The 57441-nt window shown below is 33.4% G+C and carries 66 protein-coding genes (1 of these 66 only partly in view); 27 read left to right on the top strand and 39 right to left on the bottom strand.

What is annotated here, in order from left to right; genetic code table 11:
* The 3 genes from QMD61_06860 to QMD61_06850 form a co-directional block, all read right to left on the bottom strand.
* Window positions 1–66: the beginning of a DUF131 domain-containing protein gene (locus QMD61_06860; GenBank protein MDI6724352.1), read on the bottom strand. It extends 183 nt beyond the left edge of the window; only the first 66 of its 249 coding nucleotides appear in the window; it begins with the start codon at window positions 64–66; the stop codon falls past the left edge of the window.
* Window positions 67–141: 75 nt separating this feature from the next.
* Complete coding sequence (locus QMD61_06855) at window positions 142–633, bottom strand: methyl-coenzyme M reductase family protein (GenBank protein MDI6724351.1); 492 nt, start codon at window positions 631–633, stop codon at window positions 142–144.
* A 5-nt stretch (window positions 634–638) separates the two neighbouring features.
* Window positions 639–1046 carry a THUMP domain-containing protein gene (locus QMD61_06850; GenBank protein MDI6724350.1) on the bottom strand — a complete coding sequence of 136 codons (408 nt, stop codon included), beginning with the start codon at window positions 1044–1046 and terminating at the stop codon, window positions 639–641.
* A 206-nt stretch (window positions 1047–1252) separates the two neighbouring features.
* Here QMD61_06850 and QMD61_06845 point away from each other — a divergent pair, with 206 nt between their 5' ends.
* A complete protein-coding gene (locus QMD61_06845) occupies window positions 1253–1675 on the top strand; it encodes a hypothetical protein (protein MDI6724349.1) in 423 nt (140 codons plus the stop codon).
* 106 nt (window positions 1676–1781) lie between these two features.
* Window positions 1782–2225 carry a hypothetical protein gene (locus QMD61_06840; GenBank protein MDI6724348.1) on the top strand — a complete coding sequence of 148 codons (444 nt, stop codon included), beginning with the start codon at window positions 1782–1784 and terminating at the stop codon, window positions 2223–2225.
* A 28-nt stretch (window positions 2226–2253) separates the two neighbouring features.
* Here QMD61_06840 and QMD61_06835 read toward each other — a convergent pair whose 3' ends face one another.
* The 4 genes from QMD61_06835 to metG all read right to left on the bottom strand — a co-directional run bounded on the left by QMD61_06835 (window position 2254) and on the right by metG (window position 7419).
* Window positions 2254–3228, bottom strand: a complete 975-nt coding sequence (locus QMD61_06835) for a multidrug transporter (GenBank protein MDI6724347.1) — start codon at window positions 3226–3228, stop codon at window positions 2254–2256.
* Between the two features lie 62 nt (window positions 3229–3290).
* The gene (locus QMD61_06830; protein MDI6724346.1) at window positions 3291–3749 is read right to left on the bottom strand and encodes a helix-turn-helix domain-containing protein; all 459 of its coding nucleotides are present in this window, start codon (window positions 3747–3749) and stop codon (window positions 3291–3293) included.
* Window positions 3750–3833: 84 nt separating this feature from the next.
* The gene (locus QMD61_06825) at window positions 3834–5405 is read right to left on the bottom strand and encodes a DUF530 domain-containing protein (GenBank protein ID MDI6724345.1); all 1572 of its coding nucleotides are present in this window, start codon (window positions 5403–5405) and stop codon (window positions 3834–3836) included.
* A 28-nt stretch (window positions 5406–5433) separates the two neighbouring features.
* Complete coding sequence (gene metG, locus QMD61_06820; protein MDI6724344.1) at window positions 5434–7419, bottom strand: methionine--tRNA ligase; 1986 nt, start codon at window positions 7417–7419, stop codon at window positions 5434–5436.
* A 355-nt stretch (window positions 7420–7774) separates the two neighbouring features.
* Here metG and QMD61_06815 point away from each other — a divergent pair, with 355 nt between their 5' ends.
* Complete coding sequence (locus QMD61_06815) at window positions 7775–9082, top strand: DNA primase (GenBank protein ID MDI6724343.1); 1308 nt, start codon at window positions 7775–7777, stop codon at window positions 9080–9082.
* Between the two features lie 19 nt (window positions 9083–9101).
* The gene (priS, locus tag QMD61_06810; protein MDI6724342.1) at window positions 9102–10064 is read left to right on the top strand and encodes a DNA primase catalytic subunit PriS; all 963 of its coding nucleotides are present in this window, start codon (window positions 9102–9104) and stop codon (window positions 10062–10064) included.
* A 17-nt stretch (window positions 10065–10081) separates the two neighbouring features.
* Here the strand turns inward: priS and cca are convergent, their stop codons facing one another.
* The 6 genes from cca to QMD61_06780 are packed head-to-tail and all read right to left on the bottom strand — an operon-like array spanning window position 10082 to window position 15545.
* Entirely contained in the window at window positions 10082–11467 is a 1386-nt protein-coding gene (gene cca, locus QMD61_06805; GenBank protein ID MDI6724341.1) for a CCA tRNA nucleotidyltransferase, read from the bottom strand.
* Between the two features lie 39 nt (window positions 11468–11506).
* Window positions 11507–12058: an RNA 2',3'-cyclic phosphodiesterase gene (thpR, locus tag QMD61_06800; protein MDI6724340.1), complete on the bottom strand. Its 552-nt coding sequence runs from the start codon at window positions 12056–12058 to the stop codon at window positions 11507–11509.
* Between the two features lie 2 nt (window positions 12059–12060).
* On the bottom strand, window positions 12061–13002 hold the full coding sequence (locus tag QMD61_06795; GenBank protein ID MDI6724339.1) for a hypothetical protein: 942 nt from the start codon (window positions 13000–13002) through the stop codon (window positions 12061–12063).
* 45 nt (window positions 13003–13047) lie between these two features.
* Window positions 13048–14172 (bottom strand): 3-dehydroquinate synthase II, encoded by a 1125-nt coding sequence (locus tag QMD61_06790; GenBank protein MDI6724338.1) that lies wholly within the window; start codon window positions 14170–14172, stop codon window positions 13048–13050.
* A gap of 30 nt (window positions 14173–14202) precedes the next feature.
* On the bottom strand, window positions 14203–15003 hold the full coding sequence (locus tag QMD61_06785; protein ID MDI6724337.1) for a 2-amino-3,7-dideoxy-D-threo-hept-6-ulosonate synthase: 801 nt from the start codon (window positions 15001–15003) through the stop codon (window positions 14203–14205).
* Between the two features lie 11 nt (window positions 15004–15014).
* A complete protein-coding gene (locus tag QMD61_06780) occupies window positions 15015–15545 on the bottom strand; it encodes a class I SAM-dependent methyltransferase (GenBank protein ID MDI6724336.1) in 531 nt (176 codons plus the stop codon).
* A 283-nt stretch (window positions 15546–15828) separates the two neighbouring features.
* Here QMD61_06780 and QMD61_06775 point away from each other — a divergent pair, with 283 nt between their 5' ends.
* Window positions 15829–16047, top strand: a complete 219-nt coding sequence (locus QMD61_06775) for a PRC-barrel domain-containing protein (GenBank protein ID MDI6724335.1) — start codon at window positions 15829–15831, stop codon at window positions 16045–16047.
* 14 nt (window positions 16048–16061) lie between these two features.
* On the opposite strand, the gene QMD61_06770 is transcribed toward QMD61_06775, so the two are convergent.
* The 4 genes from QMD61_06770 to hisD all read right to left on the bottom strand — a co-directional run bounded on the left by QMD61_06770 (window position 16062) and on the right by hisD (window position 21083).
* Window positions 16062–17309: an NAD(P)/FAD-dependent oxidoreductase gene (locus QMD61_06770; protein MDI6724334.1), complete on the bottom strand. Its 1248-nt coding sequence runs from the start codon at window positions 17307–17309 to the stop codon at window positions 16062–16064.
* A gap of 295 nt (window positions 17310–17604) precedes the next feature.
* Window positions 17605–17733 (bottom strand): hypothetical protein, encoded by a 129-nt coding sequence (locus tag QMD61_06765; protein MDI6724333.1) that lies wholly within the window; start codon window positions 17731–17733, stop codon window positions 17605–17607.
* A gap of 713 nt (window positions 17734–18446) precedes the next feature.
* The gene (gene aspS / locus QMD61_06760) at window positions 18447–19766 is read right to left on the bottom strand and encodes an aspartate--tRNA(Asn) ligase (protein MDI6724332.1); all 1320 of its coding nucleotides are present in this window, start codon (window positions 19764–19766) and stop codon (window positions 18447–18449) included.
* Between the two features lie 39 nt (window positions 19767–19805).
* The gene (gene hisD, locus QMD61_06755; protein ID MDI6724331.1) at window positions 19806–21083 is read right to left on the bottom strand and encodes a histidinol dehydrogenase; all 1278 of its coding nucleotides are present in this window, start codon (window positions 21081–21083) and stop codon (window positions 19806–19808) included.
* Between the two features lie 281 nt (window positions 21084–21364).
* Here hisD and QMD61_06750 point away from each other — a divergent pair, with 281 nt between their 5' ends.
* Both QMD61_06750 and QMD61_06745 read left to right on the top strand, forming a co-directional pair.
* On the top strand, window positions 21365–21703 hold the full coding sequence (locus QMD61_06750; protein ID MDI6724330.1) for a UPF0058 family protein: 339 nt from the start codon (window positions 21365–21367) through the stop codon (window positions 21701–21703).
* A gap of 68 nt (window positions 21704–21771) precedes the next feature.
* Complete coding sequence (locus QMD61_06745) at window positions 21772–23163, top strand: 2,3-diphosphoglycerate synthetase (protein MDI6724329.1); 1392 nt, start codon at window positions 21772–21774, stop codon at window positions 23161–23163.
* Window positions 23164–23180: 17 nt separating this feature from the next.
* On the opposite strand, the gene rpiA is transcribed toward QMD61_06745, so the two are convergent.
* From rpiA to QMD61_06730, 3 genes are all read right to left on the bottom strand, one after another.
* Entirely contained in the window at window positions 23181–23852 is a 672-nt protein-coding gene (gene rpiA / locus QMD61_06740) for a ribose-5-phosphate isomerase RpiA (GenBank protein MDI6724328.1), read from the bottom strand.
* A 36-nt stretch (window positions 23853–23888) separates the two neighbouring features.
* Window positions 23889–24317: a UPF0179 family protein gene (locus QMD61_06735; protein ID MDI6724327.1), complete on the bottom strand. Its 429-nt coding sequence runs from the start codon at window positions 24315–24317 to the stop codon at window positions 23889–23891.
* Window positions 24318–24511: 194 nt separating this feature from the next.
* Window positions 24512–25555 carry an NAD(P)-dependent glycerol-1-phosphate dehydrogenase gene (locus tag QMD61_06730; protein ID MDI6724326.1) on the bottom strand — a complete coding sequence of 348 codons (1044 nt, stop codon included), beginning with the start codon at window positions 25553–25555 and terminating at the stop codon, window positions 24512–24514.
* Window positions 25556–26297: 742 nt separating this feature from the next.
* Here QMD61_06730 and proS point away from each other — a divergent pair.
* From proS to QMD61_06705, 5 genes are read left to right on the top strand one after another with little or no spacing between them, the layout of a single operon-like run.
* Window positions 26298–27707, top strand: a complete 1410-nt coding sequence (proS, locus tag QMD61_06725) for a proline--tRNA ligase (GenBank protein MDI6724325.1) — start codon at window positions 26298–26300, stop codon at window positions 27705–27707.
* Window positions 27708–27729: 22 nt separating this feature from the next.
* A complete protein-coding gene (locus QMD61_06720; GenBank protein ID MDI6724324.1) occupies window positions 27730–28404 on the top strand; it encodes a hypothetical protein in 675 nt (224 codons plus the stop codon).
* Window positions 28405–28461: 57 nt separating this feature from the next.
* Window positions 28462–29142, top strand: coding sequence for a 2-phospho-L-lactate guanylyltransferase (gene cofC / locus QMD61_06715; GenBank protein MDI6724323.1), 681 nt, complete (start codon window positions 28462–28464; stop codon window positions 29140–29142).
* A complete protein-coding gene (thiD, locus tag QMD61_06710) occupies window positions 29139–29885 on the top strand; it encodes a bifunctional hydroxymethylpyrimidine kinase/phosphomethylpyrimidine kinase (GenBank protein MDI6724322.1) in 747 nt (248 codons plus the stop codon). Before cofC ends, thiD begins: the two co-directional genes overlap by 4 nt.
* Before the next feature lie 26 nt (window positions 29886–29911).
* Entirely contained in the window at window positions 29912–30466 is a 555-nt protein-coding gene (locus QMD61_06705; protein MDI6724321.1) for a manganese efflux pump MntP family protein, read from the top strand.
* Between the two features lie 22 nt (window positions 30467–30488).
* Here the strand turns inward: QMD61_06705 and QMD61_06700 are convergent, their stop codons facing one another.
* The 15 genes from QMD61_06700 to QMD61_06630 form a co-directional block, all read right to left on the bottom strand.
* Window positions 30489–30920, bottom strand: coding sequence for an ACT domain-containing protein (locus tag QMD61_06700; protein MDI6724320.1), 432 nt, complete (start codon window positions 30918–30920; stop codon window positions 30489–30491).
* A 17-nt stretch (window positions 30921–30937) separates the two neighbouring features.
* A complete protein-coding gene (locus QMD61_06695) occupies window positions 30938–32236 on the bottom strand; it encodes a phenylacetate--CoA ligase (protein MDI6724319.1) in 1299 nt (432 codons plus the stop codon).
* A 181-nt stretch (window positions 32237–32417) separates the two neighbouring features.
* A complete protein-coding gene (locus tag QMD61_06690; protein ID MDI6724318.1) occupies window positions 32418–32954 on the bottom strand; it encodes a class I SAM-dependent methyltransferase in 537 nt (178 codons plus the stop codon).
* Between the two features lie 56 nt (window positions 32955–33010).
* A complete protein-coding gene (locus QMD61_06685) occupies window positions 33011–33625 on the bottom strand; it encodes a superoxide dismutase (protein ID MDI6724317.1) in 615 nt (204 codons plus the stop codon).
* 43 nt (window positions 33626–33668) lie between these two features.
* Entirely contained in the window at window positions 33669–34409 is a 741-nt protein-coding gene (locus tag QMD61_06680; protein ID MDI6724316.1) for a peroxiredoxin, read from the bottom strand.
* Between the two features lie 248 nt (window positions 34410–34657).
* Window positions 34658–35170: a ferritin gene (locus QMD61_06675; protein MDI6724315.1), complete on the bottom strand. Its 513-nt coding sequence runs from the start codon at window positions 35168–35170 to the stop codon at window positions 34658–34660.
* 18 nt (window positions 35171–35188) lie between these two features.
* The gene (locus QMD61_06670; GenBank protein ID MDI6724314.1) at window positions 35189–36373 is read right to left on the bottom strand and encodes an FprA family A-type flavoprotein; all 1185 of its coding nucleotides are present in this window, start codon (window positions 36371–36373) and stop codon (window positions 35189–35191) included.
* 2 nt (window positions 36374–36375) lie between these two features.
* The gene (locus tag QMD61_06665) at window positions 36376–36537 is read right to left on the bottom strand and encodes a rubredoxin (protein MDI6724313.1); all 162 of its coding nucleotides are present in this window, start codon (window positions 36535–36537) and stop codon (window positions 36376–36378) included.
* A 136-nt stretch (window positions 36538–36673) separates the two neighbouring features.
* Entirely contained in the window at window positions 36674–36835 is a 162-nt protein-coding gene (locus QMD61_06660; protein ID MDI6724312.1) for a rubredoxin, read from the bottom strand.
* 334 nt (window positions 36836–37169) lie between these two features.
* The gene (locus QMD61_06655) at window positions 37170–37337 is read right to left on the bottom strand and encodes a rubredoxin (GenBank protein ID MDI6724311.1); all 168 of its coding nucleotides are present in this window, start codon (window positions 37335–37337) and stop codon (window positions 37170–37172) included.
* A gap of 187 nt (window positions 37338–37524) precedes the next feature.
* Complete coding sequence (locus QMD61_06650; protein MDI6724310.1) at window positions 37525–37956, bottom strand: pyrimidine dimer DNA glycosylase/endonuclease V; 432 nt, start codon at window positions 37954–37956, stop codon at window positions 37525–37527.
* A 90-nt stretch (window positions 37957–38046) separates the two neighbouring features.
* Window positions 38047–38241 (bottom strand): hypothetical protein, encoded by a 195-nt coding sequence (locus QMD61_06645; protein MDI6724309.1) that lies wholly within the window; start codon window positions 38239–38241, stop codon window positions 38047–38049.
* A 90-nt stretch (window positions 38242–38331) separates the two neighbouring features.
* The gene (locus QMD61_06640; GenBank protein ID MDI6724308.1) at window positions 38332–38730 is read right to left on the bottom strand and encodes a universal stress protein; all 399 of its coding nucleotides are present in this window, start codon (window positions 38728–38730) and stop codon (window positions 38332–38334) included.
* The gene (locus QMD61_06635) at window positions 38731–39285 is read right to left on the bottom strand and encodes a flavin reductase family protein (GenBank protein ID MDI6724307.1); all 555 of its coding nucleotides are present in this window, start codon (window positions 39283–39285) and stop codon (window positions 38731–38733) included. It lies immediately after the preceding gene.
* 129 nt (window positions 39286–39414) lie between these two features.
* Window positions 39415–41118, bottom strand: a complete 1704-nt coding sequence (locus QMD61_06630) for an ABC transporter ATP-binding protein (GenBank protein MDI6724306.1) — start codon at window positions 41116–41118, stop codon at window positions 39415–39417.
* 492 nt (window positions 41119–41610) lie between these two features.
* On the opposite strand from QMD61_06630, the gene QMD61_06625 reads away from it, so the two are divergent.
* The 8 genes from QMD61_06625 to QMD61_06590 all read left to right on the top strand — a co-directional run bounded on the left by QMD61_06625 (window position 41611) and on the right by QMD61_06590 (window position 46501).
* The gene (locus QMD61_06625) at window positions 41611–41805 is read left to right on the top strand and encodes a DUF2795 domain-containing protein (protein MDI6724305.1); all 195 of its coding nucleotides are present in this window, start codon (window positions 41611–41613) and stop codon (window positions 41803–41805) included.
* A 202-nt stretch (window positions 41806–42007) separates the two neighbouring features.
* Window positions 42008–42571 carry a nicotinamide-nucleotide adenylyltransferase gene (locus QMD61_06620; GenBank protein MDI6724304.1) on the top strand — a complete coding sequence of 188 codons (564 nt, stop codon included), beginning with the start codon at window positions 42008–42010 and terminating at the stop codon, window positions 42569–42571.
* A gap of 5 nt (window positions 42572–42576) precedes the next feature.
* On the top strand, window positions 42577–43014 hold the full coding sequence (locus tag QMD61_06615; protein ID MDI6724303.1) for a molybdenum cofactor biosynthesis protein MoaE: 438 nt from the start codon (window positions 42577–42579) through the stop codon (window positions 43012–43014).
* Window positions 43015–43045: 31 nt separating this feature from the next.
* Window positions 43046–44230 carry an HD domain-containing protein gene (locus tag QMD61_06610; protein MDI6724302.1) on the top strand — a complete coding sequence of 395 codons (1185 nt, stop codon included), beginning with the start codon at window positions 43046–43048 and terminating at the stop codon, window positions 44228–44230.
* Window positions 44231–44263: 33 nt separating this feature from the next.
* Window positions 44264–44824: a UbiX family flavin prenyltransferase gene (locus QMD61_06605; protein ID MDI6724301.1), complete on the top strand. Its 561-nt coding sequence runs from the start codon at window positions 44264–44266 to the stop codon at window positions 44822–44824.
* A gap of 33 nt (window positions 44825–44857) precedes the next feature.
* Window positions 44858–45418 (top strand): precorrin-6Y C5,15-methyltransferase (decarboxylating) subunit CbiT, encoded by a 561-nt coding sequence (cbiT, locus tag QMD61_06600; GenBank protein ID MDI6724300.1) that lies wholly within the window; start codon window positions 44858–44860, stop codon window positions 45416–45418.
* Window positions 45419–45448: 30 nt separating this feature from the next.
* Window positions 45449–46210 (top strand): hypothetical protein, encoded by a 762-nt coding sequence (locus QMD61_06595; protein MDI6724299.1) that lies wholly within the window; start codon window positions 45449–45451, stop codon window positions 46208–46210.
* 66 nt (window positions 46211–46276) lie between these two features.
* Window positions 46277–46501, top strand: a complete 225-nt coding sequence (locus tag QMD61_06590; GenBank protein ID MDI6724298.1) for a pseudomurein-binding protein — start codon at window positions 46277–46279, stop codon at window positions 46499–46501.
* A 126-nt stretch (window positions 46502–46627) separates the two neighbouring features.
* Here the strand turns inward: QMD61_06590 and serB are convergent, their stop codons facing one another.
* Complete coding sequence (serB, locus tag QMD61_06585; GenBank protein MDI6724297.1) at window positions 46628–48112, bottom strand: phosphoserine phosphatase SerB; 1485 nt, start codon at window positions 48110–48112, stop codon at window positions 46628–46630.
* A 33-nt stretch (window positions 48113–48145) separates the two neighbouring features.
* A complete protein-coding gene (locus QMD61_06580; GenBank protein ID MDI6724296.1) occupies window positions 48146–48691 on the bottom strand; it encodes a TATA-box-binding protein in 546 nt (181 codons plus the stop codon).
* Between the two features lie 316 nt (window positions 48692–49007).
* Between QMD61_06580 and QMD61_06575 the strand changes: the two genes are divergently transcribed.
* The 7 genes from QMD61_06575 to QMD61_06545 all read left to right on the top strand — a co-directional run bounded on the left by QMD61_06575 (window position 49008) and on the right by QMD61_06545 (window position 55010).
* Window positions 49008–49406 carry a hypothetical protein gene (locus QMD61_06575; GenBank protein ID MDI6724295.1) on the top strand — a complete coding sequence of 133 codons (399 nt, stop codon included), beginning with the start codon at window positions 49008–49010 and terminating at the stop codon, window positions 49404–49406.
* Window positions 49407–49458: 52 nt separating this feature from the next.
* Window positions 49459–50013 (top strand): class IV adenylate cyclase, encoded by a 555-nt coding sequence (gene cyaB, locus QMD61_06570; GenBank protein ID MDI6724294.1) that lies wholly within the window; start codon window positions 49459–49461, stop codon window positions 50011–50013.
* 295 nt (window positions 50014–50308) lie between these two features.
* Window positions 50309–51490: a homocitrate synthase family protein gene (locus tag QMD61_06565; protein MDI6724293.1), complete on the top strand. Its 1182-nt coding sequence runs from the start codon at window positions 50309–50311 to the stop codon at window positions 51488–51490.
* A 38-nt stretch (window positions 51491–51528) separates the two neighbouring features.
* Entirely contained in the window at window positions 51529–52776 is a 1248-nt protein-coding gene (gene hacA, locus QMD61_06560; GenBank protein ID MDI6724292.1) for a homoaconitase large subunit, read from the top strand.
* A 166-nt stretch (window positions 52777–52942) separates the two neighbouring features.
* Window positions 52943–53491, top strand: coding sequence for a chorismate lyase (locus tag QMD61_06555; protein ID MDI6724291.1), 549 nt, complete (start codon window positions 52943–52945; stop codon window positions 53489–53491).
* A 32-nt stretch (window positions 53492–53523) separates the two neighbouring features.
* Entirely contained in the window at window positions 53524–54513 is a 990-nt protein-coding gene (gene fen, locus QMD61_06550) for a flap endonuclease-1 (protein ID MDI6724290.1), read from the top strand.
* 44 nt (window positions 54514–54557) lie between these two features.
* The gene (locus QMD61_06545; protein ID MDI6724289.1) at window positions 54558–55010 is read left to right on the top strand and encodes a hypothetical protein; all 453 of its coding nucleotides are present in this window, start codon (window positions 54558–54560) and stop codon (window positions 55008–55010) included.
* A 388-nt stretch (window positions 55011–55398) separates the two neighbouring features.
* On the opposite strand, the gene QMD61_06540 is transcribed toward QMD61_06545, so the two are convergent.
* Together QMD61_06540 and QMD61_06535 are read right to left on the bottom strand one after the other, a co-directional pair.
* Window positions 55399–55911: a hypothetical protein gene (locus QMD61_06540; GenBank protein MDI6724288.1), complete on the bottom strand. Its 513-nt coding sequence runs from the start codon at window positions 55909–55911 to the stop codon at window positions 55399–55401.
* Window positions 55912–56141: 230 nt separating this feature from the next.
* Entirely contained in the window at window positions 56142–57116 is a 975-nt protein-coding gene (locus tag QMD61_06535) for a tetratricopeptide repeat protein (GenBank protein MDI6724287.1), read from the bottom strand.
* Window positions 57117–57441 lie beyond the last annotated feature (325 nt).

Genomic DNA, 57441 nt, shown 5'->3' with positions numbered 1-57441 from the left:
CAGTAGAAGAACTCCGACAAAAACAAAGATTATTCCTGAAATCAAAATCGTACTGGCTTTAATCATTTCCATCATCATTTTTATTGATGTTTATTAATTATCTGAATTTATATTTAAATCTTCAAAATTAACTAAGGGTGATCACTCCTTTTTAAGACGGAATTGTGTGGTTCCATGGGATTCTCTGTGTTCTATTATACCAATTAAACATAATTCAGCGAGTATTTCTTTCAGTATTTCATCTAACTGGCATTTTTCTTCTTGAAGATGGATACAAAGCTCTGAATAACATGGACAGCGTATTGCATCCTTCAAAACATCCCTATCAGTCCATTCTCCAATTCGGTTTAAAGCATCATATATTGAAAGATATGACAAAAATAAATTATACTGGTCATCTGTAGTATCAATGTCATCAACCATGCCTTTAATATCACTAATCAACGATTTAGTGCTGTCCAGTTCATCATCAGGCACTACCAGCAATACATGAACTTCCTTAGAGAGATAAGAATCGCCACGGATTATCTCAAAACAGTCCTTTTTTAGTACCATTCCACCTGTATCCTCTACAAACTCAACAAGTTCGTCAAATTTATATATCCCACCTCTAAAATGTATTATTTCATACATAAAAATCAGGAGATCTTTTTTATAATTTTATATGGCTCTAAAACACTGATTCCAGTATCTTCACCAACTATTTCAACCTGAACAACCCATTTTGGATTTTTACTATCGGGATAAGCATTTAATTTTTGAATGAGTTCATCAGAGATTGCTTTTATCAGGTCTTCTTTTGATTCTATATATTTACGACCTCTTAAGTCGCATCTTACCACAAACGAATCTCCAGGTTCCATCTTTTCCATTGCAATCTTTAATATTTTTTCTAAAATCACGTCTTTACGTGTTCTAACCACCATGTCTATTGGAACAACCTTCGAAACTACTGTTGTAGGTGCCTCCTTTAAAATCACCACTGCTTCTTCTGGATCCATGCTTAATTCCACCAGAACAACATTAGGATATTCTGATTCTTTTATATATAAAAATGGTTCATAACTTGAAAGTGCTAACTCGATTTCTTCAATTCCTACAACTTCTTCACCAGCAGAATCGCCTTTATGGCCTTGAAGAGTTATTAAAAGATTAAAACCATCTTTTGGCTCTATAAGTTCACCCCCCTAAAAAGAAACTTGTAATATATATGTAATTAAAATATAATAACATTATGGATGAGCGAGGAATATTGAGCGCAGAATTGATTTTTGTAACACTTTTGGTCATTATTGTAATAAGTAGTTTAATTCCCCTTGTAAATGATAGAATAAACACCGCATCCCAAACCAATGAACTGGGAAATGCAAGAATACTTGCAGAAAATGTAGCAGAAACTGTAAACAAAGTATATGCCGGCGGAAACGGTCATTCGATTACTGTTAGCATGCCCGAAAATATTGAAGGCAAAAGTTTCGTTGTTGTTGTTAATTCAACAGGAGCCTATGTTAAAATAGATGGAATGATAGGTAAATCATTTACGGCCCCTCATAAAATTTCAGGCTCAATGGCACTGAAAAATGAAGAAGTAACTCTCTTAAAAAACCATAATTATACAATCAGGAATGTAGAAGATTCAAAAAGTTATAGCTGGATAGTTATAACCAGTGAATAAGTTAATACTTTACTACTAGAAAAGTATAAATTTATTATACCTCAAATTAATTTTTATGGATATAAAAGGCCAGCTGTCATTAGAATTTGTTATTATAGCAGGTTTAATGTTAATAATCACTTTATGTCTTGTTCCCATACTGGGAAATGATATTGAGCTAACCCAGGCCATGGCCGCTGCCAGAAATGGCGCAATAAGAGGTGCAAACATTGATGGTTTTGCTATTTATCCTGAGGATGTGTTTGAAAATTACACAAATGAAAATCTTCGTCTGATAAATCCTGTAAGCGTCAAAATTGTGGAAATAAATTATAAAAACTATGGATTTAATGCCACATATAATAAAACACGTATTCAGCTTAGAATCACTGCTTCTGCACCTTCAATTAAAAATTCAAAAGATAAAAATTCTCTGGGAGATCGAATAAATTTTTATGCAAGAAAAAGTATCTGTGAATCATTTGGCACTTCAAACCTAACAAATAAGTTATACAATCCTGTTTTTTCCAGTAGATATGTATTTACAACTGCAGATGTAAGATGGACTTAGAATATGCATTGTAAATTAATTTTATAAATTATACAATCCTTGTGTTGAGTGTATAAGCTAAAACAACTCCAATAGTTCCAAATAAAATTCCAAAGAGCCATACAATTAATACAACATTTTTTTCAGACATAGGTCTTCTCAAAACAAATCTTATAAGAGAATTAAATCCTCCTTCAGGCGCGATCAGTTTCCCATCATCCCCTATTTCAGTAGGGGCATGATTCTGCCTTTCTACAACCCCTGCACTGTAAAACTTCAAAATACTGTCAATAATATTGGGAATAAGCACAATGAAGGCGATTATTTTCACACGACCTATAAATGCAACAAGCACAATACACGCTCCAATTATTAAAGTTCCAACATCACCAGGGAATACGCGTGATGGATGTCTGTTATAAATTAGAAAAGCTAGAAGAGCGCCTAACATTGCCATTGTTATAATGGCAACATTATATTTACCCATTATAATACAGGAAGCAGTTAAAGAGATCATGGCTATTGCTCCAAGACCTGATTCAATTCCATTAAGCCCTGCAAGCATATTTGTTAAATTAGATGCTATTGATACAGCTACAGGCATTGAAAGCATATAAATAATGCCCACATTTGGAGGGGCTATCCATATCACCGGCAGACCTGCAAGCCATAGTAAAATCAATTTTTCCTTAGAAGAAAGCATTACCAGGTCATCAACCATTCCTACAATGCCCACTAAGAGAATTACAATAAGTGTCACTAATAACTGGAACTGTAACTGTGGATAAATGATTATTCCAATAAAAATTCCAATTATAAAACCAAATAAAATACCGATACCGCCCATCTCAGCAACTATCGGCTTCTTTTCCTTATGAATATCCTTACCAACAATATCTGCTTCATGCAATTTGTTTATGAGTTTGGGCATGGTTAGGTAAGTAGTTAAAAACGCAATTAAACCGCAAATACCTGAAATCAGTAATAGTGCCTGATATTCTCCTAGATACATATTTAGATCCATTGAATCACCGTTGATATTTCTTTGAAATATTCTTTCTGCATTAAATAGATATAATAATTATTTTACCGTTTTAGAAGACAATAAACAGTTCTAAGAGGAATTTTAAGCTTCTCAGATATATCTTTTACTGAAAGTCCATTTTTATGTAATTTTTTTACTTCATCTTCTGTTTCTTTAGAATATTTGGGCTTTCTTCCCCTTTTCAATTTAGTATCTTTAAGATAATAAACTGTCTTTAAAGGTATCTCCAGTTTTTCTGCAATTTCTTTGGGGCTTTTACCTTCATTTAACATTTTCTGTATAATTTTTCCTTCTGTTTCGCCGTATTTTTTGGGCCTGCCCCTTTTAATAACTGGTTCAACCTCAATTCCAAGCTCTGAAAGGGCATCCAGATATTTCTTTGAAGTCCTGAGATACAGGCTACTTGGACATTTTATTTTTCTAAGTTGAGGATACTTATCTAAAAGTTCCATAATTACCTGTGAGGACAGTGGTTTATTTACATAGATTTCATCATCCAAAATACCACCATATTTTTATTTCCCATCATACAAGTTAAAACTATCTAATTATTTATTTTAAAAACAGAAATTTAATGGGCTAAACTACTTTTTTATCATTTCTAAAAACTTTTTGGCTTTTACAGATGATGGCTTACCAAAGGTTTCTATTTTTTCTTTTTCCTTTTCTACCAGAGAGGGATTAACAGAGAAAGTATCTGCTGCAGTATTGATAGATAATTTCCCAGCAGTATTTAAGATAACCGCTCCAAGAGCAGGCGGATTTAGTTTAACGTGAAGACCTTTTATCTTATTTTCAATTTCAAACTTCTTAGCAATAACTTCCTTAATATTTTCGATATATTCTATTTTTTCATCTGTGTATTCCTTTAAAATCAAAGTAGTTTGCATATCAAAATCCTTAAAAGCCTTTAATTGGTTCGAGTCGAGGTTAGGTCGTAGATTTGGAAAAGGTCCTGAATATTTATTTCTCCGATCATAGGATGTGGTTAAATAATATTTTGCAATGTCCCATAAGATCATTATCCTGGGCATTTCAATGAAAAGCTTTTTCTGCATATCCTTTCTTAGCTGGATATCTTCTTCAAGTTCTTTATCTATATTACCATCTGTTCCCATGAGATTATTCTCTTTTAATAATTCATTCAGTTTTTCTTCCTTTATTTCATCCTTATCTTCCATAACATCTGTTATTGAATCAGCAGCTTCATTTGCTGTTTTTAAAGCTTCATCATATATTTTGAGTTTATCCTTATTTTTTAAGACGCTTTCCAGAACTTCGTCAATGATTCTATCTGCAATTTCCCCTGCAGATTTAACATAAGCAATTGAAAGGGCTGTTTGCACATGTCTATCATTAATTATGGCTGGTTTTTTACGATGGAACTGCAAAAATTCGATACGTGCATTTGAACCATATTCTTTCCTTATTTCTCTCTCATAATTCAAATCCTCCTCTGCATCCATCGTTACTCTCTTTCTAATCCATCTACCGTCTTCAAAAACTTTCACAACAAGAGATAGTGTTTTTACAATTCCTCTTTTTTCATGTTTTAGAATTCTAACAATATTTCGGAAGGCATCTCTTCCTAGAGGAGATAAATCTGACATTCTAAGCATATATTCACCAGATAATGGCAAATATCTTATTATGTCTAATCTATATACACTCTGATCATTTTTCTGTAATATTAAGTCCCTGGCTCCACAACCGCACTCTTTACTTTCAACAAATTCGATTTCATGTCTCTTATAAAGTTTTTTACAAACATTACATTTAATTGTTGCAAATTCTTCAAGATGTCCAATTGCAATTTTATGGGATGCTATAGACGATTTTACTCTATCCAATATATTTTTTTTGGCTGCAGCCTTCATTCTGAAAAACTGGGTCTGTCTGGAAACATCATGAATTTCATCAGCCTTTAATTCTCCACCAACAGAACGAGAAGTTCTGATAAGGGAACTGTAGGGAGCTTTATAGCCTTTTATTTCCATTGTGTCCCTTAAATCATATAATTCATTTAAATTATCTTTTAGATAATGATAAACTACAATAAAGCTTTCAAAGTCTTTAATTTTATTTACTTCAACTCTCTGACGCTTTATTGTTTCAAGAAATCTTTCAGCCCGTGCAATTAAAACTGATTCATTCATTTTACTTCCCAAACAATTTTTAAACAGTTTATTTAATTTTTTCGCCAATTTCAGCATTTTCAGCAGATAAGACACTTAAATTGTCAGATGTTGCAAGAATCATGCCCTCAGATTTTATTCCAAAGAGTTTAGCTGGCTTTAAATTAACCAGAACAACAACTTTTTGCCCTTTTATTTCTTCTGGAGAATATTTTTTAGCAAGACCAGCAACAATCTGTAATTTCTTCTCTTTAACATCAACTCTTAATTTTAATAAGTTATCTGAACCTTCAACACGTTCTGCATCTATTACTTCGCCAATTCTCAGATCAATTTTTACAAAATCTTCTATGCTTATAATGTTCTTCATTTCATCATCATCCTTTAAATTTTTATAAAGTGCTTCTTTTTCTTTCTTTATTACTGAATCATCTATTTTTGAAAATAATGGTTTAGCTTTATTAATTTTATGGCCTGCAGGGATGAATTCAGCTGCTTTATCCCAATTAGAAGTATCAATGTTCTGTAAATTCAAAGTTTCCATTATTTGAGGTGCTTTAACTGGAATATATGGACTTAAAATAATTGATAGAGTCTTTGCAAGCTGATTACATAGATATAGGCAGTTTGCAGCTTCATCAGGCTTTTCTTTAACTGCTTTCCATGGCTTTTTATCGTTGAAATATTTATTTGCAAATTTTGCAAGTCTTATTATTTCAATAAGGCCTTCTCTGAACTTAAAATTTTCAATAAGGCCAGAAACTTTTGCTGGAATCTCAATAATTCTATCTCTAAACTCTTCATCGTATTCATCAAATGCAGCAGGTTCTGGGATTTCGCTATTAAAGAATCTGCCGGTGAATGAAAATGTCCGGTGCAAGAAGTTCCCAAGTACATCAGCAAGCTCATCATTTACTCTGCGCTGGAAATCATCCCATGAAAAATCAGTATCACGGGTAAGCGGTGCATTTACTACAAGATAATATCTTAAAATATCTGAATCAAACTTCTCAAGGAATTCAGATGCCCATATAACCCAATTTTTACTTGTCGACATCTTTTTACCTTCCAGAGATAAATATTCTCCAGCTACAATATTTGTCGGAAGTTTGCAGCCGTATCCCATAAGCAGGGCTGGCCAGAATATTGCATGATGATAGATAATGTCTTTACCTATAAAATGGATGGCTTTATCATTCCAGTAGTCTTCCCATGGTTTATTGTGTTTTGCACTCCACTGTGCGGCTGCCGAAATGTATCCGAGAAATGCTTCTCCCCATACATAAATTATTTTGCCTTCAGCATTTTCTAATGGCACAGGAATTCCCCATTCCATGTCCCTTGTAAGTATCCAATCTTTTAGACCTTCTTTAATCCATTGAAGTGCGTAGTTTTTAACGTTAGGGGGTAGTTCTTCATTATTTTCTATCCAATCCTTTAATCCATTTTCAAAATGACTTAATTTAAAGAAATATTGTTTAGATTCTTTGATTTCAGGAGTGGAACTGCATATAAGACATTTTGGCTCTTCAAGCTGTATGGGGTCTAAGTGCCGCCCGCAGCTTTCACAATGGTCTCCTCTTGCTCCTTGTCCTTTGCAGTGAGGGCAAATCCCTTCAACATATCTGTCCGGAAGAAATCTTTTACATTCATTACAGTAGGGCTGTTGAATGACTTTTTCGTAGATATAGCCTTTTTCATAGAGCTTAAGGAAAAAGTTCTGTGAAATTTCGTAGTGTATTGGGTCAGTTGTCCTTGAAAAGTAATTAAAAGATATGTCACAGGAGTCAAGATCATTTTTAATCATTTTATGGAATTTATCGGCAATTTCTTTAGGAGATTTCCTGATTTCTTCTGCCCTAACTGCTATTGGTGTTCCATGCTCGTCTGTCGCACAAACAAAAAGCACATCCCTCATTTTCATCCGGTTATAACGTGCATAAATGTCTGCTGGTATATATGTTGATCTTAAGTGCCCTAGGTGACATGGGCCATTTGCATAGGGTAGTGCACATGTAATAAATACTTTATTCAAATTAGATTCCTCCTTACTAAAAGATAAATACAAAGGTTTTAAACCCTTAGATTTATTGATTTAATTGATAATAAGATTGAAAAACCCTTTAAAGGTTAAATAGATATTAAATTATCTAATAAAAATTTTAAACAATATTATGTTATATTTTATTATTTATATATAGTTTAAAACAGTTTTTTCTACTATTATATTTAATTATTTAACTATTTTAAATATTTATTTACATGGAGTATCATTTTCACATGTCTTGAAATGTAGATATTACTGTTTTGAAATTTATATTCACCTGAAGCCATTATACTTTAAGTATTTATAATAAGGACAATCATAAAGCATTAACCGTATGATATCAATGTCCTTTATAAATCCTTTATCTGATGAAGGAAAACGAATTGTAATGGAAGATGGAGGAAATTTAGACAGGATATATGATGAAAATAGTCAACTAATAGACATAGTTTATTCAATTAGCGCTCAAGAAACATCTGATGATGCTTTTATACCTAAAAATTATTCTGATCTTGTTATTAAAAGAGTAGAATGGTTTATTGAGAAAAAAAGCGATCCAGATTATAAACATAAAAAATATGCATATCTATTTCATCGGGAAATCACCAAGATGGACACAATTGCATTTTATATCCTATGTCAGGCAATTGGAGTTAAATTTGGTCCTAATTCAAGGGAAAGCAGAGCTGTAGTGGAATTACAGGGGCAAATAATTGAAAATAGGCTTGAAGAGCTGTTGATCAGTGAAAGAACAGAAATCACCCAAAAGATATTGAACAATCTCATTGTTCAGGATAAAATTAAATGGACGCAGCTTGCAGATCTTGTAAGTTCAAAGAAAATAAGCCTGCAAGAATTAGTTTTAAAGGATGGAAATGTAATATTAGACCGTGAAGAATTTATGGAACACTTTGGAGAAATAATTAAGAAAACAAATAGGCCTCCTGAAAAAATGTATGATGTGTTTATTGGAAACAGGATCAAAGAGCTTATCATAATCAAAATGATTATGCAGAACACTGAAAACTACATAAAAAGCGTTCATGAAAGGGTAAAAATAATAGAACCTAACCCTATATTATTAAAAATTGCAGATAAGGTTTCTGAAGTTTTATCCAAAGAAATGCGATATTATGGTGGTGTTTCAGGAGGTGGAACTGTTAAAGCTTCACCATTAAATGTTGATTTATTCCCTCCGTGCATTAAATCAGCTTTAGAAGGTATTAAATCCGGAGGAAGAAACGAAGTAATTGTTCTGTTTTTAACTCCCTTTTTATCTTATGCGAGATTAAATCCATCGGTTTTCAGAAGCAATGCTACTTTAAAAGTGTCAGATGTTGACCCTGATTTAAAAATTACTAAAAATGAGATTTTACCCATGATTTACGATGCTGCAGATAGATGCAGCCCTCCACTTTTTGATGATCAGCCCCAGGAAAAGATAAATATCAATGCAAAGCTTGGATTTGGGATGCATGATGACTTAAACCCTCAACACGAAGGAGAAACAACTTGGTATACCCCAATGAGCTGTGAAAAGGTAAAATTACAGATGCCTGCTTTATGCAGGCCAGATGAAACATGTAAATCAATAGGAAATCCTCTATCTTATTATACAAGGAAAATATGGCAAAATAAGTCTAATAAATGATCAGGTCAAAACCATGGAAATGTTCAATCCGGCAACTCTCGAGGAGCGTAGAATCTATTACAGAGAAGAATGGGACATTAAACAGGTCCCTGATTTCATAGTGAATTCTGTAGAAAATCGAGAATTTGGATTTGATCACTTTGGCAGAGGTCCCAATGATAGATATAAGGTATTTAACACTCCTGAATATTTAAAACGTTTTATGAAATCCAAAACCCCTTTTGCAGCCTATTGTTCAGTTGCTTTTTACGAAAAACCTCGTAAAAGAGACGGTTGGATAAAATCAGAATTGGTTTTTGATGTTGATGCAAAAGACATTCCCATAAGAACCTGCAACTGCGAAAATGTATGTGAAATATGCCTGAGAGAAGCTAAAGAAATTATAAGCAGCATTATTGATACATTGAAAGGAGATTTAGGCTTAAATAATATTCATCTGGTCTATTCTGGCAGAGGATATCATATAAGAGTCCTTGATGAAGACGTGATGGAAATGGATAGTGATGTGCGTTCCCATATCTTAAAATATGTTGTAGGTGCAGATTTACCTAAAGATAAATACGATGATAGTGATGGTATTTATAATCTGGAGCATTTTTCTATTCCATTCGGCTATCCAAAAGTATTTACTGAGAGGGTAAAATATGCAATTAATCATTTAACTCAGGATTCAAAACTTGATGATGTTAATGCAAAACTCTTAAAAGATGTTTTAACAAACAGAAATCTTTTAGATAGAGATGAATGGGGTTTATTTAAAACTAAAATCGGCCCCCTACGATACAAGAAAGTAGTTAAAGCCATTACATCTTTAAATATGGGTCTTGTTGATGCCAAAGTTTCAATTGACCTTAAAAGGATTCTAAGACTTCCATCATCACTGCACTCTAAGGTAAGCATGAGGTGTATGGAAGTTAAAAACATTGATGCATTTGATCCGTTTAAGGAAGCTGTGCCTAAATTTGTCTGGGAAAGGAAATGATAAGCAATAGATTAAAATTAACGGCTTAAATATACATTTTTATTCAAATATTCATAGAAAAATAGCAGCATCTCTTCATTGCATTCCTTTGAATCCAAAAACTCTAAAATATCTATTATTTGATGCTCTTTTAGGATTTCATTTTTAATATGTTTCCCAAATCTAAGTAACCCTATTTTATTTTCCACCAAAATATCTTCAATGAATGATTCAGCATCCTTATATTCTCTTTCAATTTCTGCCACCCATCTATCCCCTTCTATATAAGCTTTGTTTCCATATTTATCTAAAAACCTTTTTTGATGGATTTCTGACCATATAAAAGGGCCAAGATTCTTCTTTATATTTGGAAGCTGCCATGTTTCAATTTCAAGCAATATTATTACATTTTCCTCTTCATCTGTCCATGAATCAGTATTAAAAACTTTGAAATCTTCTCTTTCCAAAACTCCACCCATAGAATTTTCAGTTTTTTTAATTTGAGGATATAAAGCATCGGCTGGAATTTCTGGGGGTTTAAAAATGATTAAAAGTGTTTTTGTTTCTCTTTGCCTAAATTCATATTTAATAGTGTTTGAATCAGTATATAATTCCTTATCAAAGAAATAATCTTCTTTTGGATTTTCTAAGAAATTTCTTGATGCTACTATAAATTCAGATATCTTTTGAAGGGTTAATGCTGCTGCAACATTCCTATTTTTGTCTGTTGGATCGATGACAACCATTGGCTCGGTAAAAATATCTCCTGTACCATAATCCTGGAGATCTATCAATTGATTGGGTCGCCATTCCTCTGCAGCGGCTTTTAATACTCCTAAAAAAGAACCATAATATATAATTAAAAGTTCACACAGATATCCTGAAAATCCACCCACTTTGAACTCTGCACCGTAGGTATGGATTGATTCCATGAATTTTTTGAGTAAAAGCACTTCATTCTTCTGTTCTTCTTTTAAATTCTTTTTGATATATTCTGTGTGCAAAATTGTACGATCTACTGCAGATTTAAGTTTATCGGCACTTTTAATTGTGTAACAAGGCACGAAATCAATATCAAATCCTTCTATAAAACCAGTGACATAGGGGTGTGATGCATATCTCAATTCATATTTACCCTGCATACTTTTTGCGCATTCAAATCCTAAAAAAAGCCCATATTCTTTAAGACTGGCCTCATCAATATCTAATGGGAATTTCATGAATACATCAATGTCTGCTTTTCCATGAAGCCACGTACCTTTAGCAACTGAACCTACAAGGACTGCTTCGGCATTAATATCATTATCCTCTGCAATCTCATTTATGATATCTATTAATTTATTTGATAATAACCTTACTTTTTCTTCTTCCTCTTCTGTAGGCTTTATAACCTCCAGGACTTTTGTAAAATCTATATTTTCCAAAATAATTCACCTGAAACTTTATTCAAAAAGTAATAGTATTTATTTTAAATCAAACTCTTTTATTGTGGTATAAATGGGTCCTTTAGGCGTGAGTTCACTCTTTTTTAAAACAATTTTATTTATATCCATCTCTCCAATTTCCACGTCACCTAAATCTTTAAGTGTTGCTAAAAGCTCTGCTTTATTTTTTGCTCCTTTAACCCGTCCAATTGTAAGGTGTGGAACATAACTTCTCTCCTTCTTAAATCCCATTTTCACAAAGTCTTCATCCAAGTCTTTTTGAAGGTCTGAAAATGGTTCTATTCCTTCCATTCCAAGCCAGAGTACTCGTATATACCTTTCATTTGGAAATACTCCAGTTTTTTTGATATTAACTTTGAAGGGTTCATGGGCTTTTATTTTAGTTTCAATGGCTTTAATAATGTCATTAAGTTTATTATCATCGATTTCACCGAAAAATTTGAGAGTACAATGTAAGTTTTCAGTTTCAACATATTTTACGGGTGCTTCACACTCCATAAACTTTTTTTGAACATCTGATATCTTATCAAGAAGTTTTTCATCTATTTCTATAGCTAAAAATACCCTCATAATTACACCATTGCAAGGTTTTTTATCCTATCAAGACTCTCCTGTGGAGTTTCAATAGTATTCAACATATATATGTCGAGTTTTGAAAATAATTCTGCAAAAAAATTCTTTCTGATCTTTAATTTGCGTTCATCTCGTATTAATTGATGCGGATTGCAGAAATCAGTTTTTAACATGTAATCCAATGCTTCCTCATGATTTAATTTTCTAAATGGTGGATTTTCTTTGTTACGCTCTAAAAGTACCACGTTTTTTATGGTTGAACTTTCTCTGATACGTCCACCAAATAAAGAATTCACATCGGCAATTCCCCTTCCTTTCTTATCAAGTTTAACCTTTCCCAGTTCATCTGCAAATACTTTCCAGACATCGGCTATATCATCTCTAATATATGAATTCTTTTCTGAGGAATAAAGCACAACTGCATTACTGAAAAGTCTTACAAAGAACCAGTCATCTGATATATAATTAAAATCTTCATTTTGAAGCAGTCCATAGGTTAAAGTAGTTTTTCCAGTTCCTGGTGGGCCAATTATAGCAATTGCATGCCCCATGTAGTCCACTGCAGATCCATGAACCGAATATCGTCTGTGGTTTGAATGATAGTCCTCAAAAAAATCAGAAATCGTAGCCAGGGCTATACTTTTAACCCAGCCGTAGTAATCAAGATTTTTCAGGATAGATGTCTTTCCAATGGGGTCATACATAACCTGTAGTTTTCCCCCATCATCTATTGCAAATATCTTGGCATGTGGCCTTATATCTTCATTCATAAACTTGAAATTATCTTCCCATTCATCTTTAAAGTTTTTATTATCTGTTAGAAGTTTTACGCATGCTCCATGGATGTTTGCCTTTAGTTCATATCTTATTTTGTCTGCTAATTGGTCTGATAATATTTGTCTTTGTTCTGGATCTATTATCATGACTTCATAATCAGACATTTTACCTCCCCATTATCATTTAATAAATAAAAAGAAAATAAATAGTTATTTTTCAATGATACTTTCTTCAATGGACATTCCAAAGTGTCTTGCACCTTTATCCAGATAAATCATGACTTTATCACCGGTTTTAATGTCTGCAACTGAAATAGGGATGCCATCCTCCTTAACAAGTCTTATTGTTTCGGCATTTTGAAGTAAAGTTTTGATTTTTACACCTTCATATTCTGCTTCAATAAGCATTAAAGGCCTTTTTTCAATCTTTACCCTCCCTACGACTGCGATTTTTGTGTTTCCTTCCTTGTCTACAGTTAAAACTTCATCTCCAGTTTCAATTTCAGAAAGGTATTTGGTTTTATTATTTGGGGTCATTACATATGCATGGACCGGTCCAGCATTCACTCTGAAAGGTCTTGAGGCAACATATTCACTTTCAAGGGATTCGCTGTGTACAAGAAAGAGACCTTTGGAGTAGGATCCTATGAGCATTCCTTCACCTACATGCATCATTGAAGCTGTGTCTATACAGACCCGATCACCTGATCCAACTGGCTTGATTTCGGTCACGGTTGCAGGTACAAGATCATAACTTTCGGACTCTATTTTTTCAATTAATGCAGCAACTTTTTTAATTTGATTAATATCAGAAGTATAAAGAAGTATACCATCAGTGCCGTGTTCCAGTGTTTCAAGGGCAAGTTTTGATTCCTCATAATCCGGAACAGCAGCCACAAGTTTAACATCTTCCTTCTGCAGGTCTGCTATGATATTTTCCAGTGGAATTATCTTCCAGTCACTTCCTACAAGGATCACATAGTCAGCAACTCTTCCAATTTCTCTTGCCAGTTCTTCATGTTTTTTGCTTGTAATTTCAATATAGTAAGCTACTATTTTTCCTTTTCTTTTAAATCCATTTACAGCAGCTAAATCTTTTGATTCGGATAGGTCAAAGGGGATCTTCAGTGTTCCGTCCCCTTCACCATTTCTACCCACAAGTATCATATCTGATTCATCAGAGTCAGAGACTATTTTAATATTGCCCAGTTTCATTATTTCATGAACATTTTCAAAATCCACAACTGTGTCTATTCCTGATTCCAGTGCTGTAGTGATTATTCCCTTTTTTGCATCCCAATTAGTGCCTTCTGCCATGATCCATGCAAATTTCATAGTTATGACCTTCTATTAAAAAATTTATCATTATTTCTTATCTTCAATTATTTTTAACGCTTCTTTAACTTCCATATTGTTATGAACGATTTCTGCAATTGCCCTGGTGGTTTTTCTTGGTGATTCAGCCTGGAAGACATTTCTTCCAATTGCTACACCTGCTCCGCCAACATTTACGGCATTTTTAACCATGGTTAGCAGTTCTTCATTTGTTTCAACTTTAGGCCCACCGGCAATAACAACAGGAACTGGACATCCATTTACAACTTCGCTGAATGTATCAGGGTCTCCAGTATAATTTGTTTTTATTATATCTGCTCCCAATTCAGCTCCAGCCCTTGCTGCGAGTTTCACGACATCTACATCATGTTCATCGCCGATTTTTTCGCCTCTTGGGTACATCATCGCAATCAGGGGCATTCCCCATTCATCGCAGATTTCTGATGTCAGTCCAAGTGTTTCAAGCATCTCGGGTTCCATTTCTGATCCAACGTTCACATGAACTGATACAGCGTCTGCACCAATTTTTATAGCTTTATCTACTGTTGTAACCAGTACTTTATGATCTGGGTCCGGACCTAATGACGTACTGGCTGATAAATGAATAATAAGACCTATATCTCTTCCATATCCTCTATGTCCGGTTCCAACCATTCCTTTATGCATTATAACTGCATTTGCTCCCCCACTTGCCACTTCATCAATTGTTTCGGACATATTTTCTATACCTGCTACCGGCCCTACAGATACACCATGATCCATAGGCACTATAACGGTTCTACCTGTCTTTCTATTTATTATTCTTTCAATTCTAATCTTTTTACCAATCATTAGATACCCTCCTACTTAATCTTAGATGACCAGAGCGTGAATTCTTTCAATCTAGGTGGAACACCAGCTCCACCTGATGATTCTAACCATCCTCCTTCAGATTTTATTGTTTCTACTGTTGAAGTAGAATGTATAAAGTCAAGAATACCTCTATTTCTTATTATGGTTTGGCGAGGTTTTAAAGTTGATGACCATATGAAAAATACCTTAAAAGTTGTATCTGGATGATAGCCACCACCAAGATCAACAGATAAAACATCACAGGTTTTTATCTTTTTTATGACACATTCCAAGGTTTCATGAAGCCTTGCGTCAGCTTTTATGAATTCGATATTCTTATATTTATCCATCAATTTTTGCATATGTTCTGTAGATTCAGGGCTGTTATCTATAGATATTATCTTACCATCTGGTGCTAATTCAGAGATTATTTTTGTGGAATTACCAATATGGCATCCAAGTTCAACTACAGTATCCTCTGGTTTAATCATATTTTTCAATGATTCCCTGTAAATCTTAATATCGTAAACTACTTTTATCATATTAAATTCCTTTGTTAAAATTACTTTTATTTCATAAATGCTTAAAATTTTGTATATGAATATTTTAAAGTTTTATATATTTAAATTAGACTAAAATAGTTAGAATCAATGTATATTATTTTTAGATAAACATTACAAAGAATTATGTATAAAATCAGCCTTTTTAAAATATTTATTATAGAATAAGTTCATTAATTAAATTTAAATATCATTAAAGACCTATATAGAACAGTAGATTATTTATTGATATGATTAACTGTTATTAATAAAAAGAGGAGTTTAAATGAAAACATCAGAATTAATGGGAAAGAAAGTAATTGATAAAAACGCTTTTGAAATAGGAAAAGTGAATGATATTGAATTAGATACAGAAGAATGGCAGGTTACAGGCATATTTATATCATCAGGAATATTAGGATCTGATACAAGAGTGCCAGTTGAAGACGTTGCTAAAGTAGGAGATTTTGTAATTTTAAAAGTAGAAATGAAGACTGTAAAATAAGATATTTTCCTGAATCACTTTAAACTTTTTGCAGCAGATTCTCCTGCAAGATAACCTGTTGAAAACGCTTCCTGTAGATTATATCCACCACTTGGAGCGCAAAAATCAATTATTTCGCCAGCAAAATACAACCCATTTACTATTTTTGATTCCATAGTTTGAGGATCTATTTCATTCTTTGAAACCCCTCCACATGTAACCATTGCTTTTTCAATAGATAAATAACCATTTACAGTTAAAGGAAACGCTTTCAATAAATCTATAATTAAATTTCGCTCTTTTCTATTAACCTGATTAACCTTTTTCTTTGAATTAATTCCTAATAATTCTATAAATATTGGAATCATTCGATTAGGAATAAAGAGTTTCATAAAATTCTTAAATTCAGTTTTACTCCTGTTTTCAATTTCATTTATCAGTTTTTCCTCAAGTTCATTATTTTTCATCTGAGGATACAGATCGATGAAAAGGTCAATATTTTTGTTATTTTCAAGAACAGTAACAATCTGATTACTCAAATCAAGAACTAAAGGCCCTGAAATACCAAAATGTGTAAAAATCAGATTCCCAATGTCTGAAACTATTTTCTTCTTTCCATATCTGAAAGTAAGGCGTACATCTTCAAGGGTAATTCCCTGTAAATCTTTAACCCATTCTTCACTGGTTTTTAATGGAACTAAACCTGGTTTTAAAGGTGTGATCTTATGGCCCAGTTTTTCAGCAATGTTAAACCCATCGCCTGTAGAACCCGTTGCTGTATAAGAAATGCCTCCAGTAGCCAGAATGACTTTTTTAGTGGCCATATAATTATCATTCCCTAAATTAAGACTGAAATAATCCTTTTTCTTTCTAATACCAGTTAATCGAGTGTTATAGTTTCTCTCGACTTTATTTTCAGATAAATATTCTTTTAATACTTTTATAACCGATCTTGACTTATCAGAAATTGGAAAAACTCTCCCATGGTTCTCTTTCTTGAATTTCAAACCTTTAGACTCAAAGAATGACATAAGTCTTCTATTGGAAAATGCAGCGAATGCTGATCTAAAAAAAGCTCCTTTTTTCCCAAATTTATCTATAAAAGTGTTTAATGATGCAATATTTGTGATATTACACCGGCTGCTTCCTGTAATTTTAAGTTTCTTACCCAGTGTATCATTTTTTTCTATTAACATCACTTCTTTACCAATCTGTCCTGCTCGAATTGCTGCCATCATTCCTGCCGGGCCTGTACCGACTACTACTATGTCATAAAGTTTCATAAAATCTTTCCAATTAGTTAAAATTAGTTAAAAAAGTTTATTATTGACTATTTAAATAAATAGAACTTAACATAATTTTAATTAGTTTAGACTTTATTGATAATCCTTAATAAATTTACCTTGACTAATTGATTCCTCTTCTATTATATCTTGATCTTCTTCTGGCATGTAAAATAGCCCAACAGATAGCTAAAATCATATGATGTTAAAATCAAGTGAAAGAACACTGAAACTATAGTATCTACAAAATTAAGATTAACAAAGCTGGAAATATAAGTTAAAATATTTCCTGTAATTATATTAAAACAGCAACTATGAGTGCTAAATACAGTTTTATTAGATTAAACCATTCTATAAGTGAGATTTCTTCAATTATTTCATGGATTTTAAATGCTGATATAAATTTCCCTTCATAATATGCCATATTTGCTATAGCCACTAAAAATATTGTAACTAATTACAATCACATAAACAATAAATGGAATAATAAAAGCGAAAGACTAAAGACATTAAATAAAAGCATAATAAGATTCAAAATAATTGAAGATCACTGATATGAAAGGGTTAATAAGTAACAAATGGGTTAAATACGTCGTTTTCAAAGGAATTGTCATATATACTGATATTAAAATAAGTATAACCGGTAACGAATAAACTATAAATGCTATGAATACTTTAATGCCCTCAACACCCATATTTAACCAATCGTTAAAGTCTGGAAGTTCAACTTTACCATTCAATGATGATTTTACTATTCTAAACATATATATCCATTTACTAAAAAACCAATTATGAATCCGATACTTGCTAAAATCCATATTATAATTGTTTATTACACCCATGGATCCTAAAAAAACAGGTCAAACCCATTAATAACAATAATAATTCCTAAAATCTAAAATTTTATTCCAATCAGAAAGCGGATATCTTATAGCGTCTTTAATTATTTCCATTGTGTTCATAATATGCACCTTTTTCTTTAATTTGGACGCCTATCATGAATATAGTATTACTTCTATATAAATCAGAGTATCTAAACAAAAAGAAATGTTTAAGTTAATATTAATAATAGAAAATTAAAAAAAAACAATTTTAATGGGTTTAAAAATAAAAAAAGATTTTAGAAGTATTTTTTAGTTAAGGTGTAAGCCTTCTTCTATCCCTTGGGAATAAAACAGTTTCCCTTACGTTGTTTACACCCGCCATACACATAGTAAATCTTTCAGCACCTAATCCCCAACCTGCATGCGGCGGCATTCCGTATTCAAACGCTGCAAGGTACCTTTCAAACGATGCAGGATTTAAGCCCTGTTTTTTAATCCTTTCTACCAGAAGATCGTGTTTGTGCACCCTTTGAGCTCCAGAGGATATTTCAAGGTCTTTGTACATCAGGTCAAATGCACAGCTTTTTTCTGGTGTTTTAGGGTCCGGCATTACATAGAATGGTTTAATATCTGTTGGCCAGCCTGTTATAAAGTAATATCCATCCATGGTTTCTCCCATTGCCTTTTCAGCTGCTCTTGAGAGATCTTCACCATGTTTCATGTTTACTCCTTTAGAATTTACAATATCTACAACATCATCATAATCTATTCTCTCAAATGGAATTTTTGGAATATCTAAATCTACACCTAATATTTCTAATTCATCGAAACAGTGTTCAACTACATCTCCAATGGCAGTATGTACAACTGCCTCCAGTATATGCATTACATCCTCCTGATCACAGAATGATGCTTCTAAATCAATAGATATTGCTTCATTTAAGTGTCTGAGTGTATCGTGCTCTTCTGCTCTAAAAATTGGTGCAATTTCAAATACTTTATCAAAACCTGTGGCCATCATCATCTGTTTGTAGAGTTGAGGGCTTTGACCAAGGAAAGCTTCCCTTTCAAAGTAAGTGATTGGGAAAAGTTCAGTTCCACCCTCGGTTGCTGATGCAACCAGTTTGGGAGTGTTTATTTCTATGAATTCTCCCTTTTCCAGGAAATTTCTTACAGAGTGAAGCATTCGGCTTTTTATCTTGAATATTGCACTTGAAGTTGGTCTTCTAAGGTCTATGTATCTTGAATCCAATCTTGTGTCAATTTCTGCCCTTACTTTATCTGTTGTATCCAGCGGGAGCGGTAATTTAGATTCATTGAGTAATCTTATTTCATTTGGAATGATTTCATAGCCGCCCGGCGCTTTTGCAGATTCCTGTATAATTCCTTTAACTGCTATAACTGATTCTTTTCTTAATTTTCTAATTTCTTCAAGTAATTCCTTTGAAATCTTTTTACTTGGGGCTGTTATCTGGATAGTTCCATCCCTATCCCTTAAAAGGACAAATATGATTCCTCCAAGGTCCCTTATTTCATGGATCCAGCCCATAACTGTAATTTCTTCACCACTCATTTCAGGGTCTATTCTCTTTGAGTAATGAGTTCTTCTCCAATTTCCTAATGAATCTGTCAATTTATTCACCTCTAAGACAATAAATTTTATTTATAAAACTCAATCCTTTGATATTCTCTTTTTAAATGATTCTGCATGGGCATAAAGCCCTTCATATTCAGCAAGAGTCACAACAATATCTTTTAAATTCTCAATTCCATCTTCAGAAAGCCTTTGTACTGTTGGCTTCTTAATAAATGATTCTGTTGATAATCCAGAATACATTCTGGCATTTTTTGAAGTTGGTAGAACGTGATTTGTTCCTGAACCGTAATCTCCTGCTGCAACAGGCGTTAATTCACCTAAAAATATTGAACCTGCGTTTTTAATGTCTTTTAAAACTTCTTCAGGGTCTTCTGTCATGATGATTAAGTGCTCTGGAGCATATTCATTTGAAAATTCCACAGCATCATCGAGAGAATCAGCAATTATTATTTTACCGTATTTTTCAAGGGATTCTTCTATTATTTTACTCCTTTGCATATATTTAATTTTTCCTAATATTTCATCATTTACTTTTTGAGCAAGGTCACTTGATGTTGTGACAAGCACTGAAGCCGCATCTGGATCGTGTTCTGCCTGCGCCATCATATCATAAGCAATGAATTCTACATTAGCTGATTCATCTGCAATTATAAGAACTTCTGAAGGTCCTGCAGGAAAATCTATATCCACATCACCGTAAACAAGCTTTTTTGCTGCAGTAACAAATATATTTCCAGGACCAACAATTTTATCAACTTTGGGGATGCTTTCAGTTCCGTAGGCCATAGCAGCAATTGCCTGGGCGCCTCCAACCTTGTAAATCTCATTTGCACCTGCAATATCTGCTGCAGCAAGTACAACATCATTAACGCTACCGTCGGGCATGGGGGGCGTACAGCAGATTATTTTACTAACTCCTGCAATTTTAGCAGGTAAAATGGTCATTAGTACTGATGATGGATAGACTGCTCTACCTCCTGGGATATAGCATCCCACCTTTTCAATGGGTCTGATTATCTGTCCTGCTGTAATTCCTTTATCAACTTCATCAAACCATTCTTCTGGGATTTGCGCCTGGTGAAACTTTTTAATATTCTCTGAAGCCTTCTTCAATGATTCTAAAACATTGTTTTCAACATTTTCATGGCTTTTAGCTATTTCATCTCTGCTTACTTTCAGTTCATGGAGTTTAACATTATCAAATTTTTCGGTGTATGATTTTAGTGAGTTATCTCCATTTTTTTTAACATTGTGCACTATGTCACTTACCAAGTTCATTATATTTTCAGCATCAATTATTGAACGTTCTAAAAGTCTTTTTTTATCCGTTTCTCCAAGCATTACTATCTCCATCTTATCACAAACTTACTTGTTGAACTAAATTTAAATATTTACTGTAAAATTAAGATTTTAGTTAATAATATTAAACAATTATTAAAAATATATCTTGTATTGTTCATTTAAGTCATCAAAAAGTATATCCCTAACCAATATTAAATATATTAGTTGGCAAAGGAGTCATTTAAATATAAATGCTCATCAATTTTATTGATTTTTGATGTTGCGTTAAGGACACAAGATATAAATAATATGTCAATAAACTTCAAATTGACAAATGGAGGGGCTAGGTAAATATGTATAAAGATGAGCTTATACAACTACATCAGTTTTTAGTGTATGTTTTAAAATATTTAGAAGATGGATACGAAGTTAAAGACGAATGTGAGGAATATTTCCGCCTTAATATTAGCCCGCATCATATCCACCGGACAAAGGCCGAACACAAATATGCTATTTTTGTTTTATCAAGTTCCATATCGGAAGTACTTGCAAGGAAAAATAATGGAGCTCCACCAACAAACGTGGTCAACGGCTTATCAGAACTTGCTAAGCGTTCTAAAAAGGAATTAATCCGGCTACATGAGGACAATACTTTAAAATACCAAAAGAATTCGAACATAGAAATTATATAAACTTTCAATATTATATCGAACTTCCCAAATTGGATATAAAATGATTTTAAGCTTAAGTAGGTGTCTTTATGGCTAATTTACGTAAAATGATATGTTTGGTTGATGGTGAACATTATTTACCAGTTACAAAGTCGGCTCTGGACATGCTTGACAGTTTAGAGCATAATGATATCGTTGCAGTTGTTTTTATTGGTGGAACAGAAAAATTAAGAGATTCCTCTGAGGAGGGTATTTCTGAAAAATTAGAAAGACCTGTTCATTTTGGTGAAGATCATCACAAAATACCCTATAAACTCATTGATGAAATGATTGAAAAATATGATGCTGACGTTATGATGGATTTAAGTGATGAACCAATTGTTGATTATTCAAAACGTTTTAAAATTGCAACCATTGCCCTTGAAAATGGGATTCCATATGAAGGGCCTGATTTTAGATTTGAACCTCTTTCAGAACATGATATACTAAAAAAACCATCGCTTAAAATACTTGGTACTGGTAAAAGAATAGGTAAAACAGCCGTTTCTGCATTTGCTGCAAGATTAATCCATAACAGAGAATACAACCCCTGTATTGTGGCCATGGGGAGAGGTGGTCCTGAAAAACCCGAAATAGTCCGTGGAGACCAGATAGAGATTACCCCTCAGTATTTAATGGAGCAGTCCGATAAAGGAGTTCATGCAGCATCTGACCACTGGGAAGATGCCTTGATGAGCCGTATTCTAACAATAGGATGTCGTAGATGCGGAGGAGGACTTGCAGGTGATGTATTTATAACCAATATGAAAAGAGGAGCGCAGTTAGCAAACGATGTTGACGCTGATTTTATAATTATGGAAGGTAGCGGTGCAGCTATTCCTCCCATTAAAACAGATAAACATATCGTACTTGTAGGGGCCAATCAGCCCACCATCAATATACAGAATTTCTTCGGTCCTTACAGAGTTAAATTAGCTGATCTTGTAATATTAACCATGTGTGAAGAGCCAATGGCAAGTAAAGAAAAAGTAAAAGAGCTATTAAAGTTTATTAAGGAAATTAATCCCCAAGCTGAAGTTATACCCACCGTTTTCAGGCCGAAACCATTAGATAGTGTTGAAAATAAAAATATTCTCTTTGCTACAACTGCACCAGATTCTATAAAAGAAGTTCTTGTAAATCATCTTGAAGAAAATTACGGTTGTAAAGTGATTGGTACAACTCCACACCTTTCAAATAGACCATTACTTCAAAAAGATATTGAAAAATATATAGACAATGTAGATATTATGCTTACAGAGCTTAAAGCCGCTGCAGTTGACGTTGCTACTAAAGATGCCCTTGAAGCAGGTCTGGAAGTTGTATACTGCGATAACATACCAACGGTTTGCAGTGAAATTAAAGGTGGAGATCAGGTTTTAAAGGACGCCATAATAAAAGTTGTTGACGATGCAATAGAGAGTTTTAACTTTTCTAAATAATGAAAATTATAAAAAAATTATTTTTTTAATGTTTTTAAACCTTCAGAAGTTCCTACAAGAACTTCATCAACAATTCCTGCAAATATTCCATTTTCAACAACTCCAGGAATTGCATTAAGCTCTTTTTCTAAATAAGCAGGTTTTTCGATGGTGTCAAATTTAACATCGATAACGAAATTTCCATTATCAGTTATAACCGGGCCATCTTTTTTTTCAGCCATTCGCAGGGTGGGTATCCCTCCAATCTCGTTAACATGGTTGCTTACAGTTCTGCGAGCCTCTGGAATTACTTCAAGTGGAACTGGAAATTTTCCAAGTTTTTCAACAATTTTTGAGCCATCCACAATTACAATAAATCTATCTGCAGCTGAATCTACAATCTTCTCTATTGTATGGGCAGCTCCACCACCTTTAATCAAATTAAGATTATTATCAACTTCATCAGCCCCATCAACTGCAATATCTATATCATTTTCTTCAAGGGTTGTGATTGAAATTCCAGAATCCTTGGCTAACAGGAAGGATTGATAGGAAGTGGGAATCCCTAATATTTTTATATTTTCTTCCCTAACCCGTTGACCAAGTTTTTCTATAAAAAAATGAGTTGTAGATCCAGTTCCAAGCCCAACTACATCTCCATCTTTAACTAATTCTGCAGCAGCATATCCTACACTCTTTTTAAATTCCATAAATAGACCTCATTACTTAACCTAAATACATAAAAATTATTTTAAGAGCACTAATTTAAGATTTAACCCATTAATACATTTGTTAGGTGATTTTCCTAAAGTTTTAACTATTTTACATTTATCTCCTTCAAATAAACCTTCAGGAAAACAAAGATCTCTCATTGTGCATTCTTTATTACAATCAGGAGGTTCAAACAATATCATAGATCCTTCAAATGCTTTTTTTGAGTTAACAAGCGCTTCTATTTCTGCTCTTTCAACTTCAACAACTTTAACTTTCCCACCTTCATGAATGGGACATGGATGTTCTGTATCTTTTACATCCTGTATGATATACACTCTACCTTTTTCAAGGGGATCAATACAGGTATTTTTAAATCTACACTCTTTACAGTCTGCAGCTGGCCCATAATGGACGAATTTAAGCCCTTTTTCTGCAAGATTCTTTCCAATAAGAGTTATCATTTTTAATCCCCTTTAAATTGTGTTTTTTCAAATACATTAAGTCAATTCTAAATATTATCCTTATTCTTCAATTTTATTTATCTAACTATAAATCATTTTTTATTTTAAATAGTTTTATGAAGTTTTAAGATTTCAGATATATTATTTTTTAAATTCAATTGTTTAAAAAAATTAAAATATATTTTATGAATTAATTAAATAACCCCAGTTACAGATGCAAGTTGTTCAGCGGCCTCTCTTGTAAGGCCCCTGTCCCCTAAGATTGTATATCTCTCTTTTCTAATAGTATGGGCCATTGTTAAAGCTTCAATAATATATTCTGGTTTCATATTTAACTGGGATGCTGTGGTGGGTGCCTTTAATGTTTTTAGTGCATTCCTGATAAATTTCCAATCTCCGCCATGTAGGTACATCATCATTATAGTACCAACACCACATTGTTCGCCATGTAAGGCAGGTTTAGGCGCGATAATGTCTAAAGCATGGCTGAATTTGTGTTCAGAACCACTTGCAGGCCTGCTTGTCCCAGCAATACTTATAGCCATTCCACTGCTTATGAGTCCTTTAACGATTGCTGCTGAACTCTCAACAAGACCCTCCTTAATAGCGTCAACAGATTCTAATGTCATTTTAGCTGTCATAAGAGAAAGTGCGGCTGCTGAATCACTATAATATTCATTTAAAAGTCTATAGGCTAATTTCCAATCTAATATTGCTGTATAATTAGATATTATATCTCCAAACCCCGCAGCAAGAAGTTTGAAGGGTGCTTTACTTATAATTTCTGTATCTGCAATTACCCCAATAGGTGCCTGAGCCTCAAGAGAAACTGAACCTTTTTCATTTCTGATGGATGCTCTTGGCGAGGCAATTCCATCGTGGGATGCGGCGGTGGGAACGCTTATAAACTGAAGGCCTTTTCTGGTGGATGCAAGTTTTGCAGAGTCAATTACCTTTCCTCCGCCAACCCCTAAAATTACTGATACATCATCTGCGATGCTCTGGATTTCCTGAACAGCTTCTTCAGAAGCCCTATCAATAACCAGAGTTTCAACTGAAAAGTCTTCATTTTGAAGACTTTCTATAGCTTTCTCTCCCCCGATTTTAAGAGTGTTGGGTCCACTTACAACTAAAACTTTGCCTTTAAACATGAGATCCCTGCAGATGGAACCTGTATTTTCAATTATTCCCGCTCCAGTATGGATTTCACGAGGTAATTGAATTTTTCTAAAATCCATTCTATCGTCCTTTTTATACTGATAAATTATAATTTTATTGCATTTTATACTAAAAGTCATTGACTGTCTTTGAATCCAATACTCATTATGTTGTTAGAGCATTTAACAGTACATATCCTACATTAATATTGTTTATTTACAATCTTATTGTCCTAACCCATCAGATATCTTTTTCTATTAATGAATGAAAAATATTAAAAAACTATATAAGGTAATATTGAAAAATATTCAAAGAACAGATATTGATTATCTTTTTTATAAATGAATATTATTTATAATTGCTACCTCATGGTAGCGCTAATCAGGTTAATGGATGTTCTTAAGAATATCCCTACTTGTTACAATAAATTGATAGGAGTGAATAAAATGGCAAAAGTTAAAGGAACTAACGTTAGAACAAGACCAAAAAGACATTACAAAAAGGCTGGAAGTAAAAGAGGAAGAGGAGTTAAACACAACTAATTTAACTCATTAATAATGCCTTTTTTCATTAAAATTTTATTCATTTTTATAAATGAATTTGGAAATAAATCATATTTTTTTCCCTGTCCTTTAAAGCCAGGTGAAATATGGACAATTCTATTTTACTTTTTATTTTAGTCTTGTTTTAGAACCTATAAACCATTTTTAATATGTATACTTAATCTTAAATAATTAAACCAACAACTATCTACATATATTAGTTATAGAACAAATTTAATTTCACAATATACTTTTTATTATTGATTAACCAGGTGAATAAATGACAGATTTCAGCGAATGGTTCCATAATATCTTAGAAGAAGCCGAAATAATAGATATCAGATATCCTGTTAAGGGAATGCATGTCTGGCAGCCCCAGGGATTTAAAATACGAAAACATGCCTTGGACATTTTAAGAAAACTACTGGACAAAACTCATGAAGAAGTTCTCTTCCCTTTATTAATCCCGGAAGATGAACTTGCAAAGGAAGCAATTCATGTTAAAGGTTTTGAAGAAGAAGTTTACTGGGTAACGCACGGAGGGTTAACAGAATTAAATAAAAAACTGGCTCTCAGACCTACAAGTGAAACTGCAATGTATCCCATGTTTGCACTTTGGGTAAGAAACCACAGCGATCTTCCATTCAGATTTTATCAAATAGTAAACACATTCAGATACGAAACAAAACATACAAGGCCGCTGATCAGGGTTAGAGAAATTACCACATTTAAAGAAGCTCACACTGTCCATGCTACCTGCGAGGAATGCGAAGAACAGGTCGAAAAAGCAGTGCAAATATACAGCGAGTTCTTTGACACCCTTGGAATTCCTTATACCATTACCAAAAGGCCACAATGGGACAAGTTTCCTGGTGCAGAATACACCATGGCTTTTGATACAATACTCCCTGATGGTAAAACTCTTCAGATTGGAACTGTACATAATTTGGGGCAGACATTTGCAAAGACATTTGATATAACCTATGAAACTGCCGAAGGAGAGCATGAATATGTTTATCAGACATGTTACGGAGTTTCAGACAGAGTTATAGCTTCAATAATCGGAATTCATGGAGATGAAAAGGGTTTATGTTTACCTCCAGCGGTTGCACCCTATCAAATTGTCATTGTACCTATAATCTTTAAAAAAGGTGCAGAAAAAGTTTTAGAATTCTGTAGAAACATGGCAGATAGCCTTAAAAGTGCTGGTTTAAGAGTTCATTTAGATGATAGGGATTTGAGGGCTGGTAAAAAATTCTATGAATATGAAATGAGAGGAGTACCTTTAAGAATGGAAATCGGCCCTCGAGACATTGAAAATAAAAATGCAGTGATTTTTAGAAGGGATAAACTTGAAAAAGAAGTTATTTCCATTGAATCTGAAACATTCATTGAAGAAGTAAATTCAATCTTAAATGATATTGGTAAAAACATGAAAGATAAAGCATGGGAATCATTCAATGCACATATAAGATCTGCTGAAACAGTAGAAGAAGCTAAAAAAGAAATAAAAGAAAATAAAGGTATTGTATCCTTTAACTGGTGCGGCGATGAAGCATGCGGTAAACAAATAGAAGAAAAAGTCCATGTAGACATCCTCGGAATTCAGGAAGAAAATTTAATTGGCTGTAAGTGCATCAACTGTGGAAAACCAGCTGAATGCAAAACATTAATTGCAAAAACATATTAATTTGCAATGCGTGGGGAAATAAATGAATATCAGAGTCGTAGGTATTGTTTCCATAGTAATTCTATTTGCATTAACCTCTGGATACATGAGTTATTCCATATCCAATGGAGAAGACTTAAAAGAAGTATACAACAGAGAAAATATCCAAGTAATACAGAAAACAACCGCAGGAACCGTTCCACACGAAGTTACTGTAAAAAATAATGGAAATAATACCATTACAGTTAAAAAGGGAGAGATACTCGCAAGTAGCATATCACAGAATATGGTAATTGCAGAAAACAAAAATATAGAACCAAAAGCAGATGAAACTGTAAAAGCATACTGTCTAGAACCTTCAAGGAGAGCAAAAGCAGGAACTAAATTATTACCAGTAAATACCACCTATGATACTGTAACTCAAGTAATCAGTGCATCTGATCCAGATAGTGCCATGAATACTCAGCTCCAGATATGGATAATAATGTCAGGAGGTAATTTAAACCCTTATACCGGCGAACCAGTTGCAATTGTAGAAAAACAGAATCTTAAATGGAGCCAGTTCCGTCAAAACATATCAGATGCTAAGAGTGAAGTTATGAGCACATTCAATGTGAATGAAAGTGAAATAGGCACTTTAAAAGAAAAAGACATATATGCTGGGCAGACATGGATTGATAATATCTATGATTATATAAAAAGTTCTCTGGGAATATAAAGACATAGTATGTCTAAAACAACTTAAAACAATTAAAAATTACACAGGAACATCATTATGAAAAAAACATGCGCAATTATTCCGGTTTCAAGGTTTTGTAATGCAAAAACAAGATTATCTCCTAAATTAACAGTGATTGAACGAGAAAATCTATTGAAGGCGATGCTGAACGATGTGATTAACGTGCTGGATGGACTGGTAGAACAAATAGTGATTATAAGTTCAGATGAAGACGTTCTAAACTACGTATCTAATATGAAAGTGAAAACTCTTAGAGAAAAGGGTGAAACTGATTTAAATGGAGCTTTACACCAGGCCATAGATTACAGTTCAAAATCATGTGATAATATATTTATAGTCCCATCTGACGTGCCTTTAATCCAAAAAAATCATGTAAAGGATATTTTAGAGCTTGGAAAAAAATATGATGTCGTTATCGCCCCTGCAAAAGGGGGAGGTACAAATGGACTTCTTTTCCCTGCTTCATCATTTAAAATGAAATTTGGAGATTACAGCTTTTTTGAACATATAAATGAAGCTAAAGCAAATAATTTCTCTTATAAAGTCTATGATTCATTTTATTTATCTTTGGATGTTAATACAGCTGAAGATCTTGGTGAAATAATGTTACACGGTCTGGAAACCGAAGCAAGGAATTATTTAAAGAAGATTCATCTTAAAGTTAAATCAAACCATGGATCTGAAAGATTAAATGTTAATAGAGAGGTTTCTGCATGATTGCAATGACCATCGCCGGCTTTGATCCTTCAGGCGGTGCTGGGATTCTCAATGATATTAAAACATTCGCAGCCTTTGGAATTTATGGCACAGCAGTCATTACTGCTCTAACTGCTCAAAACATAAGTAAAGTTACAGGGATTGAACCTGTTAATCCTGATTTTATTGAAAAACAAATTGAAGCGGTTTTGGAGCAGGAAAAAATTGAATACGTAAAAACGGGGATGCTCTATTCCAGAGAAATTATAAAAACTGTTTCCAGAAAGATTTCAGAATATGATTTAAAAGCAGTGGTTGATCCAGTGATGGTTGCAGGATCTGGAAGTTTTTTATCTAAAAAAGATGTTTCTGAATCTTTAAAAAAATATCTTCTACCACTTGCAACACTTACAACCCCCAATATATATGAAGCTCAGGAAATTTCGGGAATTAAAATAGAGACTTTAGAAGATGCAATAAAAGCTGCACAAAAAATCGGTAAAATATGTAACGTTGTGGTAACTGGGGGACATCTTGAAGGAAAAGATGTACTTTATGATAGTTCAATCAAAATAATTGAGGGCGAACTCATAGAAAGCAGGAATACCCATGGGAGTGGTTGTAGTTATTCAGCTGCTATTGTATCCTCTCTTGTAAAGGGAGAGAATATTGAAACTGCTGTTAAAAATGCAGGAGAATTCGTAAATCAAAGCATTAAATATGGGGACAGAGGAACTCTAAATCAATTCTGGAAATTTTCCTGAATTCTTTTTAAGGTTAATGTGATATTATGGATTTTATTTCTATATCTCTTTTAGCAGTAGGACTTGCTATGGATGCCTTCAGCGTCTCAATAACAAGAGGATTAACTCTAAAATGTAACATTAAACATGCACTCCTGATTGCAGTCTTTTTCGGCGGATTCCAGGCATTAATGCCCGTTGCAGGATGGATTTCTGGTTTACAGCTTCAAAGTATTATTTCTACACTGGCTCCATGGGTTGCCTTTATTCTGCTTCTGGCAATAGGTATTAAAATGATATATGAAAGTATGGATGCTGAAGAAGACGATGTATGCTCTATTTTCTCACTTAGAGAATTACTTATACTTTCGATTGCAACAAGCATTGATGCTTTTGCAGTTGGTGTAACATTCGCCTTCCTTAATACTTCAATACTTCAACCAATATTAATAATTGGAATTGTGACCTTTATACTTTCATTTATAGGCGTTTACATAGGAAAAAATATAGGTCACTTCTTTGAAAATAAAATAGAGATATTTGGCGGTTTAATATTAATTCTGATTGGTTTTAAGATATTACTGGAGAATTTACTCTTTTAAATAAATTTAAAATAAATGTAAATTAAAGTTTATAAACTTCTTCAGATGATAGAATAGTTACTCCGCCATCCTCCAAAGCTTTAATTCCGGCATCGATATCCTCTGTACGCAGAACAACTATTGCCTGTTCACCGCGTTTTGCAACAAAGGCATATAAATATTCTACGTTAATATCTGCTTTATTTAGAACTTCAAGAATCCCCTCAAGACCACCTGGCTTATCAGGCACTCCAATAGCAATCACCTCATTGATTTTAACCACGAAGTTACCCTCCTCCAGAACCTTTTTCGCATTCTCAGGTTCTGGAACAATAAGTCTTAAAATACCAAATTCTGATGTATCTGCAATTGAAAGAGCACGTATATTAATCCCTGCATCTTTCATAATGCTTAAAGCTTTCCAGAGTCTTCCCTTTTTATTTTCTAAAAAAATAGATATTTGTTTTAGTTTCATTTAGTCGCCTCTTTTTTTTATAATTCCCTTTTATCTATAACTCTTACAGCCTTTCCTTCACTTCTTGGAAGAGATTTAGGCTCTACTAATGATACATTAACCCTTAATCCAATCTCACTGTGAATATGATCCTCAATCATCTTTTTAGCTTCTTCAACATGCTTTACCTCATCTGAGAAGAGCTTTTCAGAAGTTTCAACCTGAACTTCGAGTTCGTCCATGTGATGAGGTCTTGTAACTATGATCTGGTACTGGGGCTCTAATCCTTCAATTCGTAAAAGTGCCTTCTCAATCTGGGATGGGAAAACAATAACTCCTCTGATCTTAAGCATGTCATCAGTACGTCCAGTAATTCTGTCCATTCTAATTGAAGTCCTTCCACATGAACATTCACCGCTTCTAAGAGCCGTTAGATCCTTTGTCCTGAAACGGATTATGGGCATACCCTCCCGGGTTAATGTTGTTAATACCAATTCCCCTTTCTCTCCTTCAGGGAGTGTTTCCAGAGTTTTAGGGTCGATTATTTCTGGATAGAAATGATCGTCAGAAATATGTAATCCTCCTTTGTCTTCACATTCCATGGCCACTCCTGGGCCTATTATCTCAGTAAGACCATATATGTTTAATGCACTGATATTAAGCCTTTTTTCTATTTCATTACGCATTTCCTCAGTCCACATTTCTGCGCCGAATACCCCTACTTTTAATTTAAGGTCTTTTGGAGTAATTCCTTCATTTTCAGCAACTTCTGCCAAGTAAAGAGCATATGATGGAGTACATGTAATTATTGTTGTACCAAAATCCTTCATAATTTCCAGCTGTCTCATAGTATTTCCAGCTGAAATTGGAACAACTGTAGCTCCAATCTTCTGTGTACCGTAATGAACTCCTAATCCTCCTGTAAAAAGACCGTAACCATAAGCATTTTGAATAAAATCTTTTTTACTAGCTCCAGCCATGGCAAGAGCACGGGCCATTACTTCTCCCCATATCTCCAGATCCTTCTGTGTGTATCCTGAAACAGTTGGTTTTCCTGTTGTTCCCGATGAAGTGTGCACCTCTATTATATCATCTTCAGGCACCGCAAACATTCCAAAGGGATAGGCTTCCCTTAAATCAGTTTTCGTGGTGAAGGGGAGTTTTTTAATATCATTTAAAGTCTTGATATCTTCTGGCTTTATGTTCAATTCCTTGAAACGCTTCCTGTAATAAGGAACATTTTCATAGGCTTTCTTAACGACATTCTGTAATCTTTCAAGTTGTAATTGCTTTTTTTCATCCTCTGACATACATTCTGATTTTTCATTCCAGATCATTGTAATCCCCTGCCTTTAGCTTGATTGGATTTTATAAAATTAACACTATGGTTAAGATTTTATAAAAATTAGATTTATAGATTACGATCAACCTTTTTTGACAAAAAGGTTGATCAAAAAATTAAAATAAGAATTCTTTATTTATTATAATTTCTTAGATTAATCCATTCAATTTAATACCTTATTTATCACTTTCACCAATTATATACAGATAAATATGTTCATAATTATCTGATTTAGATGGTTCCCATCCTTCAAATGTCCAGATATAAGAAACGACACGCGTGCCGGGCTTTAATTCATCTAATAATTTGGGTTTAAGTTTCTGATTGATATTTTTCCATAAAAACAATGTAACCACCGTTGCATCATCTATATTTTGATTGAAAATATTTCCCCACTTTATTTTAACGTTATTCTGGAGGCGGGAGATTCTTACCATTATGCGTGACCATAAAACGCGGATAGGATCTGCTTCTATTCCTACAGCCATGGAATCATACCTTTTAGCGGCTTCAATAACAATTCTTCCATCTCCTGAACCTAAATCATAAACAATATCGTCTGAACTTGCTTCAGCCATCTCCAGCATCTTTTTAACCACTCTTTTAGATGTTGGCTCCCATCCGGCACCTAAAGTAAATGACCAGAAAATCCAGATCAAAACAATTGTAAGAGTTGAAATAGCAACAAGAAATATAAATAATGCAGTACTCAAAATTGATTCTCCTAAAAATAAGTAAAAATTTAAAAATTAAATTATGAATGGTTAATTTATCGCTTTAACCATGCTTCTACTCTCTTATTTACCTCATCCCAGTTCACTATATTCCAGAATGCTTCAACAAAGTCTGGTCTAACGTTTTTGTAGTCAAGGTAGTATGCATGTTCCCATACATCCAGCACCATAAGAGGAGTCCATTTTGGGGCGACATTAACATTATGTTTTTCGTACTGCAAAATAAATATTCTGTCAGTGTTCTTGCACAGTGTGAGTACTGCCCAGCCAGAACCCTCTGTACTTATAGCTGCCTGTGAAAATTCTTTTTTAAATCGTTCGAAACTTCCAAAATCTTTTTTTATGTATTCTGCAATTTTTCCTGTGGGTTCTCCGCCATTTTTGTTTGCAGGGCCCATGTTTTCCCAGAATAGTTTGTGTAACTGGTGTCCCCCTACATTAAATGATAATTCTTTTAACTTGGCCTTAACATCAAAGTCTTCCCCTTTCTCTCTTGACTCATCGAAAAGTTTTATAATGGCATTTGCAGCATCTACATAAGCCTGGTGATGTTTATCATGATGTATTGTCAATTGTTCTTTTGAAATATGCGGCTCCAATGCATCATAGTCATATGGTAGTTCAGGTAGTTCATAAAATTTTTTTCCCATATCAAATCCTCCATGTTTTTAAATTCAAGACAAATTAAGATCTTTAAATTTCTTTCCACCTTGATGTTCTGTATTTCTTATACCAAGGTTTGTGGCATAACCACCAGTCCATACACATATATTCTCCTTCCCCTACTTTTTTCCTTCTTTCTGTAATTGATTCCATATCTTGAGCTGGTGGAATAATTACATTGCTTCCCAGAAGCCTGTTTGCCGGCCAGTTTGCAGGCATAGCAACCCCTTCATTGTCTGCAACTTTCAGGCCTTCAATTGCCCTTAATATTTCATCAATGTTTCTTCCAAGTTCTTGAGGATAATATATAATTGTCCTTATTATTCCTTCTGGATCTACAATAAAGACTGCTCTTACAGTATTTGTCCCTTTTGCTGGATGGATAAGACCTAATTTTTCAGCAATTTCTCCATTATCTGCTATTATAGGGAATTCAATTCTAACACCTAAATTTTCTTTTATCCATTCTACCCATTTTATATGTGAAAATACCTGATCGACGCTTAATCCTATTAATTCACAGCCTAACAATTTGAATTTAATGAAATTTCTTTGAAATTCAACAAATTCTGTTGTACAGACCGGTGTAAAATCACCTGGATGACTGAATAGAACAAACCATTTACCTTTAAATTCTTTAGGTAAATTAATTATGCCATGAGTAGTTTTTACATTTTTAATCTTAGGAAATTCGTCCCCTATTAAGGGCATTCTTCCACTATCTTTTTTTTTAGTTTTTCTAACTTCATAGATTTTTATTTTACTTCCCATATTAGACCCCCGTTAAAAAGGACATTATTCTATTAATATATTATTTTTAATATTAAATAATAATTTCGCTTTTATTAATGGCATAAAGTAAAAATTTAATTCATTTTTTAATATCTTAATAAAATAAGCTATAAAAAGTACTTTAAGTAAATTAAATCAGGTTATTCAATTTATTTTGGGTTCAGAGTTATTACTAATCAGAATATTTGAATAAGTTCAGTTAGCAATAATAAAAAATAAGAAAGTTGTTATTCTTCCTGTGCAGGAGGGTTAAATACCCTTTGACCGAGCTCTGTGTCAAGCATGAATAACCCGCCCGGAGAATCTGCGGTAAGTTTTACTCTTTGAAGTACACCGCTTGCAGATTCTTCCTCTTCAACCTGTTCTGCAACATACCACTGGAGGAAATTAGTAGTTGCATGGTCGCTTTCAGCTACAGAAATATCAACTAAATCATTTATTAGTCCTGTAACTTTCTTTTCATGCTCATAAACGTGTTCAAACACTGCAAGAGGAGAATCCCATTCCTTTTGAGGTTCATCTATTGAAGTTAAATCTACTCTCTCACCCCTTTGGACAATATAGTCATAAAATTTCATTGCATGGGTTAATTCTTCCTGGGCCTGTGCTCTCATCCAGTTTGCAAACCCACTTAAATCTATTGATTCAAAATATGCCTCCATTGAAAGATAGAGGTATGCAGAATAAAGTTCTGCATTTAATTGGGAATTTAAGGCATCTAAAACTCGTTTTTTAATCATACTACCACCTAATCACTTTTAATTCATTAAATTCTTCTCTTTATGTTTCATTACTATCTTCTGGATTAAATCATCAATTTTTTGAAAATCATCTTCCTTGGGAAATCCTTTAATAATAACTGGTTCAATGATTTCGGCCTTTAAATTGATTAAAAGTCCTTTGAGTAAGTCAACTGTCCTTCCGCCCCATCCAAATGAACCTATAATTGATACAAACTTGATTTTTGGCCTCAATGCATTTACAAGATATGCTGCATACACTGCACTTGGATGCGGACCTGTAAGAACTGTAGGAGTGGCAAGTACCAGCGTTGAAGCATCAACAAGTGCCAGAGCTAATTCTCCAATATCTGCAGTTGTTAAATTAAATGGTTTAACAATTATTCCATTGTCAATCAGACCATTTACCAAATAATCGGCCAATTCCTTAGTGCTTCCATGCATTGATACATAAGAAACGATTACTTCATTTTTGGTTTCATCAGACACCCAGTCTTTATACGCATCTAAAATAAACTGTGGATCTTTATATAAAGGGCCATGACTGGGTGCAATAATCTCTATTTGAAGATCATTTAATTTTTCAATGTTTTTCTGGATAAATGGCCTGAAAGGCATCATGATTTCTGCATAATACCGTTTTGCAGCTCTGTATACTAATGGTTTATCATCTGCGTAAAGTTCACTTGTTGCAAGGTGAGAGCCGAAGAAATCACAGGAAAATAATATTTTATCTTCTTCAAGGTAGCTGACCATTGTCTCTGGCCAGTGGACCCAAGGAGTGTAAAAGAATTTCAGAGTTTTATCGCCGAGAGATAGGGTTTCCCCATCATCCACTGTGTGGAATTTGTCTTCATCAATTAAAAGAAGTTCTATTAAGAGTTCCCTACATTTAGGGTTTGTTATTACCTTTGCTTCAGGATAAAGATCAAGAATATCTGGTATTAATCCTGAATGATCCTGTTCTGCGTGGTGTGAAATGACATAATCAATGTTTAGGCCTGTTTGCTTAACATTGCTTAAGAATTCTGCTTTTTTAGATGGATCAGCCGTGTCAATCAGGGCCGTTTTTTCGCTTCCCTGTATTAAATATGAATTATAACTTGTTCCCTCTGGAAGAGGGATGATTTCATCGAACAATTTTCTGTCCCAGTCTATTACTCCTGTAAAATAAATTTCTGATTTTATCATTCTAGATGACATTTTTAATCAACTGGTTCAAACATGTCTTTTCCAACTCCGCACATTGGGCAGAGCCAGTCATCAGGTAAATCTTCAAATGGAGTTCCAGGCTCTATTCCAGAAATAGAATCGCCCTCTTCAGGGTCATATATATATCCACATGCTATACATCTGTATTTTTGCATTTTAATTACCTCAAAAAACTTTGTTTTTTGTTGTTCGAAAAATGCTTTGCATTTTTCTTCAACCTCAAAAATTTTCTATTTTATGTTGTTCAAAAACATGAAAGGTTCTTCTCAATCTCTTAAACTTTTACAGTCTTTATTTAAGCTTATCGAACTTAATTTTTCCTGCACCACATATAGGGCAGCGCCAAAGATTCGGTAAATCCTTAAAATCTGTCCCTGGATCGGTATTTTTTCTTGGTTCACCTTTTTCAGGGTCGTATATGTATCCACAAACCCTACATTTGTATTTTTCCATATTCTTAACCTCAAATTTTTTTTTTCAAATCTGTGGCCGTCAAACACGTAGTGTTCGGGCCATGAAAATCCCTAAAAATCTATGATTTTAGGGTCGCGAAAAACTTGTTTTTTTGCAGCTTTGATTTTCAAAGGTTCGAAAACCTGAAAGGTTTTCTATTTTTTGGGTTCGGAAATGTTATCAAAATCTTTGATTTGAACAACAAATCGTATATTTGCATGTTTTACATTTCCTTCAATCTTAATAATGTCTAATCAGTTACAGTTTTTTATTTGAGGAAAACATTTTTCCTCAGTTTTATTAATATTTTTCTTACTATAAATTTATTTCTTATTTACCTATCCTTAACCCGAAACCTGATTTTACCAGCCCCACAGCTTGGACATCGCCAGTAGGGATCTAAATCTTCAAATGGAGTTCCAGGAGCTATATTTTTCCGAGGCTCGCCCTTTTCAGGGTCATAGATATATCCACAAACACCACAGTAATATTGTTTAGCCATAAAATCCACCTCTATGTCAATTATTTATATTTCATGGTTCAGAATATGGATTTATTAAATTATCTTTATTTTTTAATATTAATATACTTTGCAGAATTTATATGTTTTAACAAAATAGCCAATACAGGGAAAATACTCCCAAAAAACATCAAAAAAATAGATTTATCAAAAAATAAGAATATTATAATTAGTAAGGTCGTTCCCATGATTCTATTTTACCTTTGACAGGCTTAAATATTGGATTTAATTCTGGACATTTAATTTTTTTTAATTTATTGTAACTTTCCAAATCCCTTTTTTTTAATTTTCTCTTTAGATGTTTTATTTCGTAATTAATCTGACCTTCTGTAACATCTATTTTATAATCCTGGAATTTATTCCCTATTCTGTCCCTGTTGAAATTATAGTTCCTTCTTTTTGATTCTTCATAAACATGAAGCAGATATGTATCAATGGAAACAATGGGATCTTCCTGTTTTTTAAATCTTTCAAGTTGAGGATGGTTCCTGTAACCCTCTCTAATACCTAAAAGTGCATTTCTGGCCATTATTCCCTCTCTCCAGAGGCCACATAACCCTTTAACATCAAGGTATTTTGGGTGAAGACTCCATAATCTCATATTTTTCACTTTAATTATTTGAGATTATGTGTCACAAAAATCTTTGATTTTTTGCAGGTCTCATAACCTCATAAATCTTCATCAACTCTTTTATTTTGATTTATCTAAAAATTTCATTCTTAAAATATTGAAAACCACCACACATCCCAAAACAGCGATTCGTACATAGGGATCCAGTGGAGCAAATAATAAAAATAAAAGAAGTATAACTCCAACTACGCTGTGTACAGCCCAATTTTTCCAATCTAATAAATAAGCTTTTATCCCATTTAATATACGCATCATATAAGGTTTCTCCAAAATTATTTAATATATCATAATTTGATATATCTAAAATTGATACATGTTTAATATAAATGTTTTCATCAAAATGGTTTATTTTACAAGCAATACAGGTGCATCAACAGATTTAATAATATTTTCAGCTACACTACCCATGAAAAGCTTTTCAAGACCTTTTTTTCCATGAGTACCAACCACTACAATATCCGCATTCATTCTTCTTGATATTGTAATTAAATCCTTAGCTGGATCGCCAAAAACAAGGATTTCATCAACAATCACGCCCTCTTTTTTGGCCTTTTTATTCAGATTTTTTAATATTTCCTTTCCTTCATCTTCAAGAACATCATAGGGATAAATAAGCTTTTCATCAATAACATAAACTCCAACAATCCTTGCATCGTATTTACTGGCCATTGAGATTGCAATATCTTCAGCCCTTTTAGCAAACTCAGAACCATCTGTGGGAACCATTATAGTTTTAAACATCATTCATTCCTCCACTTTTTTAAGATGATCTCCAACCACAAAATTCACTCCGCCAACATGTAAAACTGGTTTAACCTTTTCTACATCTAAAAGACCCTCTTTTAATATATTTTCTTTAATTTCTGCATGCAGAACTTCTCCAACAATTATATCGTGATCTCCTGCATTTTTGATCCACCGAACTCTGCATTCAATGGCCGCTATGCACTCTTCTATTTTAGGAGGAGTTACTTTTATTGAATCTGTTTGAGTGAGATTGGCTTTTTCAATCTCATTTACACCATAGGGAAATTTTTTTCCAGTAATCCATAATTGTCCTAAAATATCTTCATTGGGAATATTCACAACGAATTCTTCAGTTTCCCTGATGTTTTTATAGGTATCGTGAGTTGGGACTGACGCAAATGAAATTAATGGAGGATTCATTGAAACAGGCATTGTAAAAGAAAATGGGGCAGCATTTACCTCCCCCTTTTTGTTTATGGTTGTTACAATAATGGTTGGTCGTGGTGTCAGTATTCTGTAAGCATTTTCTATGCTAATTTCGGTAAAACTCATCTAATCATCCTTTAGCTTTATTTTATAAAGAAATTTTATTAAAACCATTTTTCTTTTATATTATTTATCTAAATCAAAAGATTTAATTTTTTTGAAAAGGGCTAAATATCATTACAACAAATAACCAAGTTATTTGCCTGTCATATACTCAGCCTTACAATTTTGGATGAATTCATCGCATAGTTTTAGAGGATCTCCTTCGTTAACAAGCTTTCCATCGTCAATCATTATAGCTCTTGTTGTAACTTCTCGGATGAAATCTACGTGATGACTTACCATAACAATGGTGGTGTTAAATTTCTTATTTATCCTCTTGAGGGAATTCGAAACTGTTCTTAAAGTGATAGGGTCAAGATCTCCAAAAGGCTCGTCTAAAATCAGGATTTCGGGGTTTGATGTTAAAACCAGTGCTAACGTAGCCCTTACCTTCTGTCCACCTGACAGTTCATATGATTTTCTATCTAAAATTTCCATAGGCAAATCTAAAGCTTCAAATACTGGTTCTGCATATTTTTTGACTTCTGTATCAGGGAAACTTGGGAATAAAACATTTAGAATATCTGATGAAAGACCTATTTTTTCTAATCTGATTTTAGCTTCTGTTTCAGGAAGATCAGTTAGCTGATAGAGAACATCGAGAATTTTATCACTTATCCCAAGCTCTTGGGCTTTCTTTTTCGCCTCTGCCATTACATATTCGCCTTTAACTCCAAGTCTTGCTGCTATCTGATCTTTAATGGTTGCATAGTGTGTGAGAGAAAATTCCTGGTGCATAAAACCCATCTTTCGTCTTACTTTCATTCTGGGAATTCCCAGATCCTGCATATCAATCCAATCACCATTCAGTTTGAATAAAACATTCCCTGAATCTGGAGCATCGAGACCTGCAATCATACGAAGCAGAACTGTCTTTCCAGCACCACTTGGACCTATTAATGATACGATTTCTCCCCGTTTAATGTCAAAATTAATATCTTCAATTTGAAGAGTACTTCCACCTTTTAAAAGGAAGAATTTCCTGTACAATTCCTTCACTTCTATTACAGAGTTTCCAATATCTGATTTATCCCTTATAGGTTCGGGAGCTTCCATATTTTTAGTAAATTCAGGGACTATGTCATCTGGGGTGCCTACATCGATTATTCTACCTTTTTCCATAAGAACAAGTCTGTCAGCAAGATACTGGTGAACTTCTGGAAGGTGAGAAACAATGATGACAGTGACTCCCATCTCTTTGTTTATGTTTTTTATAGCGTCCAGAATTTCCTGTTTTGTTTTTGGACATGACATTGTAGCGGGTTCATCCAGTAAAAGAACTTTGGGTTTTTTTGCAAGCTGTCTTCCCATTATCAATCTCTGTTTTTCTCCACCACTTAAAACCGGTGCAAAATGGTTGGCTTTATGTTCAAGACCAACAATCTTCAGTATTTCCATTGCTTCTTCTTCAAATTCATCTTTAGCATCATTGAAATCCTGAATTGATTCATCACCATATTTTGCCCCTGATAATTTTCTTATTACATTTTGTAAAGCTGTTTCACCCCATAAACCGAATGATCTCTGGAGGTGAATTGCAGTTGCCTTTTTTAATTTGGCAATGTAGTAAGCGGTGGAATTTGCATTTACTTCAATATCATCAATAATGATCTGGCCTTCATCAAATGGTTCTACACCTCTAAGAATCCTTAATAGGGTGGTTTTCCCTGATCCACTCATTCCTATTATCCCGAGAATTTCACCCTCATTAACATTAAGGTTAATATCATTTAAAGCTTCAATTTCTTCTCCATTTTCCATTTTAAATGTCTTTGATAAGTTCTTCACTTTTATCATTGATTATCACCATTATTTAATAAAATTGAGTTTAATAAGTGTATTTATTATAGTTCATTTTATTAAGGTTTTCGACAAAAAAATTTGATTTCAATTTAAAGAATAAATTTAAAATATTAATTGTTTTTATTTATTAATATTCATTATTTTTCAGTAGAAGCGGGAACATGAAAAATTATGTATATTTTATTCTGTTTTTTCAATGCCCTAATATATCTGAGGGATTTTATACCTCTCTATCCTTTTCTTATTCATATAACCTGATTTTTTGAATTAATCAAAGTTTTTAATACTTTTACTTAAAAAGATAGTAAATTATTTATCTCCTAACATTCAAAAAATGAAAAATAAAATAGAAAAATTTTCATTATTTACTCATTAAGGCCCGAAAAAAGCCTTTCATGATTTTATCCTTAATCTAAGTGTTATTTACTGTATTTATGTATTGAAGTTATCTCATCATGAGATTGCAAAACATGGAGGTGAATCAATATGGTTAAAGTAAGTCCAGCACAAGTTGAAAAATATATTAAGGGTATTAAATTTCCTGCAAGTAAACAGGAGTTATTAAAGCAAGCAGAAAGCAATAACGCTAATAATGATGTTTTAGACATTCTAGAAAACGTACCTGACAAGGAGTTTAATTCACCAATTGACATAAGTATAGCCATTGGAAAAATGAAATAAATTTCATATTTTAAATGAAAGAATTTAATGCATAATGTCAGAATAATTATTTTTAAATTTACTATTATTTCTTTTTTGATGGGATAAAGTAATTAACATTTTTTTTAAATAATTTTATATAAGATCTGCTTAATTTTTTTAACATAAAAGTTCATTAATTTTAAACAAAGATATTAAAACAAAAAGATCAAATGATTAAATGGTGATTAATTTGAGGGGATTACTTGTTGGTAGAATGCAGCCGGTACATAATGGACATCTTCAGGTGATAAAAAGCATTCTAAAAGAAGTAGATGAAGTAATAATAGGTATTGGAAGTGCTCAGCTAAGTCATACGTTAAAGGATCCCTTTACAGCCGGAGAAAGGGTCATGATGCTTTCAAAAGCCTTAAGTGAAAATGGAATCCCTGCATCCCGGTATTATATAATCCCTGTTCAAGATGTTGCCTGTAATTCAATTTGGGTAGCTCATATTAAGATGCTAACACCACCATTTAGATATATTTATTCTGGAAACCCATTGGTTCAACGTCTATTTATTGAAGCAGGATACGAAGTCACTGAACCTCCCTTATTCAATCGCGAAATCTATTCAGGTACCGAAGTAAGGAGAAGAATACTTGAAGAAGAAGATTGGGAATCACTGGTTCCAGATTCTGTTAAAGACGTTATAACTGAAATTGAAGGAGTTTCAAGAATTAAACATCTCTCCAAAAAAGAAACATCTGAAATTAATTTCGATAACAACACATTTAACCAAAGGTGATTTTTATGAACGTCAAGATCTTAAAAAATGACGAAGAAAACATTACATTATGCGATTTAATCAGCCAAATAAAGAAAAACCCTAAAATAGATGAATGCGGAGCTATATTCTCATTTGAAGGTATTGTAAGAGGTAAAGAAGAAAATAAACAGGTTCAAAAATTAATTATGAGCACTCCAGATATGGAAAAAACAGAAAAAGAGCTCATTGAAATTATAGAAGATGTTAAAAGCAAATATGGAGTAGCAGAAATCGCAGCAGTACATTACATCGGCGAATTCTATACAGGAGATTCATTAGTTCTTGTTGTGGTGGCTGGAGCACACAGAGAAGAGGCCAGAGATGCCTTAAAAGAGTCAATAGAACGTATAAAATACGAACTTGACTTTAAAAAAGAAGAATTTACAGATAATGGGAAAAATATAATTTTGTCCGGCGGATAAACCCTAAATAAAATGTTTGGAGAGGGTGATTTTGAAAATTATACGGGATAGCGTCCATGGAAATCTATATCTCGATGAATTTGAGATTAAATTAGCTGATACTCCTCAGATTCAACGGCTAAGACGTGTTAAGCAGCTTGGATTTACAAACCTTGTTTATCCTGGTGCAAATCACTCTCGTTTTGAACATTCAATTGGAACAATGCATATTGCATCAAAAATAGCAGATAGTGTTGGATTAAAAGACTATGAAAAAAGAATGATTAGAGCATGTGCACTTTTACATGATACCGGACACGGACCATTTTCACATGTATCAGAAGGAGTTCTGGACACTACACATGAAAAATTAACATCTACTGTTATTAAAGAAACTCAGATTGCTGATATTCTATCTGAAAAGTTCGATGCTCAAGAAATAATAGATTTGATTAATGGAAAGGGAAGGCTTGGCCAGATAATGAGTGGAGACCTTGATGCAGATAGAATGGACTACCTTTTAAGAGATTCATATTATACTGGAGTAGCATATGGTACCATTGATATCGAAAGACTTATTCATTCAATGAAACTTGAAGATATGCTTATTATAGGGCCTAAAGGAGTTCAAGCCGCAGAATCAGCGCTGATCGCAAGATATCAGATGTATCCGAGTGTTTATCAGCACCATACAACAAGAATAATAAATTCCATGTTTAGAAGATGCATGAAATGGATGTTTGAATCACAGATCATTGACCTTGATAAAATTTACCGATACGATGATATAGACATAATTTCAATTGCAAGATCTCAAACTGGAAAAATAAATGATATTATTAGAAGATTGGATAACAGAGATTTATTTAAAAATGTTTATTCTGTTAAATTAAGTGACCTTGAAGAGCCCAAAGATGTTTTCAGAATCAAAGAAAGTAAAATAAAAAAAATTGAACTTGAAATTGCTGAAGATTTAGGATCTCCTGTGGATTATACAATAATTGATATTCCAGAATATCCTTATTTCAACGAAATGAGGACTCTTGTGTCAGTTGGGGATGAAAAAGTGACGTTAAGCGAAATATCAAGTCTGGTAAATGCTCTTAAAAACGTTCGATTTAATTATGCTGACATATGTATTTATATTCCTGAAGAATACTCTGAAAAAGCTTCAAATTTTCCTTTTGATAGCTATATTGAATTAACAATGCAAAAAAACATTAAAGATTGGATGTAATCATCATCAAATGGAATAATATAAGTGATAATTATGATTGTAATTGCAATTACAGGTGCAAGCGGAGTAGTTTACGGTGTAAGGCTCCTTGAAGTTTTAAATGAATTAGGTGAAGAAACAGCCCTTGTTATAACACCTCCCGCTAAAATAATTCTTGAACATGAACTTGGGATCACTGAAGACGATTTAAAAGAATATTCAACTGTTTATTATGAATCTAACGATTTAACAGCTTCAATCAACAGCGGTTCATTCAGGTATAGTTCAATGGTAATAGTTCCATCTACAATGAAAACAATTTCGGCCATAGCAAATGGATATGCAAGTAATGCCATAACAAGAGCTGCAGATGTGGTTTTAAAGGAAAGACGAAAATTAGTTATTGTACCTCGTGAAACTCCAATTAGATCTATTCATCTTGAAAATATGCTTAAAATAAGCAATGAAGGAGGCATTATTCTCCCTGCAATGCCTGCATTTTATCATAAACCATCAAATATTGATGAAATGGTAAATTTTATTGTAGGAAAAATACTGGATGTACTGGAGATTGACAACCATCTATTCAAACGATGGCACGACGAAAATCTATAATTTACAATTATAATAAATAACAGAATGATTTAAATGATTTTAGATGATGAATTTATAAAAGAAGAGAATATTCCGGGGCCAACAAAGGAAGAAATAAGATGTCTTGTAATCTGCAAATCCGCAGTATCCAAGGAGGATATAGTGGTAGATGTTGGCTGCGGAACTGGGGGATTAACCGTAGAATTTGCAAAAAGGGCAAAAATTGTATATGCTATCGATAAAAACATAGAAGCTTTGCGTTTAACAGAAAAAAACCTTAATAAACATGATTTATCCGAAAAAGTAAATCTTATAAACAAAAATGCCCTTAAAGCCCTGAGAAATATTGAAAACATGGATATTTTAATGATAGGGGGAAGTGGAGGGGATTTATCCCCTATAATAGAAAAAGGATACAAAAAACTTAATAGAAATGGTCGGATCATAATAACATCCATACTGCTCGAAACCCCGACAGAAGCCATTGAAACATTGAAAAACCTCAATATGGTTGTCGAAATAATTAATGTATCCATTTCAAAGGGAAAGATTACAGATAGAGGCACTATGATGATTGCGAATAATCCAATAACAATCATAACTGCTAAAAAGTAACATAAATTACAATTTAAAAGGAGAAATTAAATGAAAAAACTTGGATGGCGAGTTCGTTTAGGAATATTACTTGTAGTTCTATCACTTATTCTTTACTTTTCCAATTACATACTTTTTGGAGATCTTGAACATACCCTGTTTTATTTAGACATTGAACTGGCATTTGTTCCCTTAGAAGTCTTATTCGTTGTTTTAATTATAGAATGGGCAATAGGAGAAAGAGAGAAAAAAAATTTACTGCAAAAGCTGAATATGGTCATAGGATCCTTTTTCAGCGAAGTAGGTATCACCGTTATAAACGGAATATCTGACTTTGACCCTGATATTGAAAAAATCAGAAAAAATCTTATACTGAGCGATTCATGGGAAAAAAAGGATTTCTTAGATGCAAGTGAAGTCATTAAAAATTTTGATTACACTCTTGATATTGGTAAAAATAATCCAGAATCAATTATTTACCTTCAAGATCTTAAAGAATTTCTGATTGAAAAAAGAGAATTTATGCTGCGCCTTCTTGGAAATCCAAATCTACTTGAGCATGATTCTTTTACAGATCTACTCTGGGCAATTTTCCATTTAACAGAAGAACTTGAAAATAGAAAAGATCTTGCAGATCTTCCTGAAGCAGATTATAGACATCTTGCAGGGGATGTTGAAAGAGCTTACAGCCTGATTATTAAAGAATGGCTGCAGTATATGGAGCATTTGATGGAAAATTATCCTTACATGTTCTCTCTCTCGCTAAGAACAAATCCATTCAATCCAGATGCAGAAGTGATATTTCAAGAATAATAATGAAATATCCTCATCATTTAAATATTATGAATCAAAAAGTGTTAAACAAAACCAGGCGATTTGATGGAGAGGTTAACACTTAAACAATACAGAAAGATGGTTAATGAAATAATAGAGTATAAAAAGCTCAATGGTGAAATGCCAGTATACATAATGGTTGAAGACTATAAAATCATAAAAAGTGTATATATTGACATGATTGACCGTGTAAATAAGTTTATACTGGAAATGGGCCGAAATCCAAGAACCATTGACGTTCAATCCCCTGTGGATACCCTAGTTTATTAAATTATTAAAAATAGTCTTTAATCAATCTAAAATAATTATTAATTAAACCATTTACTTTTATCTGTATAAGAATTAGCAGTATAAAAATAAAATGAAGTAATTAAATTAAAAATAAGTATAATGTAATTAAATTACATTATGTTTTTGAAGAAGCATTAACTCGTCAGTATTAAGCTTTTTACCATCTTTAAACTTCTGGTATATGTCTTCTGCAAGCTCTTTTTCTTCTTTATTCTTCTTCATTGTTACTTCGCTTTCATGAGTCCGTCTTTTGGACTTAACCTTGTCCAATCTTTTATTAATCTTACGAATGTAACCTAAAACCTGTTTTACTTCATCATGTTTCTTTGATGCCTTATTTTTCGCTTCAATAAACTTATTATGAGCTTCATCGGCTTCATTTCTTATTTCATCTATCTGCTTGAAATGTTCAATCATCTTTTCATGAGTGACCTGGGCTTCATCAGAAAACTCAACTACTTTAGCATGATATGATTCAGACAATTCTTTGAGTTCAAGGGCTTCTTTCTGGATTTTTTCATCTTCCTTCATATCTTGAAGCTTTTTCCTTAAATCAGTGACTTTATTTACCAGTTCATTTTCCTTCCTTATATTAAGGACCTTTGTTTCTATGGTTTTTTCAAGTCTCTTTATCTCATTTTCAATGTTGATCATGTCTTTTTTGCCTGATGCCCATTCCAATTTTTTAAGTTCATTATTAGTTGAATCCCTCAGTTTCTTGTATTTTTTGACTTCTTTGTTTGTTTCATCACGTTTATCTCTGTATTCAATTGCAGAATTAAGATTTTCTTTAATACTTGCATTTAAACTATTTCTCAACTCTCTTTGTGTATTTGCTTCAGCATTAAGGTCATCACGAATTTTGGTAAGTTCTTTAAGCTTTTTTTCGCATTTTCTTTTTTGATCAAGGAGTTTATCGAAGCTTCCTTCAGCTTCAATAGATTTAGAAAATTCATCAAGAGCATCTTCTTCAAAGTATGGTAAAAGTTCTCTTAAATCCCTTTTTTCAATTACAATATCTGCCATTTCTATTAAAACAGGTTTTGCATTAAAAGCTATTCCTAATTCAGCCAGTTCAAGCATGGAAATATCATTTGCACCATCACCAACCGCAGCACATTCATCAGCAGATATTTTTTCGAGTTTAAGAATTTTATTTAACACATCTGCTTTAGATCCTTCTACAAGAGGTCCACTGACCTCACCTGTTAAAACTCCATCTTCTTCATGGAGAACATTTGAAAAAGCATAATCAAGATCTAATTCTTCTTTCAAACGATTTGCAATTACTTCAAAACTACCGCTTATTGTTGCAATTTTGTAGCCTCTTTTTTTAAGTTCTTTAATGGTTTCTTCAGCTCCTTCCATCAATGGAATACCTTGAACAACTTCTTTAATGCTATCCACTGAAGTTCCTTTAAGTAAGGCTACCCTTTCTTTAATTGCAGTTTCGAAGTCAATTTCTCCTTCCATGGCTTTTTTTGTTATTTCTGCTATTTCTTTTTGGATTCCTACTATGTTGCCAATTTCGTCTATGGCTTCACCGTCTATAAGGACATTATCTAGATCAAAGGCTATAAGTTTAATCAAAAGATCACCGATATTAAATCAAATATTGGAGGATTATATTAAATCCAGTTCTCCTAATCGTTCCTTGGTTTTTTCTACACCAAGTTGAGCGTCTTCAATTGTTTTTGCGCCTGTACATACTACTTTTCCAGATCCAAACAATAATAATACAACTTTAGGATCTTCTAGTCTGTAAACTAAACCAGGGAATTGTTCTGGTTCATATTCTGTGTTTTCTAAATCTAAAGCAACCGCTTCAAGATTTAAAGTTTTTCCAAGGTTTGCTGAAGCCACTATGTTCTGTACTTTAACTTCAAATTCTTTAGGTATCTCTGGATCCAGCGTTCTCATCTTATCCACAGTAATGTTTATAGCTTTAATTGAATCTTTTATGGATTTAGCTCCTGTACATACTAATTTTCCTGATCCAAATATAAGAGCAGCTGTTTTAGGCTCTTTAAGTTTATAAATTAGTCCTGGGAAATTTTCTGAATTAAATTCAACGCCTTCAAGCGCTGGTGCTACCTTAGGAAGCTCTATTGACTTTCCAAAAGCTGCGGAAGCCACAATATTTTCAACTTTGATTTCTACGTTCGACAAGTGTATTCCTCCAATTTTCTTGTTTTTAAACATGAATATAACAAATAGTATTCTTTTTTAAAAGATGATTTTCCTGCACCATCAGTTGTTTAAACTGTAAATAATTATTTTGAAATAGTAATATTCAAAAACATAGTTTATTTCTAAAAATTGCCATCATTGTTTAGATTAATTTTTTTCATTTTTTTTATGTAATATCAGTTACCATGTAATGCAGGTTAATTCATGCAACTGGTTTATCAATATTATTTATAATAGATAAAATTTATTTATATATGTTTCTTAAATCTACTTAAACTAATATAAAGGTAACACCATGATTAGCCCCAAAGTGTATCATAAACAAATAAGTGAACTGGGCATTGAAGGTATGGTTGTACATGCCGAAAATGCTGATGAAGCCTCTGATTTACTGGATGAACTACAGAATATTGAAGAAATATTAATTAGAATCCGATTTAATGTTCGTATAGATATCAGAGCCATTCGAAAGGAATATATGGAAAAAATAAAAAATGCCGAAAAATCTTCAGAAACATTTAATAGTAAACAGAAGATAGAGAAAAGCAAATTAAAGGAAAAAAAAGACCTTATAATAGAAAGAGACCTGAAAATAGCTTCTTACGAAACTATTGAACACACAGTTGAAGATTATTTAATTCAAATCAATAATTCTAAAGTATATCTAGACAGCATAATTCGTGAAGGAGCTTAAATAAAACTATTTTTAATTTAAATATCCTTAATAATTATTGGTGGTGCCAATGGTGATAGAAGTAGAAGTTAAAGCTGGAGTTAATGACTTTGATGATATTAAAGTCAAATTAAATGAAATTGGAGCCCAAAAAGAAAAAGAAGAATATCAGGAAGATATTTATTTTAATAATCCTAAACTGAGAGACTTTGAAAAAACTGATGAAGCATTAAGAATAAGAACCACAATAACTGATGGGAAAAAAAGCATTATTCTTACATATAAAGGCGCTAAAATGGATTCTATAAGTAAAACACGTAAAGAAATAGAATCTGAAGTGAAAGAATCTAAAAATATGGGATTAATACTTGAAAATCTCGGATTTAAACCAGTAGAAACCATAAAGAAAGATAGAACCACTTATTTATATAAAGAATTTATTATCACTCTGGATAAGGTTTATAAAGTTGGAAATTTTGTTGAAATAGAAAAAGAAGCCTCTGAAGGGGAAGATTTTAAAGATACACTGGATAAAATTTTTAAAATATATAAAAAACTTGGAATTGAAGAAGGATTTGAGAGAAGATCCTACCTTGAACTTCTTGGAATTTACAACGCTGGTTCATGAATTTAAACCCCCAACATTAATTTTTTTAAATTAAACCATCAAAAGCAGTATAATCAAACGATCTTTTGTAATAGGTATCAGAGATATTTATAGAAGAAATCCCTCATATTTCGCGATATTTAAACACAAAAAGCCAAAAATTAATGGTATAAGCAAAAGATGGTAAAAATAATATTTTTATATAAACAAAAAACAAAAGTTAATCAATCTAAAAAAAAAATAAAAAATTCAATTTAAATAAATTAACGTTTTGTAAAAAACTGAATGATTATTTTAATATAAAGGTGGGAACGATTTGAAATATTTTGTTAGTCCTTTTAATAATGATGCAAACTTAAAATTTCCTGAAAACATCACAATATACGACACAACCATGAGAGACGGGGAACAAACTCCAGGAGTATGTTTAAGAACACCGGAAAAGTTGCAGATTGCAAGGAAGCTTGACGAACTTGGAATACACCAGATAGAAGCAGGATTCCCCATAGTATCAAATGAAGAGAAAAGATCAGTTAAAGCAATTGTTAATGAGGATTTAGATGCAGATATACTTGTTTTAGCAAGGACAAAAAAAGAAGACATCGATATGGCCATAGATTGCGGTGTTGATGGTATAATAACCTTCATGGCAACCTCTAATCTCCACCTGAAACATAAACTGAAATTGACCCAAGAACAGGCGCTTAATATCTGCATGAAATCAATAGAACATGCAAAAGACCACGGTATCTTTGTGGCTTTTTCAGCAGAAGACGCTACAAGAACTGATTTAGGGTTTTTAAAGAAGATTTATAAACGGGCAGAAGAATACGGTGTTGACAGAGTACATATCGCCGATACTGTAGGTGCAATAAGCCCCCAGGGCATGGATTATCTTGTAAGGGAATTAAGAAAAGACATAAAAACTGGTATAGCCATGCACTGCCACAATGACTTCGGTATGGCCGTTGCTAATTCCATTGCCGGTCTTGCGGCAGGTGCAACTGCTGTTTCAACAACTGTAAATGGAATAGGTGAACGGGCGGGGAACGCTGCTCTTGAAGAGATAGTAATGGCCCTAACACTAATTTACGGTCTTGATTTAGGTTTTAACCTTGAAAAATTCTGTGATCTTTCAAAACTTGTGGGAAAACTCACAAATTTAAAGGTACCGGATAATAAACCAATCGTGGGGAAAAATGTATTCAGACATGAATCCGGAATTCATGTGGATGCTGTTATTGAAGAACCCCTGACTTATGAGCCATTTTTACCAGAAATGATTGGTCATCACAGGAGAATCGTTCTCGGGAAACATTCAGGGTGCAGGGCAGTTAAAGCAAAGCTTGAAGCATGCGGTATTGAAGTTACAAAGGATGAATTATGCAAAATTGTTGAAAGGATAAAAGAAAGCCGAGAAGAAGGTAAATACATCAATGATGAACTCTTTAACAAGATTGTTAAATCCATCTGGGATAAAAGCGGGCATTTAGGATAATCCATGCTATACAATTAAAACTCTTTAAAGTTGATTATATGAATATTACTCAAAAAATACTTTCAAGGGCTTCCGGGAAAAATGAAGTTCACCCTGGAGAAATAATTGAAGCTGACATCGATTTAGCAATGAGCCATGATGGAACATCTCCCCCCACCATAAACACATTTAATAAAATTGCAGAAAAGGTATGGGATCCCAAAAAAATAGTCATTGTTTTTGATCATAACGTTCCAGCAAATATCATTGGTTCTGCAGAATTTCAAAAAGTTACAAGAGATTTTGCCAAAAAACAGGGCATTAGAAACTTATATACCCACGGAGAAGGGATATGTCATCAGGTACTTCCAGAGAGAGGTTATATTAAACCAGGTACTGTTGTAGTGGGTGCGGATTCACACACATGCACTTATGGTGCTTTTGGAGCGTTTGCAACCGGTATGGGGGCAACAGATATTGCAATGGTCTATGCGACAGGTAAAACATGGTTTATGGTGCCTGAAGCCCTTAAAATAAACGTAAATGGTAACTTAGGGGAATTTGTAACAGCGAAAGATGTTATACTTAACTTGGCTGGAGAAATTGGATCATCTGGCGCAACCTATAAATCACTGGAGTTCCACGGAGAAACAATTGACTCAATGGATGTTTCAGGACGGATGACCATCTGTAACATGGCCATTGAACTTGGAGCCAAAAATGGAATAATGGAACCGAATAAAAATACCCTTAAATACCTGAAAAATATAGGGGTCAGCGATTTTGAAGTTGTTAAGTCAGATAAAGAAGTTGATTATGAAAAAGAGTATTTCTTTGATGTTACTGACATGGAACCCCAGATATCATGTCCAAGTGATGTAGATAATGTATCCGGAATTTCAAAAGTTGAAGGAATATCAATAAACCAGGCTTTTATTGGATCATGTACAAATGGGCGGCTTGAAGATTTAAGGATTGCAGCCAGGGTACTGGAAGGTAAAAAAGTACATGAAGATGTAAGATTGATTATTGTACCTGCATCAGCCAATATTTACAAATATGCAATGAAAGAAGGGCTGATTGAAACATTTATAGATGCTGGAGGCATAGTATGTAACCCCGGATGCGGACCATGCCTTGGAGCACATATGGGAGTCTTAGGTAAAGATGAAGTGTGCATTTCCACCACTAACAGAAACTTCGTCGGCAGAATGGGGGACCCGGAATCATTTTTATACCTTGCAAATCCAGCAGTAGCTGCATATTCAGCTATTTTTGGGGAAATCAGGAATCCTCAAGAACAATAGAATACCCAATATTACAATGACCGAAAAAATCATTACCGTCAACCTTTTCAGAAAAGGTTGATCAAAAGGCCCTCGAAAATCTTTGATTTTCGACTGCATCTCTAACGCTCGGAAAGAAGTTAAAAAAACACACCTTCTAAAAATTAGACCACCTAAAAATATTACAATGACCGAAAAAATCATCAACGTAATGGAAAAAGTAAATGAACTGGAAAAAGACATAGGAAATCTTTCAAGCGCTCAAAAAATACTCCTTGCAACCGACGGCTCGGTAACAACAATACTCGACGTATTAAAAGGACATATAGATGTTAATACGTTAATTCAGGAGTTCAGAATATCAGATGAAGAGTCTGCAAGAGAATTAGGAATCAGCGAAGGAGATACAATCAATTACAGAGCAGTGATTATGAGTCATAATCCAGAAGAGCCGCTTATACACGCTATTTCATTAACTCCAATAAAAAGACTTGATAATAACTTCAAAGAAGATCTATTAAAGGCAGATATTCCAATCGGCAGGATTCTAAAGAAATACAACATTGAATCAAGAAGAGAAGTGACATATATTGGTGCTGAAGAGCCAGACGAGGAACTTAAAAAAATATTCAAAACAGATTCACTGATGCTCACAAGGACATATAACATAATATACCAGGACAGGGTCTTAATCAGGATAAAAGAGACATTTCCATACGACTTATTTAGAGAATAGTTCTTAACATTAAGTTTTAAGGTGGATATAAAATGGGATTGAAGTTCAAAGACATAGCATCTTCTCATGAAATAAAAATAAACGAATTAAAGGGTAAAATAGTGGCATTAGATGCTGCAAACACGATTTACCAGTTTTTAACAGGCATCAGACAGATAGATGGCACGCCCCTGATGGATCGTAACGGAAATATCACCTCACACTTCAGTGGAATCCTCTACAGGACCTCTTCACTTGTTGATAAAGGGATAAAACCCATATATGTCTTTGACGGCAAACCTCATGTTTTAAAGAAGGATACGCAGGCAAATAGACGTCAGATAAGAGAAGAAGCTGAGATAAAATGGAAAGAAGCCATGGATGAAGGTAGGGTTGAGGATGCACGAAAATTTGCAGTGCGCTCATCCAGAATGTCAGCCGGAATCGTTGAAGGATCAAAAACCCTCCTCCAGTTAATGGGAATCCCCTATATTCAGGCAAAATCTGAGGGAGAAGCCCAGGCATCGTATATGGTTAAAAAAGGAGACGCCTGGATTGTCGCCTCCCAGGATTACGACTGTCTTTTGTTCGGAGCGCCGAGAATGCTCAAGAACATAGCCATAAGTGGCCCCAGAGCAAGACTGGAAATAATCCATCTTAACGAAGTATTGGAAGAAAATGGATTAACCCGTGAACAGCTTATCGATGTTGCTATTCTTGTTGGAACCGATTTCAATGAGGGAATAAAAGGTATTGGAGCTAAAAAAGGCCGTAACTTAATTAAAAAGCACGGTGATGTCTACAGTGTTCTGAAACACCTTAAAACTGAACTGGAAGTTGATCCCCAGGAAGTTAGAGACATATTTTTAGGCCATGATTTCATTGAAGACTATGAAATAAAATGGAATAATCCGGATAGAGAAGGAATAATCGACTTTTTATGCGAAAAACATGATTTTTCAGTGGATCGCGTGGTTGGAGCTCTGGATAGGCTTAAGAAGTTAAACCCTGCACAGAAGAGTTTAGAACAGTGGTTTGGATAATTAAATCATGGCATCACCATATTTTCAATATGAGGACTTTTTAAATGAGTAAAAAAGATAAACCACCAATAACTCAATATATTGATAAGCGTATTATCAAGCGGATCAGAACTTATATGATTGTGCTGCTTGTCATGTTAGCCATAATAGTTTTTGAAGGGGTACAGGGCACGTTTAATATTCCAATGGTGATATTTGGGATAATTATCGGTATGGTTATAGGTATCTTAGTCAGCCGCATGTATAGTCTAAGCTGGGATGAAGAAAGCAACAATGTTATCGATAGAATGGACCGGATCGGAGCAGTTATCCTTGTTTTTTACCTGATTTTCCTGTTCAATAAGACACATCTCCTGGAATACTTTGTTCATGGATCTCTTTTATTGACCCTCAGCCTCAGTATTACAGTCGGCACCATGCTGGGTAGAATACTGAACACTCGACGCAGCATAGATAAAGTTCTAAAGGCCAGTAATATCCTCAAAAATTCCCTATAATTCTAAGAAGTTGTTAAATAGAATAAACCATTAAATAATATACTTTTTATATAAAGCATGGCTTTTGATAATACGCCCAAAAACTTGTTTTGGGACTGCGGTAATTTGAATCAATGGAAAAATCTAATAAATTAACTTATTAGATAAAATATAAAATAAATGAAAAAAGTGGATTTATCTATATAAGGCGCATGGACAATTGAAGATGTTAAATATGATGTTGAAACCAGAGATGTTTTAATAGTTCCTTCTGTAAAAAGATTATATTTTAAGGATAATTTAAAGCAGATATGTGTTACTATCCTGCATGGGACGAAAAATACGAAAAAATGTTAGATTTATTGAAGATCTGGATTAGTTTCCACTTAAAAAAAATTCTTGGATTGATTTATTGGATATACCTTAAATCATCGTGATCATGGGCGAATTCTGCTCCTCCTTTAATATTTTCCAGTTCTTTATCATATAATTCTTTAATTTCATGATAAATGTGACGATAGAACTGTTTTAGATCTTCTTCATTGTCTTCACCTACTCTAAATTCATCTGATGCTTCTCTACCATATTTCACGATAAAGTGACTGTCATCTTTTTTAATTAACAGTGTGCTTCTCACATTTTCTTGCGGACGTATATGTGGAGCTTCGTATAATCCAACTCCAATACCAATATGCCAGAATCCATCCTCTCCAAGCTTTGTAGCTCCCTTTATGTTATATTTTACGTTGGGATCGCTTTCTTTATCCGGTGGATAGTAATTAACCTGTTCTGGAGGGCATTCTAAATATTCCACCAGCCCATCCACCATTTTAGCTCCAAATTCCAGGCATTCATTCTCATAGTTGAAATACCTCTTCCTGGCATTGGCAAAACTTTCACAGAGTTTATCAAACTTGGTCATTAATATCACCTTCCCACGATTTAATAAAATATATAAATTTAGTATTATTATATTGATTTTGACCAACATATACCTAAAGGAAACAAGCAAAAAAAGAGACAAAAAATCATTAAAAATTAAATTAATGAATATATACCAATTAATGAATAAAATAAAATTATTAATAGATATTTTAAAAATTAAATATCTAAATTCGTCTATTTTCACTATTTAAATGTAGATAATAAAAATTAAACCAATTTACCTTTTAAATCCTCAATTTCTCTCAAAACGTCTGCATTATCTGGTGAAATCTCAAAAGCCTTTTCAAAACAATTCAAAGCATGACTATATTTCCCTAAATCACTGTAAACATTTCCCAGATTTATATAAGCTATATCAAAATCCTTATTAAGCATAATTGCCTGATTCAGAGATTCTATGGCCTCATAGTTCTGGCCTATGCTGAATTGAACATAACCAAGGTAATTCCAGAGTTCCTCCTGATCTCTATCCACATTAAGAGCTTTTATAAAGTATTCGGCTGCTGCTTCTTCTTTTTCCATGAAATACAATGCGTGTCCCTTGTAAAACAGGGCTTTAAAATGATCAGGTTCAATTTCAAGAGTTCTATCCAGATATTTTAATGACTCATCGTAGCGCCCCATATCGACGAGAGTAGCTCCCATATTATAGAGTGCCGATTTATAGCCCGGTTCAATACTAACCGCCTCCTTGTAACATATCAGAGCATTTTCATCGTCTTCCAGAATACTGTAAGCCAAACCGCAGTCATTCCAGGCCTCAATAAAATCCTCATCTATGGATAAAGCTGTTTCAAAGCAGCTTATAGCACCTTCACAGTTTCCATAAATCAAGTGTATGTTACCCAGATAATACCACAGGTCTTCATTTTCACCAATTTCCTGTGCATCCATAAATGCATCCAGTGATTTTTCATAGTCTTCAAGGAAGAAAAGACAAATTCCCTTACCAAAAAACCCGGGAAATGTTTTATCTATCTTCAGGGAATTATTGAATGAATTCAATGCCTCTTCATAGTTTTCCATGGTTCCCAGAAGGTATCCAAGTTCCAGCTGGGCCTCAATATGAGAAGGATCCGCATCTACCGCTTCACGAAGATAATTTATGGCCTCCTGCGACTTTCCACACATTAAAAGTTCTATTCCTGTTTTATAAAGTTTTTTAGCCTGATTATTAGTCATATATTTCTCCTTATACCATAATTTATTTATATTTATGAATTATAAAGTAAAATCTCTATTTCAGAATAAATTTAATAATAATTAGTGAATTAAAACTTCTCTATTTCTTTATATTAAAAGTTTTCAGTGAAATAGAAAAAATATCTGCAGAAAATCTGGAGAATTTAAAGTTCTGTTTAATTAATTTTGAGCAAAATAAAAAGGAAAAATAAGTTTAAGCTAATGCTTATTCAAATCACATTTCTGGTTCAAAAATACAGAAACATTACCTTCTGTATCATCAAATGCAGCCATTGCACCAACGCCGGGAAGTGTCTCTTTTTCC

The sequence above is a fragment of the Methanobacterium sp. genome, assembly GCA_030017655.1.
Taxonomy (GTDB): Archaea; Methanobacteriota; Methanobacteria; order Methanobacteriales; family Methanobacteriaceae; genus Methanobacterium_D.
Note: the sequence above shows the minus strand (reverse complement) of the source record. Positions and strands in the feature narration are given on the sequence as shown.

What these genes read in the sequence shown, in the direction of transcription:
- QMD61_06855 (MDI6724351.1), bottom strand. Translation starts at nt 633, where the DNA reads ATGTATGAAATAATACATTTTAGAGGTGGGATATATAAATTTGACGAA.
- QMD61_06840 (MDI6724348.1), top strand. Translation starts at nt 1,782, where the DNA reads ATGTTAATAATCACTTTATGTCTTGTTCCCATACTGGGAAATGATATT.
- QMD61_06835 (MDI6724347.1), bottom strand. Translation starts at nt 3,228, where the DNA reads ATGGATCTAAATATGTATCTAGGAGAATATCAGGCACTATTACTGATT.
- QMD61_06825 (MDI6724345.1), bottom strand. Translation starts at nt 5,405, where the DNA reads ATGAATGAATCAGTTTTAATTGCACGGGCTGAAAGATTTCTTGAAACA.
- QMD61_06815 (MDI6724343.1), top strand. Translation starts at nt 7,775, where the DNA reads ATGTCCTTTATAAATCCTTTATCTGATGAAGGAAAACGAATTGTAATG.
- priS (MDI6724342.1), top strand. Translation starts at nt 9,102, where the DNA reads ATGTTCAATCCGGCAACTCTCGAGGAGCGTAGAATCTATTACAGAGAA.
- thpR (MDI6724340.1), bottom strand. Translation starts at nt 12,058, where the DNA reads ATGAGGGTATTTTTAGCTATAGAAATAGATGAAAAACTTCTTGATAAG.
- QMD61_06795 (MDI6724339.1), bottom strand. Translation starts at nt 13,002, where the DNA reads ATGTCTGATTATGAAGTCATGATAATAGATCCAGAACAAAGACAAATA.
- QMD61_06790 (MDI6724338.1), bottom strand. Translation starts at nt 14,172, where the DNA reads ATGAAATTTGCATGGATCATGGCAGAAGGCACTAATTGGGATGCAAAA.
- QMD61_06785 (MDI6724337.1), bottom strand. Translation starts at nt 15,003, where the DNA reads ATGATTGGTAAAAAGATTAGAATTGAAAGAATAATAAATAGAAAGACA.
- QMD61_06780 (MDI6724336.1), bottom strand. Translation starts at nt 15,545, where the DNA reads ATGATAAAAGTAGTTTACGATATTAAGATTTACAGGGAATCATTGAAA.
- QMD61_06775 (MDI6724335.1), top strand. Translation starts at nt 15,829, where the DNA reads ATGAAAACATCAGAATTAATGGGAAAGAAAGTAATTGATAAAAACGCT.
- QMD61_06770 (MDI6724334.1), bottom strand. Translation starts at nt 17,309, where the DNA reads ATGAAACTTTATGACATAGTAGTAGTCGGTACAGGCCCGGCAGGAATG.
- QMD61_06765 (MDI6724333.1), bottom strand. Translation starts at nt 17,733, where the DNA reads ATGGCATATTATGAAGGGAAATTTATATCAGCATTTAAAATCCATGAA.
- hisD (MDI6724331.1), bottom strand. Translation starts at nt 21,083, where the DNA reads ATGGAGATAGTAATGCTTGGAGAAACGGATAAAAAAAGACTTTTAGAA.
- QMD61_06750 (MDI6724330.1), top strand. Translation starts at nt 21,365, where the DNA reads ATGTATAAAGATGAGCTTATACAACTACATCAGTTTTTAGTGTATGTT.
- QMD61_06745 (MDI6724329.1), top strand. Translation starts at nt 21,772, where the DNA reads ATGGCTAATTTACGTAAAATGATATGTTTGGTTGATGGTGAACATTAT.
- rpiA (MDI6724328.1), bottom strand. Translation starts at nt 23,852, where the DNA reads ATGGAATTTAAAAAGAGTGTAGGATATGCTGCTGCAGAATTAGTTAAA.
- QMD61_06735 (MDI6724327.1), bottom strand. Translation starts at nt 24,317, where the DNA reads ATGATAACTCTTATTGGAAAGAATCTTGCAGAAAAAGGGCTTAAATTC.
- QMD61_06730 (MDI6724326.1), bottom strand. Translation starts at nt 25,555, where the DNA reads ATGGATTTTAGAAAAATTCAATTACCTCGTGAAATCCATACTGGAGCG.
- proS (MDI6724325.1), top strand. Translation starts at nt 26,298, where the DNA reads ATGACAGATTTCAGCGAATGGTTCCATAATATCTTAGAAGAAGCCGAA.
- QMD61_06720 (MDI6724324.1), top strand. Translation starts at nt 27,730, where the DNA reads ATGAATATCAGAGTCGTAGGTATTGTTTCCATAGTAATTCTATTTGCA.
- cofC (MDI6724323.1), top strand. Translation starts at nt 28,462, where the DNA reads ATGAAAAAAACATGCGCAATTATTCCGGTTTCAAGGTTTTGTAATGCA.
- thiD (MDI6724322.1), top strand. Translation starts at nt 29,139, where the DNA reads ATGATTGCAATGACCATCGCCGGCTTTGATCCTTCAGGCGGTGCTGGG.
- QMD61_06705 (MDI6724321.1), top strand. Translation starts at nt 29,912, where the DNA reads ATGGATTTTATTTCTATATCTCTTTTAGCAGTAGGACTTGCTATGGAT.
- QMD61_06700 (MDI6724320.1), bottom strand. Translation starts at nt 30,920, where the DNA reads ATGAAACTAAAACAAATATCTATTTTTTTAGAAAATAAAAAGGGAAGA.
- QMD61_06695 (MDI6724319.1), bottom strand. Translation starts at nt 32,236, where the DNA reads ATGATCTGGAATGAAAAATCAGAATGTATGTCAGAGGATGAAAAAAAG.
- QMD61_06685 (MDI6724317.1), bottom strand. Translation starts at nt 33,625, where the DNA reads ATGGGAAAAAAATTTTATGAACTACCTGAACTACCATATGACTATGAT.
- QMD61_06680 (MDI6724316.1), bottom strand. Translation starts at nt 34,409, where the DNA reads ATGGGAAGTAAAATAAAAATCTATGAAGTTAGAAAAACTAAAAAAAAA.
- QMD61_06675 (MDI6724315.1), bottom strand. Translation starts at nt 35,170, where the DNA reads ATGATTAAAAAACGAGTTTTAGATGCCTTAAATTCCCAATTAAATGCA.
- QMD61_06670 (MDI6724314.1), bottom strand. Translation starts at nt 36,373, where the DNA reads ATGTCATCTAGAATGATAAAATCAGAAATTTATTTTACAGGAGTAATA.
- QMD61_06665 (MDI6724313.1), bottom strand. Translation starts at nt 36,537, where the DNA reads ATGCAAAAATACAGATGTATAGCATGTGGATATATATATGACCCTGAA.
- QMD61_06660 (MDI6724312.1), bottom strand. Translation starts at nt 36,835, where the DNA reads ATGGAAAAATACAAATGTAGGGTTTGTGGATACATATACGACCCTGAA.
- QMD61_06655 (MDI6724311.1), bottom strand. Translation starts at nt 37,337, where the DNA reads ATGGCTAAACAATATTACTGTGGTGTTTGTGGATATATCTATGACCCT.
- QMD61_06650 (MDI6724310.1), bottom strand. Translation starts at nt 37,956, where the DNA reads ATGAGATTATGGAGTCTTCACCCAAAATACCTTGATGTTAAAGGGTTA.
- QMD61_06645 (MDI6724309.1), bottom strand. Translation starts at nt 38,241, where the DNA reads ATGATGCGTATATTAAATGGGATAAAAGCTTATTTATTAGATTGGAAA.
- QMD61_06640 (MDI6724308.1), bottom strand. Translation starts at nt 38,730, where the DNA reads ATGATGTTTAAAACTATAATGGTTCCCACAGATGGTTCTGAGTTTGCT.
- QMD61_06635 (MDI6724307.1), bottom strand. Translation starts at nt 39,285, where the DNA reads ATGAGTTTTACCGAAATTAGCATAGAAAATGCTTACAGAATACTGACA.
- QMD61_06630 (MDI6724306.1), bottom strand. Translation starts at nt 41,118, where the DNA reads ATGATAAAAGTGAAGAACTTATCAAAGACATTTAAAATGGAAAATGGA.
- QMD61_06625 (MDI6724305.1), top strand. Translation starts at nt 41,611, where the DNA reads ATGGTTAAAGTAAGTCCAGCACAAGTTGAAAAATATATTAAGGGTATT.
- QMD61_06615 (MDI6724303.1), top strand. Translation starts at nt 42,577, where the DNA reads ATGAACGTCAAGATCTTAAAAAATGACGAAGAAAACATTACATTATGC.
- QMD61_06605 (MDI6724301.1), top strand. Translation starts at nt 44,264, where the DNA reads ATGATTGTAATTGCAATTACAGGTGCAAGCGGAGTAGTTTACGGTGTA.
- cbiT (MDI6724300.1), top strand. Translation starts at nt 44,858, where the DNA reads ATGATTTTAGATGATGAATTTATAAAAGAAGAGAATATTCCGGGGCCA.
- QMD61_06595 (MDI6724299.1), top strand. Translation starts at nt 45,449, where the DNA reads ATGAAAAAACTTGGATGGCGAGTTCGTTTAGGAATATTACTTGTAGTT.
- QMD61_06590 (MDI6724298.1), top strand. Translation starts at nt 46,277, where the DNA reads ATGGAGAGGTTAACACTTAAACAATACAGAAAGATGGTTAATGAAATA.
- QMD61_06575 (MDI6724295.1), top strand. Translation starts at nt 49,008, where the DNA reads ATGATTAGCCCCAAAGTGTATCATAAACAAATAAGTGAACTGGGCATT.
- hacA (MDI6724292.1), top strand. Translation starts at nt 51,529, where the DNA reads ATGAATATTACTCAAAAAATACTTTCAAGGGCTTCCGGGAAAAATGAA.
- QMD61_06555 (MDI6724291.1), top strand. Translation starts at nt 52,943, where the DNA reads ATGACCGAAAAAATCATCAACGTAATGGAAAAAGTAAATGAACTGGAA.
- fen (MDI6724290.1), top strand. Translation starts at nt 53,524, where the DNA reads ATGGGATTGAAGTTCAAAGACATAGCATCTTCTCATGAAATAAAAATA.
- QMD61_06545 (MDI6724289.1), top strand. Translation starts at nt 54,558, where the DNA reads ATGAGTAAAAAAGATAAACCACCAATAACTCAATATATTGATAAGCGT.
- QMD61_06540 (MDI6724288.1), bottom strand. Translation starts at nt 55,911, where the DNA reads ATGACCAAGTTTGATAAACTCTGTGAAAGTTTTGCCAATGCCAGGAAG.
- QMD61_06535 (MDI6724287.1), bottom strand. Translation starts at nt 57,116, where the DNA reads ATGACTAATAATCAGGCTAAAAAACTTTATAAAACAGGAATAGAACTT.